The 57,671-nt window shown below is 34.6% G+C and carries 50 protein-coding genes, 2 tRNA genes and 1 pseudogene (1 of these 53 running past the window's edge); 37 read left to right on the top strand and 16 right to left on the bottom strand.

Features of this window, described 5'->3' with window-relative positions; translation table 11 throughout:
• From YW9_RS0105565 to YW9_RS0105525, 9 genes are all read left to right on the top strand, one after another.
• A protein-coding gene (locus YW9_RS0105565) for an O-antigen ligase family protein (protein ID WP_018279202.1) crosses the window boundary here: on the top strand, window positions 1-666 show its end. Its footprint begins 1,827 nt before the window's first position; the window shows 666 of its 2,493 coding nt (coding positions 1,828-2,493); its start codon lies off the left edge, out of view; the stop codon is at window positions 664-666.
• Window positions 667-722: 56 nt separating this feature from the next.
• Window positions 723-1,280 carry a bifunctional pyr operon transcriptional regulator/uracil phosphoribosyltransferase PyrR gene (gene pyrR / locus YW9_RS0105560; RefSeq protein WP_018279201.1) on the top strand — a complete coding sequence of 186 codons (558 nt, stop codon included), beginning with the start codon at window positions 723-725 and terminating at the stop codon, window positions 1,278-1,280.
• Window positions 1,281-1,325: 45 nt separating this feature from the next.
• Window positions 1,326-2,258: an aspartate carbamoyltransferase catalytic subunit gene (locus YW9_RS0105555; protein ID WP_018279200.1), complete on the top strand. Its 933-nt coding sequence runs from the start codon at window positions 1,326-1,328 to the stop codon at window positions 2,256-2,258.
• A 14-nt stretch (window positions 2,259-2,272) separates the two neighbouring features.
• Window positions 2,273-2,599 carry a hypothetical protein gene (locus tag YW9_RS0105550; protein ID WP_013997588.1) on the top strand — a complete coding sequence of 109 codons (327 nt, stop codon included), beginning with the start codon at window positions 2,273-2,275 and terminating at the stop codon, window positions 2,597-2,599.
• The gene (locus YW9_RS0105545; RefSeq protein ID WP_018279199.1) at window positions 2,599-3,510 is read left to right on the top strand and encodes a ribonuclease Z; all 912 of its coding nucleotides are present in this window, start codon (window positions 2,599-2,601) and stop codon (window positions 3,508-3,510) included. The genes YW9_RS0105550 and YW9_RS0105545 overlap by 1 nt, the downstream gene beginning before the upstream one ends.
• 10 nt (window positions 3,511-3,520) lie before the next feature.
• The gene (gene pdxH, locus YW9_RS0105540; RefSeq protein ID WP_026193846.1) at window positions 3,521-4,165 is read left to right on the top strand and encodes a pyridoxamine 5'-phosphate oxidase; all 645 of its coding nucleotides are present in this window, start codon (window positions 3,521-3,523) and stop codon (window positions 4,163-4,165) included.
• 96 nt (window positions 4,166-4,261) lie between these two features.
• Window positions 4,262-4,335 (top strand) — tRNA-Met (locus YW9_RS0105535).
• A 109-nt stretch (window positions 4,336-4,444) separates the two neighbouring features.
• Window positions 4,445-5,290 carry a GH25 family lysozyme gene (locus YW9_RS0105530; protein ID WP_018279197.1) on the top strand — a complete coding sequence of 282 codons (846 nt, stop codon included), beginning with the start codon at window positions 4,445-4,447 and terminating at the stop codon, window positions 5,288-5,290.
• 7 nt (window positions 5,291-5,297) lie between these two features.
• Window positions 5,298-5,861: a 5-formyltetrahydrofolate cyclo-ligase gene (locus YW9_RS0105525; protein ID WP_018279196.1), complete on the top strand. Its 564-nt coding sequence runs from the start codon at window positions 5,298-5,300 to the stop codon at window positions 5,859-5,861.
• 14 nt (window positions 5,862-5,875) lie between these two features.
• On the opposite strand, the gene YW9_RS0105520 is transcribed toward YW9_RS0105525, so the two are convergent.
• Complete coding sequence (locus YW9_RS0105520; protein WP_018279195.1) at window positions 5,876-6,472, bottom strand: lipoprotein signal peptidase; 597 nt, start codon at window positions 6,470-6,472, stop codon at window positions 5,876-5,878.
• 129 nt (window positions 6,473-6,601) lie between these two features.
• Window positions 6,602-6,681: transfer RNA gene (locus YW9_RS0105515), tRNA-Leu, on the bottom strand.
• Window positions 6,682-6,826: 145 nt separating this feature from the next.
• Between YW9_RS0105515 and YW9_RS0105510 the strand changes: the two genes are divergently transcribed.
• From YW9_RS0105510 to YW9_RS0105445, 12 genes are all read left to right on the top strand, one after another.
• Entirely contained in the window at window positions 6,827-7,768 is a 942-nt protein-coding gene (locus YW9_RS0105510) for a ribose-phosphate pyrophosphokinase (protein ID WP_026193845.1), read from the top strand.
• Window positions 7,769-7,887: 119 nt separating this feature from the next.
• Window positions 7,888-8,490 carry a 50S ribosomal protein L25/general stress protein Ctc gene (locus YW9_RS0105500; RefSeq protein WP_018279192.1) on the top strand — a complete coding sequence of 201 codons (603 nt, stop codon included), beginning with the start codon at window positions 7,888-7,890 and terminating at the stop codon, window positions 8,488-8,490.
• A gap of 127 nt (window positions 8,491-8,617) precedes the next feature.
• Window positions 8,618-9,121, top strand: a complete 504-nt coding sequence (locus YW9_RS0105495; protein WP_018279191.1) for a DUF6452 family protein — start codon at window positions 8,618-8,620, stop codon at window positions 9,119-9,121.
• Window positions 9,087-9,830, top strand: a complete 744-nt coding sequence (locus tag YW9_RS0105490; RefSeq protein ID WP_018279190.1) for a DUF6048 family protein — start codon at window positions 9,087-9,089, stop codon at window positions 9,828-9,830. Before YW9_RS0105495 ends, YW9_RS0105490 begins: the two co-directional genes overlap by 35 nt.
• A 109-nt stretch (window positions 9,831-9,939) precedes the next feature.
• Entirely contained in the window at window positions 9,940-11,880 is a 1,941-nt protein-coding gene (thrS, locus tag YW9_RS0105485) for a threonine--tRNA ligase (RefSeq protein WP_018279189.1), read from the top strand.
• Between the two features lie 122 nt (window positions 11,881-12,002).
• Entirely contained in the window at window positions 12,003-12,500 is a 498-nt protein-coding gene (infC, locus tag YW9_RS0105480; protein WP_111995082.1) for a translation initiation factor IF-3, read from the top strand.
• Window positions 12,501-12,573: 73 nt separating this feature from the next.
• Window positions 12,574-12,771: a 50S ribosomal protein L35 gene (gene rpmI / locus YW9_RS0105475; protein WP_018279187.1), complete on the top strand. Its 198-nt coding sequence runs from the start codon at window positions 12,574-12,576 to the stop codon at window positions 12,769-12,771.
• Between the two features lie 131 nt (window positions 12,772-12,902).
• Window positions 12,903-13,247, top strand: coding sequence for a 50S ribosomal protein L20 (gene rplT / locus YW9_RS0105470; RefSeq protein WP_018279186.1), 345 nt, complete (start codon window positions 12,903-12,905; stop codon window positions 13,245-13,247).
• 218 nt (window positions 13,248-13,465) lie between these two features.
• Complete coding sequence (locus tag YW9_RS0105465) at window positions 13,466-13,771, top strand: hypothetical protein (RefSeq protein ID WP_018279185.1); 306 nt, start codon at window positions 13,466-13,468, stop codon at window positions 13,769-13,771.
• Between the two features lie 103 nt (window positions 13,772-13,874).
• On the top strand, window positions 13,875-16,160 hold the full coding sequence (locus YW9_RS0105460) for a TonB-dependent receptor (protein WP_018279184.1): 2,286 nt from the start codon (window positions 13,875-13,877) through the stop codon (window positions 16,158-16,160).
• A gap of 323 nt (window positions 16,161-16,483) precedes the next feature.
• Complete coding sequence (locus YW9_RS0105450) at window positions 16,484-17,272, top strand: hypothetical protein (RefSeq protein ID WP_155848734.1); 789 nt, start codon at window positions 16,484-16,486, stop codon at window positions 17,270-17,272.
• A 24-nt stretch (window positions 17,273-17,296) separates the two neighbouring features.
• Window positions 17,297-18,217, top strand: coding sequence for a hypothetical protein (locus tag YW9_RS0105445; protein ID WP_018279181.1), 921 nt, complete (start codon window positions 17,297-17,299; stop codon window positions 18,215-18,217).
• An 82-nt stretch (window positions 18,218-18,299) separates the two neighbouring features.
• Here YW9_RS0105445 and YW9_RS0105440 read toward each other — a convergent pair whose 3' ends face one another.
• The 5 genes from YW9_RS0105440 to YW9_RS0105420 form a co-directional block, all read right to left on the bottom strand.
• Window positions 18,300-21,155, bottom strand: a complete 2,856-nt coding sequence (locus YW9_RS0105440) for a M16 family metallopeptidase (RefSeq protein WP_018279180.1) — start codon at window positions 21,153-21,155, stop codon at window positions 18,300-18,302.
• 135 nt (window positions 21,156-21,290) lie between these two features.
• On the bottom strand, window positions 21,291-23,420 hold the full coding sequence (locus tag YW9_RS0105435) for a TonB-dependent receptor (protein ID WP_018279179.1): 2,130 nt from the start codon (window positions 23,418-23,420) through the stop codon (window positions 21,291-21,293).
• 295 nt (window positions 23,421-23,715) lie between these two features.
• Window positions 23,716-24,429, bottom strand: coding sequence for a ZIP family metal transporter (locus YW9_RS0105430; RefSeq protein ID WP_018279178.1), 714 nt, complete (start codon window positions 24,427-24,429; stop codon window positions 23,716-23,718).
• 34 nt (window positions 24,430-24,463) lie between these two features.
• The gene (locus tag YW9_RS0105425) at window positions 24,464-25,588 is read right to left on the bottom strand and encodes a hypothetical protein (RefSeq protein ID WP_018279177.1); all 1,125 of its coding nucleotides are present in this window, start codon (window positions 25,586-25,588) and stop codon (window positions 24,464-24,466) included.
• Window positions 25,573-26,520 carry a transporter gene (locus YW9_RS0105420; protein WP_018279176.1) on the bottom strand — a complete coding sequence of 316 codons (948 nt, stop codon included), beginning with the start codon at window positions 26,518-26,520 and terminating at the stop codon, window positions 25,573-25,575. The genes YW9_RS0105425 and YW9_RS0105420 overlap by 16 nt, the downstream gene beginning before the upstream one ends.
• A 267-nt stretch (window positions 26,521-26,787) precedes the next feature.
• Between YW9_RS0105420 and YW9_RS0105415 the strand changes: the two genes are divergently transcribed.
• Window positions 26,788-27,066 (top strand): DUF4834 family protein, encoded by a 279-nt coding sequence (locus YW9_RS0105415; protein WP_026193842.1) that lies wholly within the window; start codon window positions 26,788-26,790, stop codon window positions 27,064-27,066.
• Here YW9_RS0105415 and lipB read toward each other — a convergent pair.
• Genes lipB through ruvB form a run of 3 tightly spaced genes read right to left on the bottom strand, consistent with a single transcriptional unit; the run spans window position 27,063 to window position 30,838 of the window.
• A complete protein-coding gene (gene lipB, locus YW9_RS0105410) occupies window positions 27,063-27,773 on the bottom strand; it encodes a lipoyl(octanoyl) transferase LipB (protein ID WP_026193841.1) in 711 nt (236 codons plus the stop codon). The genes YW9_RS0105415 and lipB overlap by 4 nt on opposite strands.
• Before the next feature lie 11 nt (window positions 27,774-27,784).
• Window positions 27,785-29,764 (bottom strand): putative porin, encoded by a 1,980-nt coding sequence (locus YW9_RS0105405; RefSeq protein WP_026193840.1) that lies wholly within the window; start codon window positions 29,762-29,764, stop codon window positions 27,785-27,787.
• 51 nt (window positions 29,765-29,815) lie between these two features.
• Window positions 29,816-30,838 carry a Holliday junction branch migration DNA helicase RuvB gene (gene ruvB, locus YW9_RS0105400; RefSeq protein WP_018279172.1) on the bottom strand — a complete coding sequence of 341 codons (1,023 nt, stop codon included), beginning with the start codon at window positions 30,836-30,838 and terminating at the stop codon, window positions 29,816-29,818.
• 134 nt (window positions 30,839-30,972) lie between these two features.
• Here ruvB and YW9_RS0105395 point away from each other — a divergent pair, with 134 nt between their 5' ends.
• Entirely contained in the window at window positions 30,973-31,434 is a 462-nt protein-coding gene (locus YW9_RS0105395) for a GAF domain-containing protein (RefSeq protein WP_018279171.1), read from the top strand.
• A 91-nt stretch (window positions 31,435-31,525) separates the two neighbouring features.
• On the opposite strand, the pseudogene YW9_RS12575 reads toward YW9_RS0105395, so the two are convergent.
• Window positions 31,526-33,011: pseudogene (locus YW9_RS12575) on the bottom strand (cellulose synthase family protein).
• Between the two features lie 328 nt (window positions 33,012-33,339).
• Between YW9_RS12575 and YW9_RS0105385 the strand changes: the two are divergent.
• From YW9_RS0105385 to YW9_RS0105335, 11 genes are all read left to right on the top strand, one after another.
• Window positions 33,340-34,785, top strand: coding sequence for an SGNH/GDSL hydrolase family protein (locus YW9_RS0105385; protein ID WP_018279170.1), 1,446 nt, complete (start codon window positions 33,340-33,342; stop codon window positions 34,783-34,785).
• 60 nt (window positions 34,786-34,845) lie between these two features.
• On the top strand, window positions 34,846-36,372 hold the full coding sequence (locus YW9_RS0105380; RefSeq protein ID WP_018279169.1) for a LysM peptidoglycan-binding domain-containing protein: 1,527 nt from the start codon (window positions 34,846-34,848) through the stop codon (window positions 36,370-36,372).
• Window positions 36,373-36,393: 21 nt separating this feature from the next.
• A complete protein-coding gene (locus tag YW9_RS0105375) occupies window positions 36,394-38,079 on the top strand; it encodes an MBOAT family O-acyltransferase (RefSeq protein WP_018279168.1) in 1,686 nt (561 codons plus the stop codon).
• 92 nt (window positions 38,080-38,171) lie between these two features.
• Window positions 38,172-38,663: a lipocalin family protein gene (locus YW9_RS0105370; RefSeq protein ID WP_018279167.1), complete on the top strand. Its 492-nt coding sequence runs from the start codon at window positions 38,172-38,174 to the stop codon at window positions 38,661-38,663.
• 124 nt (window positions 38,664-38,787) lie between these two features.
• On the top strand, window positions 38,788-38,994 hold the full coding sequence (locus YW9_RS0105365) for a Sec-independent protein translocase subunit TatA/TatB (RefSeq protein WP_018279166.1): 207 nt from the start codon (window positions 38,788-38,790) through the stop codon (window positions 38,992-38,994).
• Window positions 38,995-39,091: 97 nt separating this feature from the next.
• Window positions 39,092-40,132 (top strand): A/G-specific adenine glycosylase, encoded by a 1,041-nt coding sequence (gene mutY / locus YW9_RS0105360; protein ID WP_018279165.1) that lies wholly within the window; start codon window positions 39,092-39,094, stop codon window positions 40,130-40,132.
• Window positions 40,133-40,176: 44 nt separating this feature from the next.
• Window positions 40,177-40,587: a single-stranded DNA-binding protein gene (locus tag YW9_RS0105355; protein WP_018279164.1), complete on the top strand. Its 411-nt coding sequence runs from the start codon at window positions 40,177-40,179 to the stop codon at window positions 40,585-40,587.
• A gap of 113 nt (window positions 40,588-40,700) precedes the next feature.
• The gene (locus YW9_RS0105350; protein WP_018279163.1) at window positions 40,701-42,011 is read left to right on the top strand and encodes a gliding motility-associated protein GldE; all 1,311 of its coding nucleotides are present in this window, start codon (window positions 40,701-40,703) and stop codon (window positions 42,009-42,011) included.
• Between the two features lie 19 nt (window positions 42,012-42,030).
• Window positions 42,031-42,597 carry a gliding motility lipoprotein GldD gene (gldD, locus tag YW9_RS0105345; protein ID WP_026193838.1) on the top strand — a complete coding sequence of 189 codons (567 nt, stop codon included), beginning with the start codon at window positions 42,031-42,033 and terminating at the stop codon, window positions 42,595-42,597.
• A 40-nt stretch (window positions 42,598-42,637) separates the two neighbouring features.
• Window positions 42,638-44,827, top strand: coding sequence for a glycoside hydrolase family 97 protein (locus YW9_RS0105340; RefSeq protein WP_018279161.1), 2,190 nt, complete (start codon window positions 42,638-42,640; stop codon window positions 44,825-44,827).
• Window positions 44,828-45,046: 219 nt separating this feature from the next.
• Window positions 45,047-45,301, top strand: a complete 255-nt coding sequence (locus tag YW9_RS0105335; RefSeq protein WP_018279160.1) for a GlsB/YeaQ/YmgE family stress response membrane protein — start codon at window positions 45,047-45,049, stop codon at window positions 45,299-45,301.
• Window positions 45,302-45,383: 82 nt separating this feature from the next.
• On the opposite strand, the gene YW9_RS0105330 is transcribed toward YW9_RS0105335, so the two are convergent.
• Both YW9_RS0105330 and YW9_RS0105325 read right to left on the bottom strand, forming a co-directional pair.
• Window positions 45,384-47,801 carry a YfhO family protein gene (locus YW9_RS0105330; protein ID WP_018279159.1) on the bottom strand — a complete coding sequence of 806 codons (2,418 nt, stop codon included), beginning with the start codon at window positions 47,799-47,801 and terminating at the stop codon, window positions 45,384-45,386.
• 86 nt (window positions 47,802-47,887) lie between these two features.
• Window positions 47,888-49,048 carry a THUMP domain-containing class I SAM-dependent RNA methyltransferase gene (locus YW9_RS0105325; protein ID WP_018279158.1) on the bottom strand — a complete coding sequence of 387 codons (1,161 nt, stop codon included), beginning with the start codon at window positions 49,046-49,048 and terminating at the stop codon, window positions 47,888-47,890.
• A gap of 514 nt (window positions 49,049-49,562) precedes the next feature.
• Here YW9_RS0105325 and YW9_RS0105320 point away from each other — a divergent pair.
• From YW9_RS0105320 to thrA, 3 genes are all read left to right on the top strand, one after another.
• Window positions 49,563-50,837: an O-acetylhomoserine aminocarboxypropyltransferase/cysteine synthase family protein gene (locus YW9_RS0105320; protein ID WP_018279157.1), complete on the top strand. Its 1,275-nt coding sequence runs from the start codon at window positions 49,563-49,565 to the stop codon at window positions 50,835-50,837.
• Window positions 50,838-50,964: 127 nt separating this feature from the next.
• Window positions 50,965-51,930 (top strand): alpha/beta fold hydrolase, encoded by a 966-nt coding sequence (locus tag YW9_RS0105315; protein WP_018279156.1) that lies wholly within the window; start codon window positions 50,965-50,967, stop codon window positions 51,928-51,930.
• An 11-nt stretch (window positions 51,931-51,941) separates the two neighbouring features.
• Window positions 51,942-54,359, top strand: coding sequence for a bifunctional aspartate kinase/homoserine dehydrogenase I (gene thrA / locus YW9_RS0105310; RefSeq protein WP_018279155.1), 2,418 nt, complete (start codon window positions 51,942-51,944; stop codon window positions 54,357-54,359).
• Between the two features lie 87 nt (window positions 54,360-54,446).
• Here thrA and YW9_RS0105305 read toward each other — a convergent pair whose 3' ends face one another.
• The 3 genes from YW9_RS0105305 to YW9_RS0105295 all read right to left on the bottom strand — a co-directional run bounded on the left by YW9_RS0105305 (window position 54,447) and on the right by YW9_RS0105295 (window position 57,316).
• The gene (locus YW9_RS0105305; RefSeq protein ID WP_018279154.1) at window positions 54,447-55,529 is read right to left on the bottom strand and encodes a bifunctional 3-deoxy-7-phosphoheptulonate synthase/chorismate mutase type II; all 1,083 of its coding nucleotides are present in this window, start codon (window positions 55,527-55,529) and stop codon (window positions 54,447-54,449) included.
• A gap of 82 nt (window positions 55,530-55,611) precedes the next feature.
• The gene (locus tag YW9_RS0105300) at window positions 55,612-56,451 is read right to left on the bottom strand and encodes a prephenate dehydrogenase (RefSeq protein WP_018279153.1); all 840 of its coding nucleotides are present in this window, start codon (window positions 56,449-56,451) and stop codon (window positions 55,612-55,614) included.
• A 37-nt stretch (window positions 56,452-56,488) separates the two neighbouring features.
• Complete coding sequence (locus YW9_RS0105295; RefSeq protein ID WP_018279152.1) at window positions 56,489-57,316, bottom strand: prephenate dehydratase; 828 nt, start codon at window positions 57,314-57,316, stop codon at window positions 56,489-56,491.
• Window positions 57,317-57,671: the final 355 nt, after the last annotated feature.

Below are 57,671 nucleotides of genomic sequence, written 5' to 3'. Positions count from 1 at the left end.
GCCTATGCTTTGAACAATATGGGAAGGGAAAAGGAATCGATTGAATTGTGGAAAGAGTTTTTAAACTTAAATAATTCCCATAAAGAGCAACCTAAATGGAAGCAAATCTTGAAGGAATCGTTGCACGTAGATGTTGATAGAGACAGCGAAAGAGCTAAGAGAAAAGAAGCTCAGGCTTGGAACGCGTTGGCGTATTTGCAAGAAAAAAACAATTTAATAGAAGAAGCAAAGGCAACATTAGATACAGCTTTCGTATATTTGCCTAATGATAAAACAATTGCAGATAACCGAAGTAAGATAACATCAAGATTTAATATTCAGGAGTTTACACCAATTTTTAACGGTGCAGTTCAGTTCTATCAACGAAAAGATTATGTAAAGGCAATCACTGAATTTACAAACTTTTTGGACAAGGTTCCTGCACATAATGAAGCACTTAGGCTGAGAGGAATCAGTTATTATTACACCCAACAATATCAAAATGCAATTAAAGACTTTTCCCGAATGGAAGAATTGGGAACACCTGCAAATGCCTTGATAAATAATTTTCAAGCTTCGTGCTATTATATGTTGGGGAATAAATTAAAGGCAAAGGAGCTTTTTCAAAAAGCTGCAAATGAAGGTAATACAGATGCACAAAAGAACCTACAAAATCTGACTTTTTAATCATTAAAAAGTAGAAAATGAAGATGGTTATTATTGTTGTTTTATAAAAATGAATGATGAATACAGAAAATACATATGAAAAACAATTGCTTTCTGATGCAGAAATCAACGTAATTCTGAATCGGTTGGCGTGTGAATTGATTGAAAATCACGGAGATTTTTCAAATACAGCCTTTGTTGGCATACAACCAAGAGGTGCTTTCTTGGCAAAGCGTTTGGTAGCACTACTTGAAGAGAAATACAAAATTGAAAATATTTCCTTGGGTTTGCTAGATATCACCTTTTTCCGTGATGATTTCCGCAGAGGGACTAAGCCTCTGGAGGCAAATTCTACCAAAATTGATTTCATTGTCGAGAACAAACGAGTGGTTTTTATTGATGATGTGCTTCACACAGGAAGAAGCATTCGTGCAGCACTCACAGCGATTCAGTCCTTTGGACGTCCATCTGAAATTGAACTTTTGGTACTTATCGACAGACGTTTCAGTCGGCATTTGCCTATTCAGCCCGATTACAAAGGAAGGCAAGTAGATGCGATTAATGAAGAACGCGTTGTGGTAAAATGGAAAGAAAACGATGGTGAAGACGCCATTTATATTATGAATAAAGGATAAGGATTAAGAAGATTTTATCTTCTTCAAAAAAGTATATACAACAATATGAGTCAGTTAAGTGTAAATCATTTATTGGGAATTAAATATCTGACAGAGAAAGACATACAATTAATCTTCGAAACCGCCGACCATTTCAAGGAGGTTATCAACAGACCGATAAAAAAAGTTCCTTCACTGCGTGATATTACCGTTGCAAACTTATTTTTTGAAAACAGTACTCGAACCAAACTTTCGTTTGAGTTGGCTGAAAAGCGTTTGTCCGCAGATATTATCAATTTTTCGGCATCGCAATCCTCTGTGACTAAGGGAGAAACGCTGATAGATACGGTGAATAATATCCTTGCAATGAAAGTAGATATGGTAGTTATGCGACATCCTAACCCAGGGGCTGGAGTTTTTCTGTCGAAACACGTAAAGGCTTCCATCATAAATGCAGGAGACGGAGCTCACGAACACCCCACACAAGCTTTGCTGGATTCGTATTCCATTCGGGAAAAATTGGGAGATGTAGCGGGTAAAAAGGTTGTAATTGTGGGAGATATATTGCATTCGCGAGTGGCGTTGTCTAATATTTTTGCATTGCAATTGCAAGGTGCTCAAGTGAAAGTTTGCGGTCCAAAAACACTCATTCCTAAATATATACACGAGCTCGGCGTTGGAGTTGAAACTGATTTGCGTAAGGCTTTGGAATGGTGCGATGTGGCGAATATGCTTCGGATACAAAATGAACGTCTGGATATCAGCTATTTCCCTTCCACACGCGAGTATGTTCAGCAATACGGACTTACCAAAGAAATATTGGATTCTTTACCTAAAGAAATCGTTGTAATGCACCCAGGACCGATTAATCGAGGAGTAGAAATTACCAGTGAAGTTGCTGATTCTAAGCAATCTGTAATTCTTCAGCAAGTCGAAAATGGAGTCGCAATCCGAATGGCAGTAATTTATCTGTTGGCTTCAAAAATAAATCAATCATAACCAAGTTTTTTAATATGACTAAAGAAAAGGATATAAAAGTTTTAAAGATTTCAAAATCAGATTTTTCGGATTTTATTTCAAATTTTAAAAATGATGAAAATTTAAAATCATTCCATTTGATATTAGATTTATTGTCTGTTAAAGATTTGGAAAATAAGGATTTAAAGCCTTTTGTTGAGATTTCAAAATTTCATAATAAAACGAATAAAAGGTCAATTGTTATTGTAAATGATGAGATTACGTACGGAAATATTCCTAATGAAGTAAATGTAACTCCCACATTACAAGAGGCTTACGATATTATTGAAATGGAAGAAATTCAACGAGATTTAGGTATCTGATGGAAATCACTATTTTAGGTTGTCATAGTGCTACACCTCGGGCAAATGCTCGTCCGTCTTCGCAGGTTTTGGAAATGCGAGGGCATTTGTTTTTGATTGATTGCGGGGAAGGTTCGCAAATGGCACTGCGTAATGCTAATGTTAAATTTTCACGCATCAAACATATTTTTATTTCGCATTTGCACGGTGACCATTTTTTTGGCTTACCAGGGCTGATTTCCACCTTTCAACTTTTGGGAAGAGAAACCGAATTACACATTTACGGACCAAAAGGCATCAAGGAAGCGATATTACTTCTGCTGAAATTAGGCGGAGCTTGGTCGTCTTTTTACATACATTTCCACGAATTGGAATCAGAGGTTTCCGAAATATTGCTTGATGATGAAAAAGTACAAGTGCGGACTATTCCTTTGAAACATCGTGTTTATACTAACGGGTTTCTATTTCAGGAAAAACAAACCGAACGTCGTTTGAATATAGATGCTATTCAAAATTACGGAATACAAATTTGTGATTATCAGAATATAAAAAATGGAAAAGATATTGAGTTAGAAAATGGAGAAGTGGTTCCAAATGAGCTTTTAAGTTTCGACCCAATTCCTCCGCAAAGTTATGCCTATTGTAGTGATACACTGTATTTTGAAGCATTAGCTGATGCGATTCAGGGGGTGAGGGTGGTTTATCACGAATCTACATTTCTAAAACAACATAATGATTTGGCAACCAAAACGATGCATTCCACAGCCTTTCAAGCGGGATTGACCGCGAAAAAAGCCCACGCGGAAACGCTTATTTTGGGGCATTATTCGTCAAGATATTCCGATAAAAAATTGTTTTTAAATGAAGCACAAGAAATTTTCCCTAATGTTCATTTAAGCGAAGACGGAAAGAAGTTTGTTTTTCATAATTAACGAAATGATGATGCAAGAAGATTTAAGTAAATATCGAAAAAGTTACGAAAAGTGGGAGTTGTTGGAAGCAAACGTTCCTGACAATCCCATACAATTGTTTCAAACTTGGTTTTATGAAGTTGAGGAAAATGGCGGAGTTGATGAAACTAACGCAATGTCTGTTTCCACTATTGGGCTTGATGGATTTCCGAAAACACGGGTCGTTCTCTTAAAAAAATATACTTACGAAGGATTTATTTTTTATACGAATTATCTGAGCGAGAAGGGCAAAGCGATGACTCAAAATCCGAATGTTTGTTTGTCTTTTTTTTGGGCAAGTATGGAACGACAGGTGATTATCAAAGGGGTAGCAGAAAAATTGGCAGAAAATCTTTCCGATGGATATTTTGAATCACGTCCCTTAGGGAGTAAGCTCGGAGCGGTGGTTTCTCCGCAGAGTGAGGTCATTCCGTCGAGAAAATTTCTAGAAGAGGAATTAAAAAAATTGGAAGAAATATATACCGATGAAGTGCCTCGTCCAGAGTACTGGGGCGGATTTTTAGTACGTCCACAATCCATTGAATTTTGGCAGGGTCGTCCCAACCGATTGCACGACCGCATCAGATACACGCTAACTGATGATTACGATTGGAAGATAGAACGTTTGGCACCTTAAAATTTTGTACGTTGAGGAAAATAAAAGTAGTTTGAAAATTTTGTAAAATAAAAAAAAATATTATCTTTGCACCCGCAAACCAATAAGGTGTGTTATGGCGAGGTAGCTCAGGTGGTTAGAGCGCAGGATTCATAACCCTGAGGTCACGGGTTCAAATCCCGTCTTCGCTACGAAAAATAAAATAGAAGGAAAAGAGGTTAATTATTTAACCTCTTTTCTTTTTTTGTTTTTATTTATATATTTGCGAGGTTTACTCAGCAAAATTTTAATATAAACTCAATGAAAAAGCGAAGAAAAATATCTACCCAACGGAAAAAGAAAAGTTCCTTGAGGAATGTTTTTCTGTTACTTTTTTTATTGCTGCTTGGAGCTGCGGTAGGAGGTGTTTTGTATGTTAGGCATCATTATCCTGCGCATTATCAGAAAATTATAAACAAGATATCTTCAAAAAAGAAAAATACGATGTATGAAAAGCAGCGAATTGAGCAAATAATAAATAAACATAAGGACAAAGTTTTTGGAATAGATTTATCTCATTATCAGGAGAGAGATGATATTGTTTGGGACAGCCTTCATTTGAGTAAAGGAACAATTAGGTTGGAATTTGCTATATTTCGGGCTACGATGGGAGATAATACAACGGATAAAAATTTCTCTTATTTTTGGAAAAAGGCAAAAAAGCATAAATTAATACGTGGTGCTTATCATTATTATCGCCCCGATGAGGATCCTGTTCTTCAGGCAAATTCCTATGTAAAAACTGTAAGCCTTGAAAAGGGAGACTTTCTTCCAATTTTAGATGTGGAAAAACTTCCCAAACATAAAACCAAAAAGCAGTATTTAGAGGATATTCAAGTGTGGTTAGATATTGTTGAAAAAGAATATGGAGTAAAGCCAATTATTTATACTTATATCAGTTTTTATGAGGATTATTTACACAGAAAGTTTAAAGAATACCCTCTTTGGATAGCTAATTACAATAATGTTCCTGTTCCGACATATCTTCATACTTGGAAAATGTGGCAATTTACTGAAAATGGAATTACACCAGGCTCAAAAGTCAAGATAGATTTGAATATATACAATGGGAATCGAGAAAAAATTAAAGAAATTCTAATCTTTTAGCTTAAAAATGAAAAAAAAAGAGCTTCGAACTTATTATATGCAGTTACGTTCTGGAATTTCTCAAGCAGAAATTGAAGAAAAAAGTCTGCAAATAGCAAATCAATTATTAAAAATGCCTATTTGGGATTTAAAAACGTATCATATCTTTCTTCCAATAGAAAAAATGTACGAAATAAATACGGAATATATCTTAAATATTCTCTACGGAAAAGATAAAGATATAATTTTGCCTAAAATGAATAAACAAGATAAGTCTTTAAGTCATTTTTTGCTGACAGAACAAACTATTTTAAAGAAGAATAGTTGGGGTGTAGTAGAGCCACAAAATGGATTTGAAATTTCACCTTCAAAAATAGATTTGATTTTCGTTCCGTTACTTGCTTACGACAAAAAAGGGAATAGAATAGGCTATGGAGGCGGATATTATGACCGATTTCTTTCAGAATGCCGTTCCGATGCTATTAAAGTAGGCTTGTCTTTCTTTCCTCCCGAAGAGGAGATAAAAGATGTCTTAGAGTTTGATGTTCCGTTAGATTATTGTGTTACTCCGTTTGAAATTTTCAAATTTTGAATAAATAAAAGTATTTATTTTTTTGGGAATGCTTTTTTGTGGAATACAATTAGTAGTCCCACTGCAACAGAAATAGCTGCATCAGCTACATTAAAAACAGGTTCAAAAAATCGAAATCTTTCTCCTCCCCCAAAAGGAATCCAATTTGGTAATTGTGTGTCTATCAGAGGGAAATAAAACATATCAACAACCTTTCCGTGTAATAATGTTCCGTAAGGATTATCAGAAAAGAGAGTTGCAATATTTCCATAGCTATGGTCAAAAATAACTCCATAAAAGACGGAATCAATAATATTCCCTAAAGCTCCTGCTAAGATTAAAGCAATTGAGACAATCAGAATGTTAGGTTGTTTCTTTTTTATTGAATCTACAAGCCAATATCCAATTCCGAAAACAGCTACAATCCTGAAAAGTGTCAGAAAAAGTTTTCCGTACTCTCCAGGTATTTTTGTTCCCCACGCAGCTCCTTCATTTTCAATGAATAATATCTGAAACCAACTAAAAACTTCTACCTTTTCATTCAGCATAAAGTTTGTTTTGATGTAAATTTTGCTCCATTGGTCAATAATCAGGATTATTAATATGATGAAAAATGCGTGTTTTAATTTCATAAATGCTTTGATTTTATGTGAGGTACAAAAGTATATTTTTTGTTTGAGATCTCAAAATCTTAATCAATAAAGGAAAATAACAAAATAAGAATCCCTTAATAATCATTGATTATCAAGGGATTTTGCTTGTACCTGAGGAGGGAATCGAACCCTCACTCCGAAGAACACGAGTTTGAGTCGTGCGCGTCTACCAATTCCGCCACTCAGGCATCTCCTTCTTTATTTCGGGTGCAAAGATACATAAGTTTTTTTTATATGCAAAAAAAAGTTGATAAAAACACAAAAAATTATTTTTTAATTCATAAATTTGCACCCGCAAAGCAGATATAAATCAATCATACACCAAAATATATTATGGCATATATAGTACCAGAATCAAAAATTTTTGCTTGTACACAGAGTGTTGAGTTGGCAAAAAAGATTGCAGAGAAGTATGGAACTCATTTGGGAGAAGTGAAAATTTCACGTTTTAGTGATGGAGAGTTTCAACCCTCTTTTGAGGAGTCGGTGCGTGGTGCAAGGGTTTTCATTATTGGTTCAACTAATCCAAGTTGTGAAAATTTGATGGAGATGTTATTAATGTTAGATGCTGCCAAAAGAGCTTCTGCACGTCACATCACAGCGGTAATGCCTTATTTTGGTTGGGCTCGTCAGGACAGAAAGGATAAACCGAGGGTTCCGATTGCAGCGAAGTTAGTGGCGAATCTTCTGGAATCAGCAGGGGCTACTCGTATTATCACAATGGATTTACACGCAGACCAAATTCAAGGTTTTTTTGAACGCCCAGTGGATCATCTGTATGCCTCAACTATTTTCTTACCTTATCTCCAGAGTTTAGGTCTTGAGAAGTTGTGTATGGCTTCGCCGGATATGGGAGGCTCGAAGAGAGCTTATGCGTATTCTAAGTATCTGAATAGTGAAGTTGTTGTTTGCTATAAACAACGTAAACAAGCCAATGTTATTGATACTATGGAATTGATAGGTGAGGTAGAAGGAAGAAATGTGGTTTTGGTTGATGATATGGTTGATACAGCGGGTACTTTGGTGAAAGCTGCCGAGCTAATGAAGGAACGAGGGGCTTTGAGTGTCAGAGCTGTAACAACCCACGCAATCTTAAGTGGAGAGGCTTATGAGCGTATTGAAAATTCACAATTGGAAGAACTGATTGTTACGGATTCAATTCCTTTGAAAAGAGAATCTAAAAAAATAAAAGTGCTTAGTTGTTCCGATTTGTTTGCGGAAGTTATGCACAGAGTACACGAAAATACGTCGATAAGTTCAAAATTTATAATGTAAAAAGATATAAAGATTTCGCAAATTTAGTTTTTTTGAAATTTTTGTAGCATAATTTGAAAAAATGTAGTTCTGTTTGGTAGCTACAAGATGAATAAAGTAAATAATTAAATAATTTTTATATGCAATCAATTACAATCAAAGGATCTCAAAGAGAAAGCGTGGGTAAAGCGGCAAGCAAAGCCTTACGTAATGCTGGACAGGTGCCTTGCGTGTTATACGGAGGAGACAGTGTTCTGCATTTTTCAGCACCAGAAGCAGCTTTCAAAAGCATTGTTTATACTCCAAATGTGTACACTGCTGCGATTGAATTAGGTGGAAAATCATATGCTGCTATTTTGCAAGATATTCAGTTTGACCCAGTTTCTGACAAAATTATTCACGTTGATTTCTACCAATTGCACGATGATAAAGAAATCACAATTGAAGTGCCAATCAAAATCACTGGAACTTCTCCAGGGGTTATGGCTGGAGGAATTTTGCGTATTGTTAATCGTAAATTGAAAGTGAAAGCTCTTCCTGCAAAATTGCCTGATTTTGTTGAGGTTAATATTTCAGGAATGGAAATGGGTAACAAGTTATATGTTACAAAATTGCCACAAGAAGATTACAAAATTATGCATCCAGACAATACTGTTGTATGCCAAGTGAGAATTTCACGTGCTGCGATGAAAGCTGCACAAGAGGCTGCAAAAGCAGAAAAAGGAGCAAAAAAGAAAAAATAACATTTCTTCATTTTGATAATTTTGGCCGTTTCTTTTTTAAGAAGCGGCTTTTTTGTGTTTGTGTCTGAAATAAGTTTTTTCTTTTTGTTAATTAATTCTTACCTTTACCGCCTCAAAATAAGAAGGAATGAGATTTTTTGAACGATTTATTTATTTTACAATTATATCAGTATTTTTGGGAGCGTGTGAATCAGATGATTTATGCGACCGCCCAGTAAATACACCACGTTTGGTAGTTCGTTTTCACGATGTGGATGCGACTTCCAATAAAAAACCTGCAAATAATATGATTATTTATGGGAAAGATAATAATCTGATTTTAACTAATGCAACAACTGACTCTGTCGCTTTGCCTTTAAAAATAGAAACCTTGAGTACTACTTTTGTGATGGTCAGTGACGCTGTTTATGACACGGCATCAAGTACTATTACTTCCGGAAATGTTGCTACTGTGACTTTTACTTATGGTATTGAAGAAGAGTTTGTTAGTAAAGCTTGTGGCTTTAGAGTCGTCTACAACACACTTAAGGCTTCTGTAGAATCTTCTGATAATTCTTGGATAAAGTCCGTTAATGTCAAAAATACAAATGTAAAAAATGAATCAAGTGCTCAAGTACATATTTATCATTAATTTCTTGTTCGTACATTCTATTTTATCTCAGTCAGTTACAAAAGATAAAGAAGAGGAAAAATCTGTCTATAAACAGCGTTATGGATTGCGTGTGGGAGTGGATATTAGCAAACCAATTCGTTCTTTTCTTGATGAGAATTACTATGGAATTGAATTTGTAGGAGATTATCGCATCAATTACAAATATTATATTGGTGCAGAGTTAGGAATGGAGCAAAAAAACACTCAGGAAGATTATTTTTCATACAAAACTAAGGGACAATTTATTCGTTTTGGAGTGGATTATAATACTTACGGAAATTGGTATGGAATGGAAAATATGATTTATGTTGGAGGAAGATATGGTTTTTCTTTATTCTCTCAAGAGCTTCATTCTTACACAATTCATAAAGATAATCAGTATTGGAAAGGAAATGTTGTTGGAAAAAATTCTAATTGGTTAAGAACTTATGACGGACGAACCGCTCATTGGCTAGAACTTGTCTTGGGAATGAAGGTGGAACTTTTGAAGAATTTGTTTGCAGGAGCAAGTGTTCGTTTAGGTTTCTTGGTTGTGAATGTACAGGGTGATTTTCCAAATTACTGGATACCAGGGTTTAATCGTGTTAGAGAAGGAAGCAGGTTTGGGGCCACATACAACTATAGTTTATCTTATTTAATCCCATTGTACAGAAAAGAAAAGAAAAAGGAGAAGCCTGAAAACGAATAAAAATATATTTGTCAAATTTTCAAAAAGAGAGGTTTAAATTTCTTTTCGAAAAATGATAAAAAAATTGATTTAATTTTAATACATTTGCTGTTTCAAAAACTATAAATATATGATTAAAATTACGCTACCAGATGGTTCGGTTAAGGAAGTTGCTAAGGGAACGACTCCTTATGAAGTTGCTTTGAGCATTAGTGAAGGGTTGGCAAGAAATATATTGTCAGCAAGTTACAATGGAAAAACGATTGAAATAACGACCCCCCTGACCACCGATGGAAGTTTAGTTTTATACACTTGGAATGATGCTGAGGGCAAAAAAGCATTTTGGCATTCGTCTGCCCATATTTTGGCTCAAGCTTTGGAAGAAACTTTTTCGGGTATCAAATTGACGATCGGTCCTGCTATTGATAACGGATTCTATTATGATGTAGACTTTGGACAACATAGTTTTTCTGAAAAAGATATTCCAGAAATTGAGAAGAAAATGCTTGAAATTGCCAAAGGGAAGCATACTTTTTCAATGCGTTCTGTAAGTAAAAAAGATGCATTAGAACTTTACAAAGAAAATCCATATAAAACAGAATTGATTGAAAATCTGGAAGATGGTTCAATTACATTCTGTGATCATTCCACTTTTACAGACCTTTGTCGTGGCGGGCATTTGCCTAATACGGGTTTTGTAAAAGCGGTAAAAATATTGAGTATCGCAGGGGCGTATTGGCGTGGCGATGAAAAAAACAAACAGTTAACGCGTGTTTACGGAATTTCGTTCCCAAAACAGAAAGACTTGACGGAATATTTAGCCCTTTTGGAAGAAGCTAAAAAGCGAGACCACAGAAAGTTAGGGAAAGAATTAGAATTGTTTACCTTTTCAAATAAGGTTGGGCAAGGGCTTCCGTTGTGGTTGCCCAAAGGAGCAGCGCTTCGTGAGCGTTTAGAACAATTCTTGCGGAAAGCACAAAAACAAGCTGGATATGAGCAAGTTGTTTCTCCGCATATCGGACATAAAGATTTGTATGTAACTTCAGGGCATTGGGAAAAATATGGTAAAGATAGTTTTCAACCTATTGCAACGCCTAACGAAGGTGAAGAGTACCTACTAAAACCGATGAACTGTCCGCATCACTGCGAAATTTATAACTCAAAACCTTGGAGTTATCGTGATTTGCCTAAGCGTTTTGCCGAATTTGGAACGGTGTATCGTTACGAGCAAAGTGGTGAACTTCATGGACTTACTCGTGTACGTTGCTTCACTCAAGACGATGCCCACATTTTTTGTACACCAGAACAATTGGATGAAGAGTTCAAAAATGTGATTGATTTGGTGTTGTATGTATTTGGTTCGCTTGGTTTTGAGAATTTTACAGCACAAGTGTCGTTGCGTGACCCTGAAAATCCAGCTAAATATATTGGTTCCGATGAAAATTGGCAAAAAGCAGAACAAGCAATTATCAACGCTGCCAAAGAAAAAGGGTTGAATTACGTGATTGAAACAGGCGAAGCTGCTTTCTACGGACCTAAATTAGACTTTATGGTGAAAGATGCTTTGGGAAGAAGTTGGCAGCTTGGAACAATCCAAGTAGATTATAACTTGCCAGAGCGTTTCGATTTGTGGTATAAAGGTTCTGATAATGAATTGCATAGACCTGTTATGATACACCGAGCACCTTTCGGAAGTATGGAGCGTTTTGTGGCGATTTTGTTGGAGCATACAGCGGGTAATTTCCCACTTTGGTTGATGCCAAATCAGGCGATAATACTTTCTTTGAGTGAAAAATATGAAAAATATGCTCAAAAAGTTTTGAATTTGTTAGAAAATTTCGAAATTCGCACACTGATTGATAATCGTAATGAAACCATTGGTAAAAAAATCCGTGAGGCAGAAACTCAAAAAATTCCGTTTATGCTGATTGTGGGTGAAAATGAGGAAAAAGAAGCCACAGTTTCTGTCAGAAAACACGGGGGAGAAAGCTTGGGAAGTATTTCTGTTGAAGCGTTTGTTAAAATTGTTCAAGCAGAGATTGATAAAAGTATTAAGAAGTTTAAGGAATGAAATTAGAAAATCAAAATTTTGATGAATTTTGATTTTGGATTAATAGATTACTAATCAAAAAATAAATAGTTATTAATAAGAGAGTTAACACACAGGGTAGAGACGACAAACAACCTCATAGGATAAATCGTGATATTCGAGTTCCAGAGGTCCGTTTGGTAGGGGAGAATGTCGAGACAGGCATATATCCTACTCGTAAGGCATTGGAAATTGCGGAAGAATTGGAGTTAGACTTGGTTGAAATATCACCAAATGCAACGCCTCCTGTTTGTAAGGTAATTGACTACAAAAAATTTCTTTACGAACAGAAAAAACGTGAAAAGGAAATTAAGGCAAAAGCTACAAAAGTAGTTATCAAAGAGATTCGTTTTGGGCCTCAAACTGATGAACACGATTATGAATTTAAGAAAAAACACGGCGAAAAGTTCCTGAAAGAGGGTTCAAAAGTGAAGGCGTATGTGTTTTTCAAAGGACGCTCAATCATTTATAAAGATCAAGGTGAAATTCTGTTGTTGCGTTTGGCAACTGACCTTGAAGAGTTTGGAAAAGTTGAGCAAATGCCAAAGTTAGAAGGAAAAAGAATGACAATGTTTCTTGCTCCCTTGCCTAAAAAGAAATAATTTGTATATTTGCACCCGCTTAAAAAGCGATTAATCGATAATGAAATAATATCTAAAAAAAATCAAAAGCAAAATGCCAAAAATTAAAACCAAATCTGGGGCTAAGAAACGTTTTCAAGTTACAGGCTCAGGGAAAATTAAAAGAAAGCATGCTTACAAAAGTCACATTCTGACTAAAAAATCAACAAAACGTAAGCTAAAATTAACACACACCACATTGGTTCACGCCAATGATGAAGCAAGTATTAAGAGACAATTAGGTTTGAAATAAATCTTTTGTAAATGATGCTACGGGGTATTTCAAAGTAGAGATATTTTTAGCCCCAAAGGGAATTTAATAACCATGGAGTTAGGTAATAAAAGAGTTTGAAAGAGCCACCTACTACAAAAATTTAAAATTTTATGCCAAGATCAGTAAATGCAGTAGCTCGTAGAGCTCGTAGAAAAAAAATAATGAAGCAAGCCAAAGGTTTCTTTGGTCGCAGAAAAAACGTTTGGACGGTAGCTAAGAATGCTGTTGAAAAAGCAATGCAATATGCTTACAGAGACCGCCGTAATAAAAAGAGAACATTCCGTGCTTTGTGGATTGTGCGTATCAACGCAGGAGCGAGACTTCACGGGTTGTCATACTCTCAATTTATGGGGAAATTGAAAGCTAATAATATTGAGCTTAATCGTAAGGTTCTTGCTGATTTAGCAATGAATCATCCGGAAGCTTTTAAAGCTATTGTTGAAAGAGTAAAATAAACGTTTAATTAAGATATTATTTCATTTCAAAAAGTCTGATGGTATTTCCATCAGGCTTTTTTGTTTTGCTGATAAAATAATTTATTCATAATAAATATATTTTTCATACCTTTGTGGGCTGTCTTATTTAGTTGATGAGCAAATTTAGAAGAGAGTTAATCTAATTGAAATTACAAAAATCATATAAGCATTTCATCACTTTCTGCTTACTTTTCAGTATGTTGAAGGTTGCTTTTCCGGTTGGTGAGTTCTTTCACGAACATCATTGTCACCATTCGGCAGAGGAAATGTGTACTCTCGCAACAGGACAAGAATGTCATCACGAAGCACATTTTTCCCATTCACATAAGCATCATCACGATTGTATTTTTCATCAACTTCACACGTTTTTTATACAATCGTACTTTATTTATAGTATACCTAATGAAAATTTCGTTGTTGAGTTTTTTACCACAAAAGATGATACAACGAGTTTTGATATCTATATTTCTACACGAGGTCCGCCTTCTCAAATTATTTCGTAACAAATAGATAAAAACTATGTCGCTATTCCGACATAACTTTTCGTGCCTTTGTGTTTCAACACATTGAGCATATGCTTCATTGTACTTTTAATAGAAATAATTTATGCAAAATATTTTTTGTCTTTTGATTTTCAGTTTTTGTAGTTGTATTTACGGGCAACAAACACTTCGGCTGAAAATTGAAGATGAACAAAAACAACCACTTATCGGGGCAGTAATTCATTTTGCTGGGAAACACTATGTTTCAGATAGTCAGGGGAATGTTTCTATTTCGAATTTGAAAAAGCAAACATATTCTCTTAAAGTTACTTATCTGGGATTTGAGGATTATCAAACAAAAATAGAAATTCCTCAGAAGGAACAATTGGTGATTCAATTGAAAGAAAGTGTCAATCAGTTAGATGAAACTGTCATTTATCTGCAAAACCGAATGACATCTCGCAATAATGTTGCTTCTGTTTTGGGTAAAGATGACCTACAAAAGAAATCAGGGGAATCATTAGCCGAATTACTTGCTTCAGTTCGGGGAGTGTCGATGATACAAACCGGAGCCACTATCGCAAAACCCGTAATTCACGGGCTACATAGCAACCGAATTCTCATACTTAATAATGAAGTTCGGCAAGAAGGGCAACAGTGGGGAGCAGACCACGCACCTGAAATCGACCCTGCGATGGCAAATCGCATTGCTGTGGTGAAAGGTGCCGATGCTGTCCGATATGGTTCCGATGCTTTGGGAGGTGTTGTTGTTATTTCGCCTGAAAAACTTCCGTATGGCGATGCTCTTCACGGAGAAGTTTCTCCTTCGTGGGCATCTAACGGACGAAAAATGGCAACTTCCTTGAAGCTCGAAACAGCTGTGCCAAGTCTTCCGCAATGGGCGTGGCGAGTTCAGGCAAGTGCGAAACGGTCTGGAGATGTTCAGACGGCAGATTATCATCTGAATAATACTGCTCAGCAAGAAAAAAACTTTTCTGTAGCAACTGGCGTGGAAAAGGAGCAATGGGGAGTGGAGGCTTTCTATAGTCGGTATTACAATGAAACGGGTGTTTTTTATGGTTCGCATATTGGGAATTTAGATGACCTACTTGCCCGATTTGAAATCGGACGTCCGCTAACGACTTATCCGTTTTCCTATCAGATAGAAGCACCTAAGCAAGAAGTTACGCATCATTTGCTGAAAGTAAAAGGATTTGTGCGACTTCCTTTCGGAGGAAAGTTCACAGCTCAGTATGCTTTCCAAGATGATATCCGAAAAGAATTCAACGTTCGCCGATTGGAGCGAACACGCATCCCAGCGTTGAATATGGAACTTTCAACACATTTATTTGATGCTTCGTGGGAGAATCATTATGGCAAATGGAAGTCTCATCTTGGAGTAAGTGCCTCACAACAGGTCAATTATAATTCACCTGGTACGGGAGTTGTTCCAGTGATTCCGAATTTTGCCTCTTTTGGATACGGAGGTTTCGCTATTCAAAAGTATGATGGCGGAGTTTGGGAAATAGAAGGCGGACTTCGGTACGATTATAAATCATTCAATGCCGATGGTTACAACGCTTTTTCGCAACGTTACGGAGGAAATCATTCATTTCACAATATAACGTACTCTGTTGGAGGAAGCTATGCTCCAAGTGAGCAATGGTCGTTCACATCTAATGTAGGAGTGGCGTGGCGTTCGCCTCACGTGAGCGAATTGTATAGCAATGGACTTCATCACGGGGCAGGAACGTACGATATTGGCGATGAAAATTTACAATCGGAGCGAGGCGTAAAATGGATTACTTCGGTAAAGTTCGAGCAGGAAAAATGGTTGCTTAATGTGGATTTCTTTGCACAACTTATCAGAAACTATATTTACGATGCACCGACTGGAGAGACCAAAACGCTTTTTTCAGGAGTATATCCGATTTTTCGTTACGCACAAGCCGATGCTTTCTTTCGCGGGGTGGATTTAGAGATGAGCTATCAGTTTTTACCTCAATGGAAGTATGGTTTGCAAGGTTCGGTGGTGTATGCTAATGAACTCAAAACGAAGCGGTATTTTCCTTTCATTCCTTCGGAGAGAATCCAACAGGAGTTGCATTGGGAATTACCGAAGATGGGAAAGCTTCATAATGTGTACATTTCGGCAAAGCATACGTTTGTTGCAAAACAACTGCGTTTCGACCCGAAACAAGAGTTGGTAAGCACAACTCCTGATGCGTATCATTTGCTCGATGTGGGGGGAGGTTTCCGTTTTCCGTTTGGACAAACGCAATCACTTGCGGTACATTTTTCCATTGAGAATCTTTTTGATAGATTGTATAAGGAATACACCAACCGCTTCCGATATTATGCTCACGACTTAGGGCGAAACGTACAACTTCGATTGACTTATAAGTTCTAAATGAAGAATGAAATAAACGATGTGGAGTGAATAATGAACGATGTCGGTCAGATTGTTTCTTATATCAGAAAGGAAGTTTTTCATCTTACGGAAAAGATTTCTTAACTGCGGAAAGTGATTTCCGAAGTGAAGCAAACAATTTCTGATATGAAGCAGGTAATTCCTGATGTGAAGCAAATGGTTTTCTGTATGAAGCAAGTTGTTTCTTTTAAAAGAAAAGATAATTTTAATGTAAAAAAGAATGTTTTTTAACTGAAGAATACTATTTCGGTAATAGAAACTTTCAAAACGAATTTAATAACAAATAAAAGTAAAATTAAATAATGAAAAACATAGTTAGATTTAGCTTTGTAGTAGTAATGTTTGCTACTTTAATAATGAGCTGTAACAAGGATAATTCTTCGGAAGTAGATAAGCCTTCTGTAAAAGAAAAAGAAGAGTTTACCTTTGATGCAACGATTTATCCCTTGAATGTTTTGCAATTGAACATTTTGAATAATTATATAGGGAAACCAAAAATGGAATTTATCGATAAATTGAAAGCCGATAAAGTTGCTTTTGTAAAGAATGAAGATGAATTGGAAGAAGCCGATGAAGATATTACCGAATTGACCTTTATAGCTGAGGCAAAAGAATCTCCTTTCAATAAATATGAAGTTAAAGCACATTTTCAAAATGTAGCTGATTTGGATCAACTTCCATATACTTTGTACGATGGAGTTTCGTATTTTGAAATAACACCATTAGATGATGCTGGAATGAAAGCGACAAGTACCGAATTTAAAAAAGTTTTTGATTATTTTCACGTGCGTTTCAGTGCTTTACAACCTTCCAAAAAGGCGTTTCAGTATGTTCGTAAAAAGGCAGGAAATCCTCCCTATTTTGTGGAAAGAGATGGTTATGCAGATTTTTTACAATCAATGGATAACCCTAATATTGAAGCAGATGGACTAATATTTTGGATAAATAATCCAAAACCTTTGGCAAGTAATAGCTCAAAGGCTAAGAATACTCCGAAAATATCAATGGAATACGATTATGAAAGTAAAACATATAGTATTGAAATAGCTTTCAATATGCCTAGTGATTTCTTCAAAAATATAAAAAGATAATAATATAATTAAAATTTTAAATCAATGAAAAAGTTTATAAAAACATTAAAAACAGGAATTTTAGCGTTTGTAACAGTGACGCTTGTAAGTTGTGAAAAAGATGCACCAGCTCCAATCGATGAGCGAAATGATAAAGGACACGATGAGTGGAGTAAAGTAACTTTTACCATCCGAAGAGGACACTTACACGGGCAGAATTTTCACGCTAATCCTGAAAATTTGTTATATCCAACTCAGGAATTCATTTTTGAAACTGATGGAACAAATATTGTTCGTAAGAATAAAGCCGGAAAGGTGTTGGCACAAGGTGAAGAGCCGATATTGATGATTTCAGGGGGACAATATGCCATGGAAATAATCTACTATAATGCGAAAGGTGAGCGAATGAATAAAGAATTTACAAATTCTGAAATGTTGCCTATCCATCAACATTTCTTTACTGTAAAAGATTATTTAAATACTAAAACGAATCAAACTTCTTCTGAAACATCTGAATTAATAAGTTACGTATATCGTGATACTAATCCTGAAGATGTTATGTTGGGAAGCTTTATTGATAAGAGAAATAGTACTAAAAAATCAGAATTGTCGAATGATGCGTTAGGATTAAAAGGATATTTCACACCTAACATTCCGTATGCAAAATTTGATTTGAGAGTTCGATTACTTCATGTTCAAAGGGGAACAAAATATATCAATAACGATAAAAGTAAAGGTAGTTATCCTTTTAATGCTCCATCAGATGATTTATTGGTTCGTAGTGGAACAGACTTTGATCAGTATTTTCCTGTGCATGTTTTAACATCACCTTCATCCGGTGAAGAGGGAGATTATGATCGTTTTGTGAAGGATTTGGCTGATTATTTCAAAAAAACAACAGATGAAATTAAACAAATTTTGAGAGAATCAAACGAACAACAGGAAAATTCTAATTATTGGATGTAAGATAAAAAGAAAGGTACAAACATAATATTTGTACCTTTCTTTTTATGTGAGATTTTTTTAATTTATTTATTGTTAAATGAAATTACTTCACGTTATCAGGAAGTAAAATGAATTCAAATAAACTATTTTCTTTAAGATACTTATTAGCAACTTTTTGTACAGATTTACTTGTAACTTTTTTCAGGTCTTCTAAGTATTTATTAGGTTCTCTTAGTGGTTTTTGTAATTGATACCCATCTAAAATATATCTACTCCAGAAAGAATTTTCTTTTACGATGAGCTCCATTTGGCGTTCTTGCTCAATTTTAAATTTATCCAAATCTTCCTGTGTTGGTCCGTTCTTTTTAATTTTTTCAATCTCTTCAAAAGCAGATTTGATTAAAGATTGATACTTATCAACTGCTGTACCGAAAGCAATTTCAACAGAATATCTATTTTTTGGAAATTTAGAATACGAAACGTTTGCTCCTGTACCATACACGCCACCTTCTTCTTCACGCAAACGCTCCAATAATCTTAAAGTTAGTACGCTTTCTAATGCCTGCATATTGATATTTTCCATATCGTTGTATTTGTAATCTCCAATATATGAAAGAATTACAGATACTTTCTCCTCTTTTCCTTTTTTGGTAGTATGTTTGAAGCCTTTTTTAGGTTCGTAAAGTCCCAAATCTTTTCCTTTTTCGTTACGTTTTAGGTTGGGAAGAGCAGCTAAATAATCTTCTAAATAAGGTTTAATTTCCTCTTCAGTAAATGAACCTGTAATAACAAAAGTAAAGTCAGAAGCATCAGCAAAACGATCTTTGAAAATGCTCAAAGCACGATTTTTATCAACTTTCTTCAGGTTGGCTTCTGTAATAGGAGTGCGACGAATACTTCCGTTGTACAAACGTTTTAGCATATCTCTTTGGAAAACAAAGTTAGGGTCGTTTTCCTGATTTGCCATAGAAGAAATACTTCGTGCGATAATACTTTGGAAAACATCATCATCAATTCGTGGTTCAGTAAAGAAAGCATAGATTAATTCAAAAGCTGTTTTGAGTCCTTCTTTATCACTTTGACCTGAAATGCCCTCGTTAAGTTCCCCAATGTAGGCACTAACTGATACGTTTTTACCTGTCATATATTTTGTTAGCTCGACAGAGTTCAACTGTCCCAATCCACTTGCATTTACCAATCCACTTGCGTAAGAGGCAGAGAAGTAATCATTATCTCCATACAATGAAATTCCTCCTGGACTGTACGAACGAATCAATATTTGGTCATTTTTGAATGTTGTAGGTTTAAGAACCACCTTCGCACCATTACTTAGAGTTAGCTCTTTAGCTTTAACTTCCGCTAGTTCTTTGCTAGAGATGATATTTCCTTTTTGAGGTTGTTTTGAAAGTAAAGGTAGGTCTGAAACTTTATCTTCGTAAGCAGCAATAGCTTCTGATTCAACTTCGGAAATCCACTTATTAACTTGACTTTCATTAGGTAATGAGCTTTTATCCTTCTCGGGAGCCATTATCAGAATGTCACGATTGATGTCTGCATAATAGTGTCTTCCCAAAGCTTCAACTTCTTTTAGTGTAAGTGTAGGAAGTAATTTTTTTGTAAGTTGATAGCTATCCTCATTACTCATAGCTGGTTGACCTTCAAGATAGTAATTTAAGTATCGGTCTACGTACTCTCCTGATGTTTTCTTATCACGTTCAGTATACGAAGTCTCGTTTGATTTTTGGATACTAGTGATAACTCTATCAAACTCTGTTTTTGTAAATCCGTGTTTTTTGATGCGTTCAAGTTCACGTACCAAAGATTTGAATCCCTTTTCAAGTTCGTTAGGTTTTGCCATCACAGTTGCCCCGTACATATCCAAACCTCCAAGGAAACCACTAATGCTAACGTGTGCTCTTAAGAAAGGTGTATTTGCAGATTGAAGCAATTCTCCTAAACGAGCGTTTAACATTTGTCCGTAAACTGACCTCATAAGCAACTGACGATAATCTCCTATAGTTTTAGCTTTCATCTCAGGATGTTTTATCATAATTTGAGCCACAGTAGCCGTCATTTCAGGGTCAGTTACTACCATAAACTGATTTTTGTTCAACAAATCAACTTTGTAAACTTCTCTTTTAGGAGCATTTGGAGTTGTTCTCATATCGGAAAACAAACGTTTAATTTCTTTTTCGATATAAGCCTCATCAATATCTCCAACTACAATAAGAGATTGTAAGTCAGGTCTATACCAGTCTCTATGAAATTTTCTTAATTCTTCGTAAGGGAAATTACTAACAATAGGTTCTGTTCCTATAGGAAGACGATTAGCATAGCGAGAGCCATTGAAAACCATCGGGAAATATTGGTCGCGCATACGCTGATGAGCACCTCTTCCTCCTCGCATTTCTTCCAAGATTACACCTCTTTCTTTGTCAATTTCTTCAGAAGTAAGCAAAGCATCTTGTGCCCAGTCTCGCATTACTTGTAATCCGTTTTTAAGTAACTCAGGATCATCAGAAGCTATGGGTAGCTGGTACACTGTTTGGTCGAATCCAGTATAAGCGTTTAAGTCTCCACCGAATCGAACTCCTGCTCTTTGTAAGTAATTAACTAATTCATTTTTAGGGAAATGTTTTAGTCCGTTGAAATTCATATGCTCTAAAAAGTGGGCTAATCCTAATTGGGACTCTGTTTCCAAAATAGAACCTACTTTGAAAGCTAAATACATTGTAACCCGATTTTTAGGCTCTACATTTTTACGGATAAAATACTGGAAACCATTAGGTAATGTTCCTGTTTTTACCTCATTATCAAAAGGCAAAGCTTTTTCGAGAGATAAAGAATCTTTTGGCATAACATAGATGCCATTATTTTTTTCCAAAGAACTGGCTTCAGCACTTTGGAAAAGCATTGTGCCTAAAAAAGCCAACGCCGCCGATTTTACAAACTTCTGCATACAGTAAAATATTTAACTTAAATGTTTTGAGGCAAATGTATGCATATAAAACAGATAAAACAAATTTTTTTAAATATGAAAAAGTACCTCTTCTTTAACAGAAAAGGTACTTTGAGTCATGATTAAAATTATTTTCTAAAATGATAGCGTTAACCCTGCCAGATAATTGATTTCGGCTTGAGGGAAGTAAGCAGCTTGTCCATCTTCAAAAGTTCCGTTGGCTACATATTTTGCATTCAAAATGTTGTTTCCAGTAACTGAAATCACTATTGATTTACAGAATTTTAATGGATTTATTTCATACGATAAGTGCAAGTTGTTAACAAAGTAAGATTTTAATTTTGAATTTTCTTCGTTAATGTTGCTCATATATTGCTCTCCTACGTATTTGGTTAACAATGTTGCACCAAAGTTTGGAATGGGTTTGAAAGTTAATGAGCTTGAAGCCACAAATTCAGGAGAATATGATAGTTTGGTGTTTCCTATATTTACCGATTTTCCTTCTTTTATAGTGTGAAAATCAATATTTTTATTTCTGCTGACAGATACATTTGGTTGCCAAATCCATTTGTCGGAAAGTAGTAAAGTAGCATCTACTTCAAGTCCAGCTCTGTAGCTATCTCCGCTGTTATCACGAATTGGATACCCTTTGTCATTCAAACGACCAGTTAGTACCAATTGGTCTTTATAAAGCATATAATATAAATTCGTGTTGATTTTTACTTTCGGGGTGTTGTATCTCCAACCCAATTCAAAATCGTTCAATTTTTCAGGTCGAGGCTCTCTTATTGTTGCGGAAGGGTCTGTCTTTTTGGCTTTTTTATACTCTTTGTGTGCCGCTTTGTAGTCGCTACGATTCGGCTCCTTGGTGGCTTTGGCATACGATAGGTAAAAATAATTATTTTCGTTTAAGGAAAAACTAACTCCTATTTTAGGATTGATAAAATTAAATGCTTTGTCAGCTTTGTATTCATCGGCTTTGTAGTGAACGTATCTGTGTTGAATATCAGCGAATAAATCCCACTGAGGAGCAAATTTCCAAGTCATTTTAGCAAAAGCGGAACCATCTTTTTTATATCCCCAATTTTCGTCTACAATTTCTTGATAAGGTTTTGAAGCTTCTTCCGACCATACTCTTTCTTCGAAATGTAATCCATCATATTTGTTGAAAGCTCCTCCAAATATCAAATCAATAGTGTTTTTCTTGAAATTAGAAGATAATGTAGCTCCGTAGAAATCGTTATCTAAGGCGTATCGTGTGATTTGGTGTTTGTCATAGGTTGCACCGCCCCAAGTTTCGTACATTTCCCAATGTCCACGACCTTTGGTGTAATGAAAAGCCAAGTTGGTTGTCCAAAAAGGAGACCATTTTTCTACCCAATGCAGTTGAGCGTGGTCTTGTTGATAATTATCCGTTTCATTGTCATAGAAACGAGTGTTGCCCTCTGCATCTTTGTATTTTCCAGCAGGATTGTATTTTCTGTTTTTGTTTAAAGTTGCCTCATCAATCCCTATCCAAGTAAGTTGTGTTTTTTCTTTTCCACCAAAAACCAAAGCTTTAATCAGCGTATTTTTGTAAGAATAAGCTCCTTGTAAGAAATAGGATTTCAAATCAGACGAAGCTCTGTCTCTGTATCCGTTAGAATTGATTTTTGAAAAACGTCCCGAAAGCTCAAAACGCTCATTGATTTTTCCTGTCGAAAGTTTTACCATATGCTTATGTGTGTTGTAACTTCCGTAGAAATTTGCAATTTCGGCATATGGATTCTCCGAAACGGCATCAGTAAGTACGTTCAAACTTGCCCCAAAAGCTCCTGCACCATTAGTAGACGTACCTACACCACGTTGAAGTTGGATATTCTCTGCGGAAGAAGCAAAATCGGAAAGATTGTACCAAAAAGTTCCTTGTGATTCTGAGTCATTGTACGGAATACCATTGATAGTCACGTTGGTTCGGTAAAGGTCACTTCCACGGACAGAAAGGTAGGTCGCTCCGAAGCCTGTTCCGTCTTCCGAATATGAAACTACGTTAGGCAAGTTCCCTAAAAGCATCGGGATTTGTTGTCCTTGATTGCGTTTTGCGATGTCTGATTTCGATAAATTGGAGAAAGTTACTGGCAAAGTTTGTTTTGCCCTTACTGCCGAAACCAGTACTTCGTCTAATTTGATGGTTTTTAGTTCTGTAGAATCTTTTTCAGACTCGATTGTTTGAGCATAAGCCGAAGTAATAAGGCTCATCGCTCCCATAAAAAATAATTTTTTCATCAGTAAAATGAAATTTTTACAAAATAAAAGAGGTAATTATTTTATGGAATGAATAAAAAAGCCTGTTTCCGCTACCCAAAAAGCAAAAACAAGCCACTTATTATTGACTTCGTTTCCTTAGACTGCATTACCAGCCCAAGTTCTATGGGTATAATCTCAGCCACAAACGCAGCACCCCTTTGAGACGGGTGCAAAAGTATAAAAAAAAGTTAAAATAGAAAATAATTCATTTCAAAATTTTTTATGAAGAAAATACTGAAAATACTTCTTTTATAATGATTTGTTAATCATTTTATTAGGTGAAATACGCTGCTACAAATCCCAAAATAATTGTGCCAAGTTTGATGTGGTTAAATTTGTGATTTTCAGATGTTTCAAATAAGATTACTGATGAAATATGCAAGAAAATTCCTATAACGATTGCAGATATTTGAATATGATAACGTCCTAATTGCGGAATGAATTCAGCAAGTAACGTTCCAAAAGGAGTCATTAAAGCAAATAATATCAAGAAAATAAAAGTTTTCTTAAGTCCTATTCCAGAATCTAAGAAGAAGATAGTGAGCACCATAGCAATAGGTAAGTGGTGTACGAAAATTCCATAAACCATATGATGGTGATGATGTAAAGGGAAACCTTCCAAAATAGAATGAATACTCAAACTAATAAACAGAGACCAGGGAAATGCATTTTTAAGTTCAGAATGAGGATGATGCATATGACCGTGTTCAGCACCTTTCGAGAAAAATTCCAATATAATTTGTAGTAAAATCCCTATTACAATCCAAAGTCCGATTTTTTTACCTGTATTATGGTCGTGAATGTCGTGTTCGTGGGAGTGTTCTAACGAGTGAAAAACTTCTGGAATGAGCGTAAAAACTGTCATTGCAAGTAAGAAAGCCCCACTGAAGGCTAATAATAATTTTATATTTCTTTGGTTTTTAGGCTTGAAGATAAGAACAGTTCCAAAACCTGTTATGATAGATAAAAATGGAAGAATGTAATTCATTTTAATTTATTAATTTCTATATTTTTTTAGTTAATTAAATTTCTTTTTTGTAAGTAGCTCTTTTTGCGTATGTTACAGGGTTAAAGCTTTTCCAAAGTTGTTGAATGGCAAGGTTGTCTTCCAGTTCAGGAGTTATTATGCATTTATGGATTCCATTTCTCTGAAAAACAGGATGATAGTAATCAAAAAGCAATGCGGGAATTCCTTTGCTTTGATACTCAGGAGCTACCCCAATTAGGAAAAACTCTACCATATCGTGATTTTTTTTTGCTTTTAGCAAATGCCAAAATCCGAAAGGGAATAAACTTCCTTTTGCTTTTTGTAAAGCCTTTGCAAAAGAGGGAAGAACAATAGCAAAACTGATTAATTTTCCTTCTTTATTTTCAATAAAACGAATATACTCAGGATTTATGAACGGAATATATTTCTTCTTAAAATAATTCTTTTGGCGTTCAGTAACAGGAACATATGACGATAATTTTGAATAACTTTCGTTGTACAAATCGAACATTGCGTCCACGTATTTCAGAACTTCCTCTTTTGTGTTTGTGGGAATAACACGAACTTGGTATCGTTTTCGGATTGCTTCAGCGGTTTTTTTAAATATCTCCGCATTTACACTACTCAATAAAAAGTAAGTTTCTACAAATCCCTTTTCTTTTATCATTCCCAACCTTTCCAAATGTTCTTTATAATATGGAAGATTGTACCAAGTTATTGTGCTGGCAACGTGGTCATAGCCCTCTGTCATAACACCTACTTTATCCATATTGGAAAAGCCCATAGGTCCTTCCATATATTTCAGTTGATGTTCCCTACCTTTTTCGGAAACTTTATCAAGTAAAGCTTTAGTTACATTTATATCATCAATCATATCAAGCCATCCAAAACGTATTTTGGCAATATTCTGGCTTATATCATACTGATTTATAATGGCAACAACACGACCTACAATTTCATTTTTCTGATTGTAAGCCAAATAGAAGAAAGCTTCTGCATTGTCAAAAGCAGGATTTTTCGTCTTATCGAAAGAAGCCAATTCTTCATCAATAAGAGGAGGAATCCAATATGGGTTATTTTTATATAGCGAGAAAGGGAATTTTACAAATTGTTTTAAATCTTTTTTAGAAAATATTTCTTTAACTAAAATATCAGCCATTTTTTCTTCTCTTTTTTCGGTTTTCTCTGTCTTTTTATTTTGGTAGGTTTTAGTTTTTCTTCTTGCTGTGATTTTACAAAATTTTTGTGGTTATCAATACGATACGAAAAACCGAGTAAAGCTGAATATCGCGAAGGAGTATTTTTCCAACTTGCTCCTAAATCAACATTTACTTGAATATTTTTGGTAAATAAGTAAGCTCCGCCCAATCGTGTAATTTGGTCACTATAGTAACCACTTTGGATACCTTCCGACTCTACAAAAATGCTAAACCGACCATTATCCAAATTGTGTGTCAAAGTCAAAATATAACCTAATTCAGGATACTTACTTAGAAAACGATTTGCTATTAAATTTCCGACCAAAACCACACGAGAAGAAGGCTGACTTTGAAGCGAAAGAACCACTTTTGGAGAAAGCCTGTCAACTTCTTCGTAAAAGTAACGTTTGTTTGGCAAAAAATTCATTCCAGCATAAATTCCCACTGCAGGAATTAATCTTCGCCAATGAAAAGAATTGTTTGCTTTCCAGCTATAGATGTTGGGTTTATCGTCTGTATTTGGAGTGTAAATTAAGTATTTAGCTCCGATAGTGTTATTTACAAAGCCAAAATTGTTAGTCCTTTCATTTATAAAACGATAATAGTGAACATTATCATAAGCGGCTGTACCATTAAACATTAACTCCAGTCTGTCTGACAGAATGCCATATCTCACGGAATAATTTACTCCCAAAATAGTCATATCCGTAAACATTTGTTTGTGATTTCGTTGTTCAATCCACAAACCTCCTTCAAATTGAAGAACTCGTCCTCCGACCGAATAGGCACTTTGTGAGTTTCCTGGTAAGTTTGAATTAATGATATCTGTATATTGCCCCTGTACAGAAATGGGTAATATAATGATTAAGAGTGTTATAAATAGGCGAATCATATCACAACGAATTTCAGTAAAAAGAAAAATTGTAACTAAATAACAATTAAATTTATTTATTATTTTCTTTTTTGAATTTGAACTGCAAAGATACTCTTATCTGTTTAAAAAACAATACATTTTGCTATAAAAAGATGTAATAATAATATAGGGCTTCTTGATTTTAATACGTGGGGATATTTTCTTTATGTTGAGGTTTTATAAATTTTGTTTGTGCATTGCTAATTGTTGATTATTTTTCCTATTTTTGCCCGAAACTTACAAAAAATGATTATAGAGGCTTCTTTTTCAGGGTTTATAAAAACCTTGTTTATTATTATTCTGATTATTATTGGCTTACGTGTTCTGATGCGAGTTTTGGCTCCGTATATGATGAAGTATTTTCTAAGGAAAATAGAAAAGAAATTTGGAGGGCAATTCCAACAGGCTCAAAGTCAGTATCAACGGAAAACACAAGAAAGCCAAACGATAAATAACAATTCACAAACAAACCCACAATCTAAAAAGAAAGTGGGTGAGTATATTGATTATGAGGAAGTTGATTAGTTTTGTGCGCTAATAAATTCAGCTTCAAATAGTTGTTGAAAATATTTTATGATTTTTTCTTTTACTTCACTGATGGAAACTTCTTTCTTACCAAGTTCTACATTAAGTGAAGTAACGGCTTTGCCACGTATGCCACAAGGGATAATATTGTCAAAGTAACCCAAATCTGCATTGACATTAAAGGCAAATCCGTGCATTGTAACCCAGCGAGAACTTCTTACACCCATTGCACAAATTTTTCTTGCGAAAGGTGTCCCTACATCAATCCAAACGCCTGTTTCTCCTTCACTACGAGTAGCTTCTATGCCATAATCTTTCAAAGTTAGAATGATAGTTTCTTCCAAAAGACGAAGGTATTTGTGAATATCAGTGAAAAAATTGTCTAAATCCAGAATTGGATACCCAACAATTTGTCCTGGTCCGTGATAAGTAATATCGCCTCCTCTGTTTATTTTATAGAATTTAGCTCCCTTCTTTTCGAGTGTTTTTTCATCTATTAGCAGATTGGATATGTCTCCACTTTTTCCTAATGTGTACACGTGTGGGTGTTCCACAAACAGAAAATAATTAGGAGTTGGGAGCTGAGTGTTTTCGGCTCTATTTTTTTGTTTTACTTCTATAATTGATTGGAAAAGAGACTCTTGATAATCCCAAGTTTCTTTGTAATCTTTATTGCCTAAATCTTTAAATAGTATTTTTTTATTCATTTTTTTTAACGTTAAGAAAATAAATTCCAAGAAATACCCAATCGCAGAATTAAATCACGATAAGGTTGTTCTGGTGCAGAGTAATAATTATAATACTGTTTTCCGAATATTGAATCCATTATAAACGGATTAAAATGTTCTACTGAGAAAAATATACGCATAGTTCGCACTTTTGCATTCAAAAAGAAATCAAACATTGGGAAACCTCCTGTTTTTTGCGTGTTTTGTACCTCGAATTCGGCTAATAACGGATTATATCGATTTGAATAATATTTGGTAAAATAATTAAAACCAATTCCCGTTTGCAAAAACATTGCTTTGTTGAATAAATCTGATTCAAAATAAAATGTATTTCGTGTGACAAGAGTGGGTACATTCAGTATTTGCTGCGCATCTTGTGCAACACGTTGGAAGAGTAAAGTATTATCCAAACGGAATTTTCCTAAAGCAAATTCTTTTTGAAGCTTGAGTTTTATATACTGGATATTTCCTGAATATTGTGAGGGAATTGATTGTCCTCTTTCTTTATCATTGATAGGGTTTTGTACCTGAAAAAATGTGTAATTTTTTATGTTTGAAATACTTGCAGATGCATTTCCCCATTGAGTTTTCAATTCTCCAAAAATTGTTTGAATTTGTTCCTTATCAAAGTGGTTGTAGTTGTTCCAATTGTAATTTTTGTAGTCACTTTGGTAAAGTAAAAAGTTGAAATTTGGCATAGAAGAATGTAAGCTGACTCCACCCCAAATACTATTCTTTTCATTAAAATTATACGATAACTTTCCATTTAATTTTGTTCCAGTTATCTTTCCGATAAAGGTTTGTTCTCCTTCTGCATCAATTGAAAAACCACCTACTTTTTTGTTCCACTGGAGAGCTAAACTCAGGTCAGTATCCTTTATTTGATGTCGTTGTAACTCACCCGAAACGTAGAAAGCATTTCGGAAAAAATAATTATAAAAGTAAGCATTTCCGTATACGAATGTTTTTCCCAAATAAGGTAATTCAAGCTCAGCACCTACTGTGTTAATCATCTTTTGAAGTTGCATTCGGTCACTGATGTTTTTTGTGACAAAAGCATCTCCAAAGTATTGATTTATATTGCTTTGATTGAATTTATAATATTCAGTTTCATACAAGAATTTGTGGCGAAAACGTATTTGTTTGTAAGAAGACAAAGTGTCTTTATTCCGTAAAAAGGCATAATCGTGCTGAAGGAAATAGCGTTTGCTTTCACGGAGATTTTCAGCATCTTGAAGAAAAACATCAATTACAGCTCTGTTTTTGAATTGTTTGTCGCCTGTTTCAAATTGTTCTGTAGAAGTAATTCCTCCATTTTCTTGGCTCTCAATGTCGTGACCTGCATAGTGAGCAAAAAGAGTGTACTTTTTATTAGGAGAAACATACGATAATCCCAACCGCAAATTTCCGTTGCTTACTAAAATTCGCTGATATTTTCCTAACGAACGAAGCCCTTTATAGCCTATAAAAATATTTAGAGTTGGGTTTAAATTTACTGAAAATAAAACATTTACCATTTGTCCCTGCTCCACTCCTGTTTTATAGGTTATGTCGGTTAGGGGAGTTGGTAATTGATAATATTTGACTTCTTCAGGTGTTAGATAAAGTTGTTTTTTAGCATCAGCCCCCATTGAAGGTAAATAATCTTTCTCCGAAAAGTCGAACATCATCGTGTTGTAAGGTTGCCCCATATTTGAAAAAGGCATCTTTCCGAACATATCTTTTTGCCAAGCATTACTTTTGTAGAATTTTTGAATGGTAAGCGAGGTGTCAACGGCTGTTGTATCACGCAGATAAGAGATTATTTTATAATCATTTGCTGTAAAAGTAATACTATCTTTCTTCTTTTTAGGACGTACTGATTTAAAAGAAATTCCTCCTTTTTTAGATGCTTTGTCTTCTTCCTGCCCCATCACTAATGCGGGGAGAAATAAGAACAAAAGGAAGAAATATTTTATGAGTTTTTTCATAACGTATTCACGATTCATTTGATTTAGAACGACTTTTAACTTATTACAACGTTAAAAGAGAGTTCCCTGAGTGTTCGGATTTATTTTGCCTAAATGTTTGTAAGCCAGTTCTGTGGCTTCTCTCCCGCGTGGTGTTCTAACAACAAATCCTTCTTGAATTAAGAAAGGTTCATAGACTTCCTCAATGGTTTCTGCACTTTCTGAAACAGCGGTTGCAAGAGTGGTAATTCCCACAGGTCCACCTTTGAATTTATCAATAAGCGTTGTCAGAATTTTATTATCCATTTCGTCTAACCCGTGTGCATCTACATTAAGGGCTTTCAAACCAAATTGTGTGATTTTTATGTCAATCTTTCCATTTCCCTTGATTTGAGCAAAGTCACGGATTCGTCGCAACAAAGCATTGGCAATACGAGGCGTTCCTCTGCTACGACTGGCGAGTTCTATGGCAGCTTCCATTGAAATAGGAACTTTTAGGATAGAGGCACTCCGTTGCACGATGTCAGCAAGTAATTCTGTTGAATAGTATTGCAAACGACTTTGAATACCAAACCTTGCTCTCATTGGTGCGGTTAACAATCCTGAACGAGTCGTTGCTCCAACTAATGTAAACGGATTCAAATTGATTTGTACTGTTCGGGCATTTGGTCCTGATTCTATCATTATATCAATCTTGTAATCCTCCATTGCTGAATACAAATATTCCTCAACTATTGGACTCAGACGATGAATTTCATCAATGAACAGAACATCTCTTTCTTGTAAATTAGTGAGCAAACCTGCCAAATCGCCTGGTTTGTCAAGCACTGGTCCTGAAGTTATCTTAATGCCAACCCCCAATTCGTTCGCTAAAATGTGAGCCAAGGTTGTTTTTCCCAGTCCAGGAGGTCCGTGAAAAAGCGTGTGGTCAAGAGCCTCGCCACGCATATTTGCCGCCTTTACAAATATTTTCAGATTCTCCAAAACAGCCTCTTGTCCAGCAAAATCATCAAACGATAATGGACGTAAAGCTCTCTCTATATCAAGTTCTTGAGCAGAATAATTTTCTTTATTTGGGTCTAAATTTTTATTCACTTCCTTGTCAGTAATTCGAAAATTTGAATGCTATTTATTCGAAGCTACAAAGATATTATATATTATTGGGAAATACAAAATATCAATTATTATTATCTTTTTTATTATTTTTGCCAATAATTTTTAGAAAAAAGATGAGTATATTTAAAGATTTAGAGCCAAAAATTGTGTTTATCTGTGAAAATGAAACAGATTCACGAGATGTAAAAATGCAAAAAATTTGTGGTTTGCTTCAGGCTGAAGTTTCTCATTATAACTGGGTAGGATTTTACTTTGCTAATCACGAAAACAAAACATTGCATTTAGGTGCTTTTGCTGGAGAACCAACCGACCACACTGTAATTCCTTTTGGTAAAGGTATTTGCGGACAAGTGGCTGTTTCAAATCAAAACTTCGTAGTTCCTGATGTAAAAGCTCAAGATAATTACATAGCTTGTAGTATTACTGTAAAATCAGAAATTGTTGTGCCTTTGTTCGTTAATGGAATAAATATTGGACAAATTGACATAGATTCACATACGTTAAATCCTTTTACTAAAGAAGATGAAACTTTTTTAGAATTTGTAAATAAGGAGGTTTCTAAATTGTTTAGCTAACAACAAAAAGGCCTTGAAAATTGACTTTCAAGGCTTTTTGTTGATTTTTAAATCTTAAAATAAGATATGATACAAATAATAATTAATCAAACTACGCTTTTGAAGTTAAGGATTTGAAAAACACAAAACCAAATCCCAAAGTTAGCATACAATGGAAAGGAAACATTCCAAAATCATTGAGCCTTACAGCACTATATAATCCAAAGATGAAATAAACCATCAACATAAATTCAAAAATCATATTTGGAGAAAGTTTTGTGTTGATGTATTTATTGTTTTTCCAACTATCTGATAACGTGCTTATATTAAATTTTGGAGTACGAACAAATTCACTTTTCTTACCTGTGTGTCCTTCCAAAACAGCAATTGTATTGTGGAAAGAAAAACCTAAAGCCACCGAGAAGAAAGTGAAAAATAGTTTTACGTAATCAAGAAAATCATCAAATGTTTTGCCTTGTAGATTTTTATAAGTTACCCAGTAACAGATAAATAGAATAATAGTGCTTATTACAAAGAAACTTGTTACTTGAAAAATCCACCCTAAATGTCCATACGTATTCTTGATATAAAGCATCGGGATACTTAATATGGAAACAACGAAAACCCATAAAAACATTGAGCTATTAAGAAGATGCATCACACCGTGAAATTTCGTTTTCAAGCCTATGTTTTTAGCTGAAAGCACTCTCGATACCGATTTTCTGAAGTTTTCAGCTCCACCTTTATTCCAGCGGAATTGTTGTGAACGTGCAGCCGAAATCACTACGGGAAGTTCTGCTGGAGTTTCTACATCTTCTAAGTATTTGAATTTCCAGTTTTTGAGTTGGGCTCGATAACTCAAATCCAGATCTTCTGTTAAGGTATCGCCCTCCCAATTTCCTGCGTCGTAAATACATTCTTTACGCCAAATACCCGCAGTTCCGTTAAAATTAATGAAATGCCCCTTTGAGCTTCTTCCAACCTGTTCCAATGTAAAGTGAACATCTAAAGCAAGAGCTTGTATTTTTGTTAGAATGGAATAATCACGATTCAAATGTCCCCAACGAGTTTGAACAACACCAATTTCAGGGTCTTTAAAGTATATCACCGTTTTCTTAAGCCAATCGGGTTGTGGCATAAAATCCGCATCAAAAATGGCTATGAAATCTCCTTTTGCAATGGCTGTTCCCTCTTTTAAAGCTCCTGCTTTGAAGCCTTTACGATCTTCCCTGCGAATATGTTGTATGTCTAAACCTGTTTTTTGTAAATTCTGAATAATTTCGGCAGTTTCGGTAACAGATTCATCTGTAGAGTCATCTAAAACTTGAATTTCTAATTTATTCTTTGGATACTCCAATTTTGCAATATTCTCCAGCAAACGTTTAACAACATATTTCTCATTGTAGAGAGGCAATTGAATAGTAACGTAAGGGATTTCTTTGGGGGTCGAGCAAGTTGAATTTTGGTGCTTCACTGTTTTTCTTTCTGTGTTTTAGATAGTTATAAAGCAAGTTCAACATCGAAAGGCTGTACAAAAAAATGAGAAGTAGTGCTAAACAATAAATTGTTATAATAGTGTAGTTGATTATCATTCCCATACTAATTTTATCTGAAAAAGAATATTCGGCAAAGATATAGTATTTTTTTTAGCTCGGAATAAATTGGTGCTTATTTTTTGTGTTAAAAAAAGTATTTTGGTGTAATGAGTTTATTTTTAATGTTTTATGGAGAATGAATTTTAGTGAGTTATTTTCATAAAACTCCGAAAATAAAGATGTTTAAAGAAATAAGAGAGCTAAAAGCTGGATACAAATTTTATTGTACATTTCATAGAAATGATTACTTTTGCACCCCAAAAATAATTTTAAATATTAGGTGAGCAAATCCTACTTCATACAAGCCTTTTTGATAATTTTATTCGCTGCTATGTTTTTCATAGGGCTCAAAGAAATATTACCCAAACGAATTTTTCCTGAAACTTCAAATCTTACAGAAAATGTGATTGTAGATAGCTTAATGTTGGAAGCAATATTTGATTCTGAGGTTATTGAAAAAATAGAAGAACCTGTGTTGGATACTCTTGTTATTGTGGAAGATAGTAATTTTCTTGCTGCATTTTTCAAAAAACTTCAGGAATTTGAGACCTCAGGAAAGGGTAGTGTGCGTATTGGCTATTTTGGAGATTCTATGACTGATGGAGATTTTATTGTACAAGATTTGCGACAACTTTTCCAAGATGTTTATGGAGGTTTAGGAGTTGGTTTTTTGTCAATTACTTCAGAATCAGCAGCCACAAGAGCAAGTGTTCGGCATTCATATTCTAATAATTGGAAAACACAATCTTTTGTAAATGTGAAAAATCCCAAAAGTCCTTTTGGGGTAAGTGGAAGAGTTTCGTTTGTAAAAGATTCAACGGGAGTTTCTTGGCTTGAATACAAAGCTTCGGGACAAAAACATATTACAGAAATTTATTCACCTGTATTGTTCTATGGAAATTCAAAAAATAAAAATGCTTCCGTTGAAATTTCGTATACTGGTGATACAACTAAAGTGGTTAAACCTCTTACTACGGATAAAAAACTTAATGCCTTAAGCCTTTCAAATAACGATGTTAAGGGGTTGAAAATAAGGTTTATGGGGGCAGATTCCATTCCTTTTTATGGAATTAATTCGGATAACAAAAAAGGAATTCATATTGATAATTTTTCCAGTAGAGGAAATTCAGGATTACCACTATCGCTCCTGAATGCTTCCTTGATGCAAGAGTTTGAAAAATACTTAGGTAACTATGACTTAATAGTACTTCATTTTGGAGCTAATGTGTTGAATTATGGTAAGTTAGACTATTCTTGGTATGTAAAAGGAATGACAAAAGTGGTTAATCAAATTAAGACTTGTTTTCCTAAGGCTTCTGTATTAATTGTTTCTTCTGCCGATAAATCAACTAAATATGAAATGGAAATGAAAACTGACTTGGCAGTTGTTCCATTGGTTGAAGCACAGCAGAAATATGCTGAAGAAACACAATCAGGATTTATCAACTTATACGAGCTTATGGGAGGAGAAGGCTCAATGGTAAAATGGGTTGAAGCAGAGCCATCATTGGCTACAAAGGACTATACTCACTTCAACGCACGAGGTTCCAAAAAAGTAGCTCAGCTGATTTATGATGAGTTAATGAAGAAATATCAGCAATTTAAGGAGACTAAGACCTCAAGAAATAGTAACACAATTGAAGAGGAAGTTATTGAAGAAAAGAAAATTGACACCACAGAAATTAAAGAAGATTTAACTATATCAAAAGATACAATTGAGATAAAAACAGATAGCATTTTCATTCCAAAAGAAAAAGAAGTTGAAAAAGTGGAATAGAAATTGTTATGGAACAGTTCTTTTGGATTAAGAATTGTTTTTTCAATCAAAGATACAAAGATGAATATAGATATAAAAGGTATAAAAATAATTGGCTCAATAGTTTTACTAATTGTAACTATATCTCTGTATTTCAGAGTTTTTTATAAAGTTTTTTATATAGAAACAGAGGTGTCTACAGAAATTAATTCTGCTGTGGACAGTGCCATTCAAATGGATATGTCTTATCGTCAGTTGGCATTGCTCGATGAGAGTTTTATGGAAGAAGATACACTTCATTCTCCTTCCGAAAATCAGAATTTATACAATTTTGAAGTGCTAAAACCATTCTTTGAAAAACTTACTGCTTTAGAAACATTTAATGACCGTAAACTGAATATCGTGCATATTGGAGATTCTCATATTCAGGCAGATGCAATGACTAATCTTATACGACAAAGATTTCAGCAACAATTTGGAAATGCAGGATTGGGGTTTGTTTTCCCTTATTCCTTGATGCGTACTAATGGAGGGCGTAACGTTCGTTTTTCATCAAACATATCTTGGGATAATAAAAAAATAACGGAAATTAAAAAAAATGGTGATGTAGGTCTTTCGGGATATTCCTTTACAACACAAAAAAATAACTTTTTGATTGAACTGGAGCTGAAAAATAAAGAGTACAGTTTTAATACGCTGAAAATCATTACTCCTTCAAATCAACAAATGTTTGAATTGGCAACCAATAAAGGTGAGGTGTCACTCAAACCAACTCAACCCAAAACGATTTCTCACAAAGTTAAGAAGGGAGAAACTCTTTATGCCATATCCAGAAAATATAAAACGACAGTAGCAAAAATTCAGTCTACTAACAAATTGAAAAACAATAAAATAAAAGTTGGTCAAATTTTGAAAATTCCAACTTCTCAAATGGAATCGAAGCCTGTTGATTTGTCAAACTTCAATATTTTAGCTAATACTTCTCCTCAATTGTTTAGCTATTATATGTACGAAAATTTAGACGTTTCAGATAAAATTTATTTAACTCCTAATCCTAAGAGTAATAATTTCACCCTCAATGGAATTATATTGGAAAATGACCAGTGTGGAGTAATTTATCACAATATTGGTGTGAACGGAGCCCACATCTCGGACTATAATAAGTCTCAATTGTTTTTTGAACAGCTAAAAGCTCTAGAACCAGATTTAATCGTTATTTCTTTGGGAACCAATGAAAGTTTTGGGAAATTATCTGCTTCAGAGTTTTATGCTCAGACAGAACGTTTTATGAATTTAATACGTACCAATTATGGGCAAACCCCAATGATTTTAACGTCACCTCCGCCATCACTTCTGAAAAAACAAAATCCGAATCCTCTGTTAATTGAATATACAGATGTCTTAATAAATAATTCTGTTTCAAGAAATTATGCCGTTTTTGATTTGTATAAAGCTATTGGAGGGCAAAATTCGATGGAACGATTAATAAATCTCAATTTGATTGCCAAAGATAGAATTCACTACACAAAAAATGGCTATGAAGAGCAAGGTGCATTGTTTTTTCAATCACTAATGAGTAATTACGAAAAATCAAAAATTGCAAACTAAAGATAAAAGAAACTAAAAACATTGAATATAACAAATCTACAAAATTGGTTTTTTGAACATTTGAATTTCACTTCAGAACAGGTTAAAAGTTGGTTCATTTATGACCCAAATAATCCATTACTTTTCAATAGTGGTTTGTTTTTGGGAATGTTTTTGGTATTTTATCTGGTTTACATTATTACCAAGAAGCACTCGCATTTTCGCACGACTTATGTCATTTTATTTTCATTATTTTTCTATTACAAAGCAGGAGGAAATTATTTTGTTCTTCTGTTGATTTCTTCAGTTTTGGACTATTTTTTTGCAGGACAAATCTACAAAAGTGAAAATAACCAAAAGCGGAAATTGTTCCTGATAATCAGTATGGTAGTTAATCTTGGATTGTTAGGATATTTTAAGTACACTAACTTCCTGATTGATAGTTTTAATAATCTGTTTGAGGGTAGTTTAGCTTTTCAAGATATTATTTTGCCCATAGGGATTTCGTTTTATACTTTTCAAACGATGAGCTATACAATTGATGTTTATCGTAGGGAAATTGAACCAGCAAAATCCTTTTTGGATTTTACATTTTTCGTTTGTTTTTTTCCTCAACTTGTCGCTGGACCAATTGTACGTGCCAAAGATTTTATTCCTCAGATTTACAGAAAGATAGAACTTACAAAACAAGAAACCTCTTTGGCATTATTTCTCATAATTGGAGGATTGCTCAAAAAGGCTGTGATTTCGGATTATATCTCGTTAAATTTTGTTGATAGAGTTTTTGAATCTCCAAATAGCTATACTTCGTTTGAAAATTTGATGGCTGTTTATGGGTATTCCTTACAGATTTACTGTGATTTTTCTGGATATTCCGATATGGCTATAGGTTTGGCCTTACTTATGGGGTTTACTTTGCCTACCAATTTCCGAACACCTTATCAATCGCAGAATATTACAGAATTTTGGCGTAGATGGCATATTTCACTCTCCACTTGGCTGAAGGATTATTTGTACATTTCAGTAGGAGGAAATAGAAAAGGTACTTTTTGGGGATACTTTTTCCCTATTTTGTTTTTTGCCTCTACCTTGATATGGGGATTTTCGCAACTTGAACATAGTAAAATTCCGTTAATTATTGCTGGTGGGAGCTTTCTTGTTTTTCTTCTTACTTTGCTAATTTCTAAAAATAAGAAGAAAACAATGTACTCCAACTTTAATCAGATGACCACAATGTTGCTTGGAGGATTGTGGCACGGAGCAAGTTTGCGTTTTATTGTTTGGGGAGCTTTGCACGGATTGGCTTTGGCAATACACAAAACGTTTGTTGAGTTTTTTCCAAATAAAAATTCAAACGATAAAAAAGGTTTTAGTTGGTTTTCAAGAATTCTTTTCACTTTCGTAACGTTCCATTTCGTGGCTTTTTGCTGGATATTTTTCCGCTCAAAAGACTTTGGAATAGCTATGGATATGATTAATAACATAGGCAATCTCTCTTTCGAGTGGCAGCAGTGGTTGGTAATTGCAGAAGGTTACAGAAATGTATTTTTACTTTTATTAATTGGTTTTGTATGGCATTTCTTCCCACAAAGTCTGAATGAAAAACTGAAAAACTTCTTTGGTAAATTGCCTCTTTTGATAAAGGCTTTAGTTGTGGCATTCGTCTTTTGGATTGTTTATGCAACAGCTTCCAGCGGGGCACAACCTTTCATATATTTTCAATTTTAAGGTAAGTAGTTCTGTTAATATTTAGTTAATTAAGATTTTTCTTGAAACTATATTTGTAGATTTGCAATTGACATACTTTTTTGAGATTTAAGATGAGAAAAGTTATATTTTTTGTATTTGTTTCGCTATTAGCTTCTTGTGCTGGTTTTTCGGTTGTTTCAAATCCAAAGCAAGATAAAACTAAGGTGACAAGTAAGATAATTGATGGAAATTGGACATTGGAATCTGTTACTCATAATCAGAGAGGTGAGTTTGAAATTACATTGTTGAACGATACTTCTAAGGAATGTTTTGAGGGAAGCACTTGGGAGTTTACTCCGAGTAATAATCGTGGTGTATATAACATTGTTAAGGAAGATTGTTCAACGGGAGAGCGAAATTTTGTGTTCGTTATTCAACGAAAAGTAGAATCTTCAGGGTATTATGATTTTATGCTCAAACCCACAAACGAAAATTATCAATCTGAAATAAATAAAGGAATTACCTTGCGTTTAGCTCATCTTTCCGAAAAAACAATGATTTGGGAACAAACGGTAAATGCCGACGGAAAAATGTTTGTAATATCAATGAATTTTGTAAAGTAGGGCTTTTTATCTTTTTGTAAATCAGTTTTTTGTGTTGATTTCCTAATTTAAAACGATTAATCTATACTTTTTAAGAAATAAAATTTATATATTTGCCTTTCGAAAGGTATAAAAATTGAATATTATGACTTTACTGAATATATCTCTGTTTATTAGTAAATTAGGAGCTCCTGAAATTATCCTCATTATCGTTGCACTTCTAATACTTTTTGGAGGAAAGAAAATTCCTGAATTGATGAAAGGCTTGGGAAGTGGTATCAAAGAGTTTAAAAATGCTTCAAAGGAGGAGAATAAAAATGATTCTACTGCGATAGAAAAGAAAGAAGAGTAATAGTTTCAAAAATCTGGAAAAAAATTTAAAGAGCCGAAGTTTTTTAATTTTGGCTTTTATTTTTTGTGTTTAATTCCGTTGTATTCTAATAATTATTTTGGATAACCAATTTTTTAAAAATCAGCTTGTTGAGTGGTATAAAAGCCAAAAAAGAGATTTGCCTTGGCGTAAAACGAAAGAACCTTACAAAATTTGGCTATCTGAAATTATCTTGCAACAAACTCGTGTAGTTCAAGGGCTTCCTTACTATGAGCGGTTCATTCAAAATTTTCCTACCGTTTTTGATTTGGCAAAAGCTGATGAAGAGCAAGTTATGAAATTATGGCAAGGTTTGGGTTATTATTCCCGAGCCAAAAATTTGCATCATACAGCTAAAAAAATTGCATTTGAATTTGATGGAGCTTTCCCAAAATCGTATAAAGAATTAATTAAACTAAAAGGAATTGGAGATTACACAGCAAGTGCGATTGCTTCTATCTGTTATTCAGAACCTTGTGCAGTTGTAGATGGAAATGTATATCGCGTTTTGGCTCGTGTGTTCAATATTGAAATTCCGATAAATATTTCTGAAGGAATTACTTACTTTAAAGATTTGGCAAACAATCTATTAGACAAAGAAGATGCAGGTACATACAATCAGGCATTAATGGATTTTGGTGCAATTCAATGTAAACCTCAATCTCCTGATTGTCAATCTTGTATATTTTTAGATAAATGTTTAGCAAATTCTCTGAAAAAAGTTAGCGAATTGCCTAAAAAAGCTGGAAAGATAAAAATTAAAAAAAGGTATTTCAACTATTTAGTTTTTATTGATAATAAAGGGTTTACGTCATTAACCAAAAGAGTTGAAAAAGATATTTGGCAAGGGCTTTATGAATTTCCTCTTATTGAGAGTAATACTGAAATATCTAAAGAAGAATTGATTGAGAAATTAAGTGATTTATCTGTTTCTTTTTCAGATGTTTGTGTTTTAAGCGAAAAACTCATTGTTCATAAATTATCGCACCAACATATATATACCCAATTTTGGATAGTTCAAACTGAAGAAATTTTAAATTATCGTATTGATATTAAGGATATAACATCTTATCCTGTTTCTGTATTAACTGCAAATTTCATTAAAGAATTTTGGTTTTAGAAAAATAAATTTTATTTTTGGAAAAAATTAAAGAACTGTTTGTTATGAATGGAACGCTAAATAAAGTAATGCTCATTGGTCGTTTGGGGGATAATATCAAACTAACCTATTTTGAAGGCGGAAACTGCATTGGGCGTTTCCCTCTGGCTACCAATGAGGAATATGTGAATAAGGTTACCAATGAAAAGGTGGTTGAAACGGATTGGCATACAATTGTTGTGCGAAACAAACTGGCTGAGGTTATCGAAAAATATACAACAAAAGGAGACCTGATTTATGTTGAAGGCAGATTAAAAACTCGCCAGTGGCAAGCAGAAGACGGTTCAATACGTTATACTACAGAGGTTTATGTGACCGATGTGAATTTATTACCAAATCGAAGGGAAAATCAAAATTCTCCGTCTTCTCCTTCTGAAGGTAATTTTAGTAAAGAGGATAATGGAATGCCTTTTTAAATAACATTTTTTAATTTTTGCTTCAAAAATTGTTGATGAAGCTGAATATTGTTTAACTAATTTATATAAATTTGGACTTAGAGCCTCCCCTTAATTTATTTTTCACTTTTTTGATGCCCTTCAATCAAATTGTATTGTGGTTTGATGTAATTAATTTTTCGATTATTGGGCAATTTGTTGTCTTTCTGATACTTCTGTATTGTTCTGCCTTAATTTCAGGCTCGGAAGTGGCTCTTTTTTCGCTTTCTCCAACAGAAGTGAATAACGAAAAGGAAAGCAACTCTCCTTCAGGAAAAATCATCACAAAATTACTTTCTGACCCTAAAAAATTATTAGCGACTATTCTGATAGCTAATAATTTAGTGAATATATCAATAGTTCTTCTTTTTGTGGATTTGGGTGACTTTATATTTGGAAGTATTGAAAGCGAATTGATTAGAGCTATTTTAGATGTAGGGCTTGTTACATTTATGATTTTGCTTTGTGGAGAAATTTTGCCTAAAATATATGCTAATCGCAATAATATTTCGTTTGCAAAAAAAGTAGCTTATCCACTTTATGTGTTGGACGTGATTTTGACGCCATTAAGCATTCCTATGAAAAATTTCACAAGTTCAATTCAAAAACGATTCGGAAAGAAAACAACAAATTTCTCTGTGGGTCAATTGTCTCAAGCTCTGGAGCTTACATCTTCTGACGATACAACACACGAAGAGAAAAAAATATTGGAAAGCATCGTTTCCTTTGGTAATACTGAAACTCGGGAGGTAATGGTGCCTCGCATAGATATTTTTGCTTTAAATGAGGAACTTTCTTACCAAGAAGCTCTTGCAGAAATTGTAAAAATCGGTTATTCTCGCATTCCTGTATACAAAGAAAGTTTAGATAATATCACTGGAATTGTTTACATTAAAGATTTACTTCCGCATTTAGAAAAGGCTGATTTTGATTGGAATAGTGTGAAAAGAAAGGCTTTTTTTGTTCCTGAAAATAAAAAATTAGACGATTTGTTGAGTGAATTTCAGGAGAAGAAGATACATTTGGCTGTGGTTGTCGATGAATATGGAGGAACTCGTGGTATTATCACTTTGGAGGATATCATTGAAGAAATCGTAGGAAATATTAATGATGAATTTGATGATGAGGATGTTACGTATTCAAAAATAGATAATAATACTTTCGTTTTTGAGGGGAAAACCACTTTGAAAGATTTTTATAGAATACTTCAACTAACTGATGAAGAAGAATTTATTTTTGAAGAAAAACGTGGAGAAGCAGAAACTTTGGCAGGATTTTTGTTGGAAGTTTCAGGGAATTTTCCGCAGAAAAATATTCCTATTTCTTTTGAAAATTATGTTTTTACGGTGGAAGCTTTTGATAAAAAACGAATCAAACAAATTCGAGTTCGTAAAACAGATAAATAATTTTGTTCTATTCTGGAAAATGAAAAATATTCTATTTATATTATTGATATTCATTGGTTTGTTTCTTAGTTCCTGTGGAGGAGAGACTTTTCCGAAACCCAAAGCAGCTCTTCGCTTGGAGTATCCAGAGACTCAATATAAAATGTATTCTGGTAATTCTGATTGCTCCTTTACATTTGATGTGAATTCACTCTCAAACATAAAGCCGAAAGGAAAATCTTGTGACTTAGATATAGAGTATCCCAAAATGAAAGCTACTATCTATTTGTCTTACAAGAAAGTAAATAATAATATTCGTAATTTGTTGCGTGATGCACAAAAATTCACATACGACCATACAATCAAGGCGGATAATATAGCCTCGAATGTTTTTGTGAACGATACTACTCGAGTTTATGGAATGTTTTATCAGGTTTACGGAAATGCGGCTTCCCAAGCTCAGTTTTATGTAACGGATAGTGTTTCAAATTTTATTTCAGGTTCGGTTTATTTTAAAGTCACACCAAATTATGATTCTATTCAACCAGCCAGTAGTTATTTAGAAAAAGATGTCCGCCGAATTATGGAAAGTCTGAGGTGGAATTAATTCAATTTTTGTTTTTGAGAAATATATAAAAATAGCATTTATGAAAAAATTATCCATTATTTTGGCGTTAATTACGACAATGTCAATTAATGCACAACAATCTTTAAAATCTCCTGATGGAAATTTACTTCTGAATTTTTCCATTCAAGGAGGAAAACCTCAATATTCTCTGAATTACAAAGGGAAGCAAGTTATCAAACCAAGTTTTTTGGGATTAGAACTCAAGGGCGAAAACAAAATGGAGTTCGGTACAGAAATCAACAGAAATGATAGCAATGCTGAAAATTCTTTATATGATAACTTCAAGTTGGTTTCAAGTAACACTTCTACTTTTGATGAAACTTGGGAGCCTGTTTGGGGTGAGGAAAAGCAGATTCGTAATCATTATAATGAATTAGAAGTGTCTTTGTATCAGGAGGTTACAGATAGAAAATTGATTATTCGTTTTCGTTTGTTTAATGACGGATTGGGATTTCGGTATGAATTTCCTGAGCAAAAAAATCTAATTTATTTTGTTATTAAGGAAGAAAAAACGCAATTTGCGATGTCTGAAGACCTAACTGCTTTCTGGTTAGCAGGTGATTACGATACTCAGGAATATGATTATACTACTTCTAAGTTGTCGGAAATCAGAGGTTTGCATAAAACTGCAGTGACTTCAAATGCTTCACAAAAAGTATTTTCCGAAACAGGTGTCCAAACTCCATTGATGCTGAAATCAAATCAAGGAAAATTGTACATCAATATTCACGAAGCCGCATTGGTTGATTATTCAGCTATGAATTTGGATTTAGATGATTCTAATTTCGTATTTCAAACTTGGCTTACACCTGATGCACAAGGAAATAAAGGGTATATTCAGGCTCCTTCTCAATCACCTTGGAGAACGATTGTAGTAAGTGATGATGCACGTAATATATTAGCTTCTAAGCTTATTTTAAATTTGAATGAACCTTGTGCAATTGAGGATACTTCTTGGATTAAGCCCGTTAAATATATGGGAGTTTGGTGGGAGATGATTACAGGAAAAAGCTCTTGGGCGTATGCCGATGTGCCAAGTGTACAATTGGGGGTTACTGATTTCTCAAAATTAAAACCTAATGGAAAACACGCAGCTAATAATGAAAATGTAAAAAAATATATTGATTTTGCTTCAAAACACGGATTTGACCAGTTGTTGGTAGAAGGTTGGAACGTAGGTTGGGAAGATTGGTTCGGAAAGTCAAAAGATTATGTGTTTGATTTTGTAACTCCTTATCCTGATTTTGATGTAAAAATGTTAAATGAATACGCTCGAAGTAAAAATATGAGACTACAAATGCATCACGAAACTTCGAGTTCTATCCGAAATTATGAACGTCATTTGGATAAAGCCTATCAATTTATGGTAGATAATGGTTATAATTCTGTGAAAAGTGGTTATGTAGGTGATATTATTCCTCGTGGAGAACATCATTATGGACAATGGATGGTAAATCACTATTTGTACGCCATTAAAAAAGCTGCTGAATACAAAATTATGGTCAATGCTCACGAATCAGTTCATATGACAGGATTACACAGAACCTATCCTAATCTATTAGCACAAGAATCGGCTCGTGGTACGGAATTTCAAGCCTTTGGAGGAAGTAAGCCTAATCATACTACCATTTTGCCTTTTACTCGATTGATGGGAGGTCCTATGGATTATACACCTGGTATTTTTGAAATGCAAATCAGTAAATTAAATCCAGAAAATAATTCGCACGTAAATACAACTTTATGTAACCAATTGGCTTTGTATGTAACAATGTACAGCCCTTTGCAAATGGCAGCAGATTTGCCTGAAAATTATGAACGTTTTTTAGATGCTTTTCAATTTATTAAAGACGTTGCAGTGGATTGGGATAGAAGTATTTACTTAGAAGCTGAACCAGGAAAATACATCACTGTTGCCCGAAAAGCAAAAGGTACAAATAATTGGTTTGTTGGAAATGTGGCAGGTTATGAGCGTTTTAATTCAAAAATAAAATTAGACTTTTTGGATTCAAATAAACAATATATTGCTACTATCTATAGTGATGCTCATAATGCAGACTATAAAACCAATCCACAGGCGTATACTATCCGTAAAGGAATTGTTACATCAAAAACGAAGTTAAATCTCACTTCTGTTCCAGCAGGAGGATATGCAATTAGTATCACTGAAGTAACTGATAAAAGTCAGTTGAAAGGACTAAAAAAAATGTAATTTGCTTTATAACTGCAATTTATAATTTTAAGAATGATTTTAGACTTAAAAGATGTTGATTTTCAGTATCTTTGTTTCTAAAATCATTTTTTATTGAAATATAAATGATTATCTAAAATTAGCTTTTTTTACTATTTTTAAACTGTTTTTTGCAACAAAATTTGTATATTTCGATTATTTTTTTTATATTTGTGAAAATTAATAAAAAAAATAAAATTTATGGGCATTATTGCAACACTTGTTATTGGAGCCATCGCAGGATGGTTAGGAGGGACTATCTATAAAGGTAGTGGATTAGGACTTATTGGGAATATCATTGTTGGTATTCTTGGAAGTAGTGTAGGTTCTTGGCTTCTAGGGGGTGTATTTAACATTTCGCTTGGAGAGGGATGGATTGGTTCTATCTTAACAGGAGCTATCGGAGCTATTGTTATCTTATTTTTAATAAACTTGATATTTAAAAAGAAGAAATAATTAGGAATTTATAATTAATATAAAGAGCGGATATTTTTGATATCCGCTCTTTATTTTTTAACAAAGGAGTATACTCTATGACTTATTTCAAATTTTGTTTTTTTGCTCTGATTTCCCAAAAAACACCTCCCAAAAGTAACAAAATTAGCAAAATATTTCCGATTAGTGAAATTCTACTTCCTGTTTTAACTACTTCAGGTTCAAATTCAAAAACAATTGTATGTTTCCCAGCAGGAATAGGCATTCCACGTAGTAAGTAATTTACGCGATAGTATTCGTTCTCTTTTCCGTCAATAGTTGCTTTCCAGCCGTGAGGATAGTGCATTTCCGAGAAAACAGCAAATCCTGAGTTTTTGTTATCACTTTCATAAACCAATTTATTTGGTTGATAGCTCTTTAGTGAAATTGTGGTTGTGCTATCAGTTACAAATTCAGGTTTTGTTTTGAAAGAAGATTTGGCGTTGTCATCAGTCAAAATGATAGCCTCTTCTTTAGGATTAAATTTAGTGAGATTTGCCATCATTTCGTCATTAGTTTTGACAGTTTTCAACTTAGAGACAAACCAAGCATTTCCTAAAGCATCTTCATTTTGCATCGGACGTATTTGTCCCTTTTCGTCTTTAAGCAATACATATTTTACATTGAGCATATTAAGAACTTCCATATTTCCTTTAATCTGATAGTCAAATAATTCTTGCAATCTTTTTGGTTTGGCTGCGTGATATCCTCCGATAGAATGATGGAAATACGAAGTTCTGGCTCCGTTAATTCCTACTTCAGGTTCATACACACGAAAATAGGACTCATCTTCAAGTATTTGAGTGTCTGCTTGTGTAGCTTGGAAAGGTTGAAGCATTTGACGAGCTTGAACAAAATCGGAACTGTTTACATATCGATTTGCGACTCCTCCCAAATCCAGAATGATGAGAAGCAGCAAAGCGAGTTGCATTCCCCATTTTGGTATTTTCGAATTTTGATATAGAAATAATGCTAATGCAGTTAATAAAATGAAGAAGAGAGTTCTTAAAACATCTGATGTATAGATAGATTGGCGGTCTTCCATAATCATTGCCATAACTTCTTTTCCGTAGTATTTTTCATAAAGAGCGTCTGTCGTGGCTGTAAAATCGAAAAATCCTTTTGCTAAAAAAAGTAGTAATAAAATTCCCAAAGAAATATACAATGAATAAAGTAAAGGCTTTTTATTTTCTTCAGCTGTATTTTTCAGAAATTGATGCAAACCGAGCATCGCCAAAATTGGCACACACAATTCTAAAATCACTTGAATGGACGATACCGCACGAAATTTGTCATACAACGGAAAATAACCAATCATAAGGTCAGTTAAGAAACCGAAATTTTTTCCCCACGAAAGCAATAACGCCATAATAGTTCCACCTAAAAGCCACCATTTTTTGTAGCCTTTTACCAAGAATAAAGATAGTACAAAAAGGAAAAATATAACCGCTCCGATATAAGCAGGAGCAGCAACTATGGGTTGGCTACCCCAATAGGTAGGAAGTGCATTAGCAAAATCAAGAGCTTGTGAAGAAGGTACTCCTTGTTTACTTAAAAATTGATAGGTGTGTGAACTTTCTCCCAAAGCCTCATTGTTAGAACCTCCAAATAATCTTGGAACAATTAAATTGAGTGATTCTGCAATTCCGTAGCTATATTCTGTGATGTATTCTTTTGATAATCCGCTATTTGCTTTAGGGTTTCCATCAGGGGTGATTGTTAGTTCGGATTTTCCTCTTGTACTCCATTGAGCATATTCTTGTGTAGCCAATAAAGAGGTAGCATTGGAAAGTAGACTCAGAATTACTGCGACTAAGAGTACGCCTGATGATTTTAAAAAGTGAGGAATAGTTTTATTTTTTATCGATTTATATAGCATAAATCCGCCCAAAATAAGCACTAAAAGCATCAGATAATACGTCATCTGGAAGTGGTTGGCGTTAATTTCAAGAGCCAGAGCCAGAGCCGTGAGTAACCCTCCCCAGAAATATTTTCTGTTGAAAACAAGTAGAATACCTGCTAAAATGGGTGCAAAATAGCCAATTGCGTGTGCTTTTGCATTATGCCCAACGCCCAGAATAATAATCAAATAGGTAGAAAAACCAAAAGCAACTGCACCTAAAAAGGCAGTTCTTATATCAACTTTTAGCGTTAGTAACAGAATGTAAAATCCTATGAAATAGAGGAATAAATAATCAGCTGGACGAGGTAAAAAACGAATAGCTTTATCTAATTTTTTGATAAAATCATACGGATAATTTGCTCCAAGTTGATATGTTGGCATTCCGCCGAAAGCACTATTTGTCCAGTACGATTCTTCTTTCTCGGAAGCTCGAAAATCATTACGTTCCTTCGCCATTCCCGTGTATTGTACAATATCGCTTTGGAAGATGGCTTTTCCTTGTAAAACAGGATAAAAGAAAGCTAACGAAATAACAATAAATAGCCCAATGGCTATGAAATGAGGTATTAATTTCTTCATTTTTAAAAACTTTACCCTGCGAAAGTAATTAAAAAAAAGGAATCCTAAAAATTATTCTTTTAGGATTCCAGAAAGTTCGTTTTATTTTACTGATTGTATTTTCCTTTTTTGCTTCCTTCGTACATTTTGTAGTTTAGGAGTCGGCTTTCTAATTTTCCATTGAATAATTTGATTTTCCTCGAAGGACGAAGTCCCACATATTTTAAAGATTCCAAGTTGGAAGTGATAAACCAAGCATCTGTATTTGGATAATTGTTTTTCAATGTATTACCGATAGATTCGTAAAATTTTGGAATATCAATTTGCAAACGTTCATTATATGGAGGATTGAAAACCATATGCAAAGGAGAATTTTTGTTTTCTTTCTCGCTTTCAAAGAAATTTTTTTGTTTTATTTCAATATAGTCGGAAAGATTAGCGTTTTTTAGATTTTCTTTAGCTTTAGCCACTGCCGATGGAGCTTTGTCATAACCTACAATAGAATAATGAAATTCACGAGTTTTTTTCAAACAACTATCAAAAATTGTTTCAAACAAATCAATATCGAAATCGTTCCATTTTTCAAAAGCAAATTCTTTACGATGAATATTTGCAGGAATGTTACAGGCAATCATTGCTGCTTCTATAAGAAAAGTACCACTCCCACACATCGGGTCGAGAAAGTCCGACTGACCATTCCAACCACTCAATAACAAAATACCTGCTGCCAACACTTCGTTGATAGGAGCAATGTTGGTGGCTGACCGATATCCTCTGTGATGTAATGAAGCTCCAGAGCTATCTAAAGAGACGATGACCTCATTTTTTTGGACGTGAATATGTAGTTGTAAATCAGGGTGTAGTGTATCCACATTAGGGCGTTTTCCTGTTGTGTTTCGAAATCTATCCACAATAGCATCTTTGGCACGTAAGGCTACATATTGTGAATGATTGAAAAGTTCTGTTTGCAGAGTTACAGAAATAGCAAAAGTTTGTTTTACATCAAAATATTTTTCCCACTGAAAATCATATAATTTTTGATAATAATCTTTTTCATTGCGAACGAAAAATTTATGAATTGGTTTTAGAATTTTTAACGCAGTTCGTAAACAAAGGTTTGCCTTGTACATAAAGCCTTTATCTCCTTCAAACGAAACATTTCTTACGCCTTTTTGTACATTTATAGCACCTAATTTTAGTAGTTCAGTAGCTAAAATGTCTTCAAAACCAAAAAAGGTTTTAGCTAACATTGGATAGTTTTTTTCCATAAGAATACAAATATGAGTGCAAAGATAAGTTAAAAAATTAATTGAGATACTTGGTGGGATATAATCTGTACAACGAATGTACATTTTTTGATACAAATATGCCGAAACTTAAAAGATATGAAGTTTCAGAATATTTTTTATAACTTCAGACTACAAAACAATTAATGTAAGTTTATCAAATTGATTTTTTAGTTGTGTGTTCAGGCGTATAGTTATTTTTTTAATTATGCTCTATTTGTGATAAAAATAACTTTAAAAAGTAAAAAATATAGAATTATTTTTTGTTTAATATAAAAAAGTGTTTATATTTGCACCGTTAAAAACTGATGTGATGAAAAAATATACTTTTAAAATGATGTCTATGATGATGTGCGGAGAAAATTCGGCAGAGCTATTCGTTTTGTAAAGTGAAATATAAAACTTGAATAAAACCTCTGCTTATGTAGAGGTTTTTTTGTATCAAAGAAATAGAAAAATCTTAGTTAATTATAAATTGTAAAAAAAAGAAGAAATTATGAGTAAATTTAAACCAGCTACACAGGCACTACACGCAGGATATGATGTTAAACAACACGGTGGAAACAGAGCTATCCCGATTTATCAAACCGTTTCGTATGTTTTTGAAAATAGCGATCAAGCTGCTGCCCGATTCAACCTTTCGGAAAGCGGATACATCTACACCCGATTGAACAACCCTACCAACGATATTTTGGAACAACGTCTGGCAGCTTTGGAAGGAGGCGTTGGGGCGGTAGTTACTGCATCAGGAACGGCGGCTCTTTCTACCACATTTTTGACTCTATTACGGGCAGGTGACCATATTGTTTCGTCCAATAGTTTATACGGAGGAACCTACAATTTGTTGAATGTTACGTTGCCACGATTGGGTATCACGACTACTTTTGTTGACCCACAAAATCCGCAAAATTTTGAAAAAGCAATTCAAGAAAATACCAAATGTATTTTTATCGAAACTTTAGGCAACCCAAAATTAGATGTGCTTGATATTGAAGCTATTGCCAAAGTAGCACAAAAGCATAATATTCCGCTAATTGCTGATAATACAGTAGCATCTCCTGCTCTACTTAATCCGATTAAATATGGAGCGAATATTGTAATCCATTCATTAACAAAGTATATTGCTGGAAATGGAACGGCACTTGGTGGAGCTATCATTGACGGAGGAAACTTTGATTGGAGTAGCGGAAAATTTCCTGAATTCACCGAACCTTCAGCAGGTTATCACGGATTAGTTTTGCACGAAGCCTTAGGAAACTTGGCTTTCATCGCTAAGGTGAGAATTGAGGGGCTTCGTGATTTTGGAGCTGCACTTAGCCCGTTTAACGCTTTTCAAATTCTTCAAGGTTTGGAAACGCTGGAAATCAGAATAAAACGACATAGCGAAAATACTTTAGCTTTGGCAAAATGGCTTTCACAGCAACCCGAAGTAGCTTGGGTAAATTATCCAGGTTTGGAAAATAGTTCATATAAATCTTTAGCGGACAAGTATTTACCTAACGGACAAAGTGGTTTGCTAACTTTTGGATTGAAATCAGGGTATGAAGGAGCGAAAAAAGCGGTGGATAATGTTAAAATCATTTCTCTTTTGGCGAATTTAGGTGATACCAAATCGCTGATAATTCATCCTGCAAGTACTACACATCAGCAACTTAGCGAAGAATCACAACAATTAACGGGAGTAACCCCTGATTTGATTCGTCTTTCTGTAGGTTTGGAAGATATCGAAGATTTAAAAGCTGATTTAAAGGCTGCTTTTACAAGTAATTAGTGTTAGGTGTTGGTTATCAGTTGTATTTCTGATGTCAAGATATAGATTTCTTGCTCGAAAGTTTTGTAACTGCCAGAAATTCAGTTGAAAAAGTATCCATTAGTGTATGAAATCTAAAAATTAAAAAATGTCAAGCCTTCCTTACATAGAAATATCGAATTTTGAAACGCTTTCGGGAGGAAAATATTCGAAAATTCACTTGCAGTATCAAGTTTTTGGAAAAAAATTAGGAGAAGCCCCTCTAATAGTGGTCAATCACGCACTTACAGGAAATTCGCAAGTTACGGGCGAAAATGGTTGGTGGAACGAGGCTGTAGGCAAGGGGAGACCTATTGATACTGAGCAGTATAGTGTTTTGGTTTTTGATATTCCAGGTAACGGATATAAAAATTCATTTTTTATTGAAAATCCAAAAGAGTGGATAGCACGTGATGTGGCTCGGCTTTTTTTACTGGGGCTGAAAGCGTTGCATATTGAACAAGTTTTTGCTCTTGTCGGGAATTCAGTGGGTGGAGGCATCGCTTGGGAAATGATTGCTCTTGCCCCCAATTTGTTCGGTCATTTGATAGCAGTAGCAACCGATTGGAAATCATCGGATTGGATCATTGCAAATAGCCTCATTCAAGAGTCTATTTTACAAAATTCAGCCAACCCATTGCACGACGCTCGTTTACACGCAATGCTTTGTTATCGTTCTCCTCAATCCTTCAAAATGAAGTTTGAACGTAGTTTTAATCTTGAGAAACTACCGCTTCGTAATGTAGAAACTTGGCTTTTGCATCACGGCGAAAAATTGGAAAAACGTTTCACACTTTCCGCCTATAAGCTTATGAATCAGCTGGTAAAAACAATTGATATTGCTGAAGGAAGAACGAGTTTTGAAAGTGTAATGAAAGACGTTCAGACAGAAATTCACATCATTGGCACAAATTCAGATTTGTACTTTGTTCCTGAGGAAAATCGGCAGACTTATGCTGTTTTACAGAAAATGGGTAAGAAAGCCACCTATCACGAAATCGATTCCATTCACGGACACGATGCGTTTTTGATTGAATATCAGCAGTTAGATAAAATTTTAAGAACTATAATTTAAGAATCAATACAATGAAAATATTAAAATTTGGAGGAAAATCATTGGCTAGCGGCAAGGGGCTGGAAACCGTGCTTGAAATCGTTGAACAAAAAATAAAGAAAGGCGAACACATTGCTTTGGTAGTTTCAGCACGAGGAAACGCCACAGATGATTTGTTAGCGATATTGGAAAGAGCTACCTCAGGAGAGTCATATCTTCCTATTTTTGAAGATTTTAAAACCTATCAAAAAGTCTATGATTTGGATTTTCCAGAGGAATTTGCCTTACTTGAAAAACTTTTTGAAGGGGTTTCGCTTTTAGGAGATTACAGCGATAAAATCAAAGACCAAATCGTGGCTCAAGGCGAAATTATTTCGGCAAAATTGGTTACTTATCTTCTTGAAAAGAGAGGAATTAATGCTGTTTTTGTAGATAGTAGAAAACTTCTGGTAAGCGACGACCATCCTGGAAACGCCCAAGTAAAGGAGGCAATTTCTCAGCAGAAAACCCAAACTTTTTTTGAGCAACTTCCTAAGAGGGTAGTAGCGGTAGTCACTGGATTTATCGCAGCAACCGAAAAAGGCGAAACCACTACTTTAGGACGTAACGGAAGCAATTATTCAGCGGCTTTATTTGCGAATTTTCTCCAAGCGGAAGAATTACAGAACTTTACACACGTGAATGGGATATATACGGCTAATCCTGATTGGGTTTCGGAGGCTCAAATCATTCGTCATTTATCCTATCAGGAAGCTAATGAATTGGCAAATTTTGGTGCTACGATTCTACACGCCAAAACAATTATTCCGTTGATTTCCAAAGGTATTCCACTTCGTATTCTCAATACGTTTAACGCTGATGATGCTGGAACATTGATTCATTCGCAAACCGCTGAAAAAGGCATACGTTCGTTATCGGTTTTGGAAGGAAATGCGTTGATAATTCTCGAAGGAAGAGGATTGCTAGGACAGGTTGGGGTTGATGCTCGGATTTTCAGAGCTTTAGCACAACGCAATATCAGTGTGAGCATCATTTCTCAGGGTTCATCGGAGCGTGGAATTGGTTTTTTGGTGGCAAATCAACATGCTGAAAAAGCCAAGAAAGCTTTGGAGGAAGAGTTTGAGTCCGACTTTTATACCAAAGATGTAAGTGAAGTTTCTGTGGTAAAAAATGTGGGAGTAATTTCTATCGTGGGACAAGATATGGCAACTTTTCATAAGCCTTACAATGCGTTGATTCGCAATCAAATAACTCCACTTCTAATCAATAATGCCGTCACTGGAAATAATGTGAGCGTGGTAGTGTATAATCATCAGTTACAGAAGGCTTTGAATGTTATCCACGGCGAAATTTTTTCGATTTCAAAACGATTGAATTTGGTGATTTTCGGAAGAGGAACCGTAGGCGGAACACTTGTGAAGCAAATATTTGACGCTCAGGAATCTATATTGTCAAGAAAAAACATTAGTTTGCGAATTGTTGCGGTGGCAAATTCGAGCAAATGCCTTTTCAATCCGAAGGGAATTACTTCTGATGAATATCAAAATTTTGAAACTCTCGGTAAACAATATCAACTGGAAGACATCTTCAATTTTGTTAAAAAACATCATCTTGAAAATTTGATTGCAGTAGATGCAACTGCAAGTAAAACATTTGTAGAAAATTATATTCCGCTCATTGAGAATGGATTTGACTTAGTTTCAGCAAATAAAATAGCCAATACGGTTTCATACGATTTCTATCAGAAATTAAGACAAGTACTTAAAGATAATCAAAAGCAATACTTGTATGAAACCAATGTTGGAGCAGGGCTTCCGTTGATTGACACCATTAAATTACTGCACCTCTCGGGGGAAAATATTACACGTATTAAAGGGATATTTTCTGGAACACTTAGTTATTTGTTCAATACGTTTTCGGAAGGCGACCAACCTTTCAGTCAGGTGCTTCAAACCGCTATCGATAGTGGCTATACCGAACCTGACCCGCGTGAAGACCTTTGCGGAAATGATGTCGGACGAAAATTGCTTATTCTTGCCCGTGAGTTGGATTTGGAGAATGAATTTGATGAAATAGCTATCCAGAATTTAATTCCTGAGCATTTACGTCAAGGAAGTGTAGCTGATTTCTTATCTCGGTTGAATGAATTTGATGTTGAATTTCAAGAGATTAAGTGGAATCAAGAGCCTAATCACGTTTTGAGATATGTGGGTGACCTGCACGGAAATTTGAGTCAAACTCAAACTTCTCGTCTTGAAGTGAAGCTGGTTTCCGTTCCCAAAGAAAGTGTGTTGGGGCAAGTAAAGGGAGCCGATTCTATTTTTGAGATTTATACCGAATCGTACGGAAATCACCCTATTGTAATTCAAGGAGCTGGAGCCGGAGCCGCCGTAACAGCACGAGGCATATTCGGAGATATATTACGACTGGCGGAAAGGGATAGAAACTAGAAGAAAATGTATTATAAAAAAACAAACTGCTTGAAAATACATATTTCAAGCAGTTTGTTTATGATAGAGTCAGATTACGAAAATAACTTACCCTTTTATAATTCTCTCTTGTCGGTTGATAGATTCTTGATGGATAGCTTTGAACAGGTGTGTTATGAATTCTTCACTGAGTCCGCGTTGCTGTCCTTCCAAAATCATTTTTCCTAAAAGGGCATACCAACGTGAATTTTGAAGTACAGCAACGTTCTTCTCCTTTTTAAGTTTCCCGATATTATCTGAAGCGGTCATTCTCTTTTTTAGTAAATCAAGAAGTTGGTCGTCCAAAACATCGATTTTTGAACGCAATTCGCTAAGCTGACTTTGGTAATCTTCTTCCGAGGTGGTTTGTTTACGAATTCGCAAATCTTTCATTATCTGAACCAAAGTTTCGGGGGTAACTTGCTGAGCAGCATCACTCCAAGCTTGGTCGGGCGAAATATGCGTTTCAATCATTAAGCCGTCAAAATTCAGGTCAAGAGCAGTTTGTGAAACGTCAAAAATCATATCACGTTTGCCCGTAATGTGTGAAGGGTCGCAGATGAGCGGTAATTCTGGAAATTTATTTTGAAGTTCGATAACTAACTGCCATTCAGGAATATTTCGGTATTTTGTCTTTTCATAAGTAGAAAAACCACGATGAATGACGCCCAGATTTTTGATTTCCGCTCGTTGCAGACGCTCCAAAGCTCCAATCCAAAGTGGTAAATCAGGGTTTACAGGATTTTTTACCAAAACGATTTTATCGGTATTTTCCAATTCGTCGGCAATTTCCTGAATAATAAACGGACTTACAGTAGAACGCGCTCCAATCCAAAGCATATCAATGTCGTGTTCCAACGCTAATTTTACGTGGTCTTTGTTGGCGACTTCGGTGGCAACTTTCATTCCTGTTTCTTGCTTTACGCGCTGTAACCACTTCAAACCCAAAGCTCCCACACCTTCAAACATTCCTGGACGTGTACGAGGTTTCCAAATTCCTGCCCGAAAATAATTCACATCGGTATCTTTCAATTGATGGGCAATTTTTAATACTTGTTCTTCGGTTTCGGCACTGCAAGGACCTGCAATCACCAAAGGATGTGATAATTGCAAATCAGTTAACCATTTTTTATTTTCTGCTGTTATTTCCATAGGTTTCAAATGTATTGTTGTTTTTGAATTTTTATTTTGTAATCTGAAATTCAGTTGTTTATATGTAAAATAAAAGAAAAATCTATTTTAAAATTTTCTTGATATAATTGATTTCTTTGATTGTTTTTCGGATTTTTTTGTCTTCTTGGTTTTGAATAAGTATTCTGAATTCTTCTAGATTTTTGATGTATTCATCAAGGGATTTTAGTACGTTTTCTCTGTTTTCCAGAAAGATAGGACACCACATTGCGGCATCGCTCTTGGCTAATCTCACGGTGGAGGCAAACCCTGTACTTGCCAAATCAAAAATGTTTTGTTCATCTTTTTCTATTTCCAGAACGGTTTTTCCGAGCATAAACGAACTCACGTGTGATAGGTGCGACACGTAAGCCGTGTGGCGGTCGTGGGCTTCGGGCGATAGTATTTTGATTCGCATATTCAGCTTTTGAGCGAATTCAATTGCCTTTTCTACCAGATGTTTATCGCTTTTTTCTGTCTCACAAAAAACCATCACTTTGTGGTCAAACAGATTGTAAATTGCTGCCTCTGGACCTGAAAATTCCGTTCCTGCCATTGGGTGACTTGCTACAAAATTTTTTCTGTTTGGATGATTTTCAACAGATTTGCAAATACTTCCTTTCACTGACCCCATATCCATAACTACGGTTTGCTCACCTGCGTAATCGAGGGCTTTTTGTAATACTTTGGGGATAATATCTACTGGCACGGCCACAATTACTATATCCGCATTTGTGATGTGGTTGTAATCGACTATTTTATCTATGATGTTTAAAGCCAATGCTTTTTGTGCATTTTCGGCATTAGCATCAATTCCCAAAATTTGGTATCCGCAACGTTTGCGAAGCTCAAGAGCCATTGACCCTCCGATAAGTCCTAAACCGATAATGACTGCTGTTTTCATATTTTGTAAATGGGTTGATTTTTCTACTTAGAATGAATTATATCAATGCATTTTTATAAACTCCTAAAACTTTAAAATCTTCTGCCATAATGGATAATAATTTCTCTGCTTTTTCAAAATCTTCATAATTTTCAAATACAATATCCACAAAAAAGGCGTATTTCCAAGGAGTTTCAATCACAGGAAGTGACTGAATTTTAGTCATATTTATTCGGCAATCGCTGATTACATTCAGAACGGTGGCGAGGCTTCCGCGTTTGTGGTGCACTTGAAATTTTAAAGAGGCTTTATTAACCTGATTTCGGTCGATTTTTTCCTCTTTTGTGGTCAGTATTACAAAGCGAGTGGCATTGATTTTCATCGTTTGGATACTATGGCGAATAATGTTCAAATTATACAATTCTGCTGCTGATTTTGAGCCGATTGCACCAATTCCTAAAAGTTGTTTTTGATGAATACGTTGGGCGGTACTTGCCGTATCGGTATCTTCAACCAATTTGATATGTGGGTAATTTTCAAAGAATTGTTTACATTGTAGTAGAGCCATCGGGTGAGAGTGAACCTCTTTAAGGTCATTGAGGTCTTGCCCTGAAAGAGCCATCAAATTTTGCTGAATATCAATGTAATGCTCTCCAATAATATTGAGCTTCAATCGGTCAATAAGAGCATAATTAGGCAAAATGGAACCTGCTATGCTATTTTCGATAGCCATTACCCCCAAATCGGCTTCATTCTTAAGCAAACTTTGGGCTACTTTGTCAAAGGAGTCGCATTCCATAATCGTAATTTGATTGCCGAAATATTCCTGAGCTGCCTGATAATGAAACGACCCTTTTATTCCTTGAATTGCTATTTTTTGTTGCATATCTTAATTGATGATATCAAAACATAAAAAAAAGCCCCGCTATTACCCGAGACTTTTCATTGTTTAACCTTAAAATTTATTTATATTACTATATTTACACAAAGCCTCGATTTTTATTTAGAAAAATAAAAATAATAAAAACCGAAATATGTGTTGTTAATTGTCATTAAATTTGATATAAATGTTCCGCAAAGGTAAGAATTAAATTGTAAAACCAAAGTTTTTTTCAGAAAAAATAAAGCCAAATTTCGAAAGTAAGCAAAAAGCTGTAATATACACATTATAAGCTACTTTATTTTTTATCAGGGAAATATTGGAAAGCAAGGAATAAGGTAATTTGACGGATAAAAACAAA

It is taken from the genome of Capnocytophaga cynodegmi DSM 19736 (assembly GCF_000379185.1).
Lineage (GTDB): Bacteria > Bacteroidota > Bacteroidia > Flavobacteriales > Flavobacteriaceae > Capnocytophaga > Capnocytophaga cynodegmi.
The sequence above is the reverse complement of the archived record's forward strand: the minus strand, read 5'-3'. Positions and strand labels throughout refer to the sequence as shown.

Bases quoted from the DNA above. Each gene is read 5' to 3' on its own strand.
- pyrR (WP_018279201.1), top strand. From the start codon at position 723: ATGAATACAGAAAATACATATGAAAAACAATTGCTTTCTGATGCAGAA.
- YW9_RS0105555 (WP_018279200.1), top strand. From the start codon at position 1,326: ATGAGTCAGTTAAGTGTAAATCATTTATTGGGAATTAAATATCTGACA.
- YW9_RS0105550 (WP_013997588.1), top strand. From the start codon at position 2,273: ATGACTAAAGAAAAGGATATAAAAGTTTTAAAGATTTCAAAATCAGAT.
- YW9_RS0105545 (WP_018279199.1), top strand. From the start codon at position 2,599: ATGGAAATCACTATTTTAGGTTGTCATAGTGCTACACCTCGGGCAAAT.
- pdxH (WP_026193846.1), top strand. From the start codon at position 3,521: ATGCAAGAAGATTTAAGTAAATATCGAAAAAGTTACGAAAAGTGGGAG.
- YW9_RS0105530 (WP_018279197.1), top strand. From the start codon at position 4,445: ATGAAAAAGCGAAGAAAAATATCTACCCAACGGAAAAAGAAAAGTTCC.
- YW9_RS0105525 (WP_018279196.1), top strand. From the start codon at position 5,298: ATGAAAAAAAAAGAGCTTCGAACTTATTATATGCAGTTACGTTCTGGA.
- YW9_RS0105520 (WP_018279195.1), bottom strand. From the start codon at position 6,472: ATGAAATTAAAACACGCATTTTTCATCATATTAATAATCCTGATTATT.
- YW9_RS0105510 (WP_026193845.1), top strand. From the start codon at position 6,827: ATGGCATATATAGTACCAGAATCAAAAATTTTTGCTTGTACACAGAGT.
- YW9_RS0105500 (WP_018279192.1), top strand. From the start codon at position 7,888: ATGCAATCAATTACAATCAAAGGATCTCAAAGAGAAAGCGTGGGTAAA.
- YW9_RS0105495 (WP_018279191.1), top strand. From the start codon at position 8,618: ATGAGATTTTTTGAACGATTTATTTATTTTACAATTATATCAGTATTT.
- YW9_RS0105490 (WP_018279190.1), top strand. From the start codon at position 9,087: ATGAATCAAGTGCTCAAGTACATATTTATCATTAATTTCTTGTTCGTA.
- thrS (WP_018279189.1), top strand. From the start codon at position 9,940: ATGATTAAAATTACGCTACCAGATGGTTCGGTTAAGGAAGTTGCTAAG.
- rpmI (WP_018279187.1), top strand. From the start codon at position 12,574: ATGCCAAAAATTAAAACCAAATCTGGGGCTAAGAAACGTTTTCAAGTT.
- rplT (WP_018279186.1), top strand. From the start codon at position 12,903: ATGCCAAGATCAGTAAATGCAGTAGCTCGTAGAGCTCGTAGAAAAAAA.
- YW9_RS0105465 (WP_018279185.1), top strand. From the start codon at position 13,466: ATGTTGAAGGTTGCTTTTCCGGTTGGTGAGTTCTTTCACGAACATCAT.
- YW9_RS0105460 (WP_018279184.1), top strand. From the start codon at position 13,875: ATGCAAAATATTTTTTGTCTTTTGATTTTCAGTTTTTGTAGTTGTATT.
- YW9_RS0105450 (WP_155848734.1), top strand. From the start codon at position 16,484: ATGAAAAACATAGTTAGATTTAGCTTTGTAGTAGTAATGTTTGCTACT.
- YW9_RS0105445 (WP_018279181.1), top strand. From the start codon at position 17,297: ATGAAAAAGTTTATAAAAACATTAAAAACAGGAATTTTAGCGTTTGTA.
- YW9_RS0105440 (WP_018279180.1), bottom strand. From the start codon at position 21,155: ATGCAGAAGTTTGTAAAATCGGCGGCGTTGGCTTTTTTAGGCACAATG.
- YW9_RS0105435 (WP_018279179.1), bottom strand. From the start codon at position 23,420: ATGAAAAAATTATTTTTTATGGGAGCGATGAGCCTTATTACTTCGGCT.
- YW9_RS0105430 (WP_018279178.1), bottom strand. From the start codon at position 24,429: ATGAATTACATTCTTCCATTTTTATCTATCATAACAGGTTTTGGAACT.
- YW9_RS0105425 (WP_018279177.1), bottom strand. From the start codon at position 25,588: ATGGCTGATATTTTAGTTAAAGAAATATTTTCTAAAAAAGATTTAAAA.
- YW9_RS0105420 (WP_018279176.1), bottom strand. From the start codon at position 26,520: ATGATTCGCCTATTTATAACACTCTTAATCATTATATTACCCATTTCT.
- YW9_RS0105415 (WP_026193842.1), top strand. From the start codon at position 26,788: ATGATTATAGAGGCTTCTTTTTCAGGGTTTATAAAAACCTTGTTTATT.
- lipB (WP_026193841.1), bottom strand. From the start codon at position 27,773: ATGAATAAAAAAATACTATTTAAAGATTTAGGCAATAAAGATTACAAA.
- YW9_RS0105405 (WP_026193840.1), bottom strand. From the start codon at position 29,764: ATGAAAAAACTCATAAAATATTTCTTCCTTTTGTTCTTATTTCTCCCC.
- YW9_RS0105395 (WP_018279171.1), top strand. From the start codon at position 30,973: ATGAGTATATTTAAAGATTTAGAGCCAAAAATTGTGTTTATCTGTGAA.
- YW9_RS0105385 (WP_018279170.1), top strand. From the start codon at position 33,340: ATGTTTTTCATAGGGCTCAAAGAAATATTACCCAAACGAATTTTTCCT.
- YW9_RS0105380 (WP_018279169.1), top strand. From the start codon at position 34,846: ATGAATATAGATATAAAAGGTATAAAAATAATTGGCTCAATAGTTTTA.
- YW9_RS0105370 (WP_018279167.1), top strand. From the start codon at position 38,172: ATGAGAAAAGTTATATTTTTTGTATTTGTTTCGCTATTAGCTTCTTGT.
- YW9_RS0105365 (WP_018279166.1), top strand. From the start codon at position 38,788: ATGACTTTACTGAATATATCTCTGTTTATTAGTAAATTAGGAGCTCCT.
- YW9_RS0105355 (WP_018279164.1), top strand. From the start codon at position 40,177: ATGAATGGAACGCTAAATAAAGTAATGCTCATTGGTCGTTTGGGGGAT.
- YW9_RS0105350 (WP_018279163.1), top strand. From the start codon at position 40,701: ATGCCCTTCAATCAAATTGTATTGTGGTTTGATGTAATTAATTTTTCG.
- gldD (WP_026193838.1), top strand. From the start codon at position 42,031: ATGAAAAATATTCTATTTATATTATTGATATTCATTGGTTTGTTTCTT.
- YW9_RS0105340 (WP_018279161.1), top strand. From the start codon at position 42,638: ATGAAAAAATTATCCATTATTTTGGCGTTAATTACGACAATGTCAATT.
- YW9_RS0105335 (WP_018279160.1), top strand. From the start codon at position 45,047: ATGGGCATTATTGCAACACTTGTTATTGGAGCCATCGCAGGATGGTTA.
- YW9_RS0105330 (WP_018279159.1), bottom strand. From the start codon at position 47,801: ATGAAGAAATTAATACCTCATTTCATAGCCATTGGGCTATTTATTGTT.
- YW9_RS0105325 (WP_018279158.1), bottom strand. From the start codon at position 49,048: ATGGAAAAAAACTATCCAATGTTAGCTAAAACCTTTTTTGGTTTTGAA.
- YW9_RS0105320 (WP_018279157.1), top strand. From the start codon at position 49,563: ATGAGTAAATTTAAACCAGCTACACAGGCACTACACGCAGGATATGAT.
- YW9_RS0105315 (WP_018279156.1), top strand. From the start codon at position 50,965: ATGTCAAGCCTTCCTTACATAGAAATATCGAATTTTGAAACGCTTTCG.
- thrA (WP_018279155.1), top strand. From the start codon at position 51,942: ATGAAAATATTAAAATTTGGAGGAAAATCATTGGCTAGCGGCAAGGGG.
- YW9_RS0105305 (WP_018279154.1), bottom strand. From the start codon at position 55,529: ATGGAAATAACAGCAGAAAATAAAAAATGGTTAACTGATTTGCAATTA.
- YW9_RS0105300 (WP_018279153.1), bottom strand. From the start codon at position 56,451: ATGAAAACAGCAGTCATTATCGGTTTAGGACTTATCGGAGGGTCAATG.
- YW9_RS0105295 (WP_018279152.1), bottom strand. From the start codon at position 57,316: ATGCAACAAAAAATAGCAATTCAAGGAATAAAAGGGTCGTTTCATTAT.